The sequence below is a fragment of the Vibrio sp. 2-2(8) genome (assembly GCF_963888495.1).
Classification (GTDB): domain Bacteria; phylum Pseudomonadota; class Gammaproteobacteria; order Enterobacterales; family Vibrionaceae; genus Vibrio; species Vibrio anguillarum.
Window position 1 is genome coordinate 57,672 of the sequence record NZ_CAWPJM010000011.1, and the last position, 57,671, is coordinate 115,342.

The following is a 57,671-nucleotide window of genomic DNA, read 5'->3' on the forward strand; positions in this document are numbered from 1 at the left end:
CCGCCATACCACGTTGGAAATCGGAGGTAACACTCGTTAACGCTTTCAGTGGTCGCATCAAGCCAAACATTGCCGAGAACACCACCGTAAAAGTACCTGGTGTTAATTCGGCACGAATAGAATCAACGCTGGCTAAAAACAGCACAGTGACAAGTGCTAAAGAAGCAATCATTTGAATAATAGGGTCAGCAGTGGACTGCGCCGCAACCAGCTTCATTGTTTGTTGACGCATTTGATTGCTGACATGGTCAAAACGTTTACGCTCTACGTCTTGTCCACCATAGCTCAGTACGACTTTGTGCCCTTTTAGCATCTGCTCTGCTGAAGAGGTCACATCACCCATGGTGGTCTGCATCCCTTTTGAGATCTTGCGAAAACGTTTAGAGACAATACCAATCCCCATCGCAACCACTGGCGCAACCACGATTAATACCAAAGATAACTGCCAGCTATTCCAAAACATCAAGGTCAATAGGCCGATGATACTCGCACCTTCGCGAACAATGCTGACCAATGCACGACTGGTCGCCCCAGCCACTTGCTCTGAATCATAGGTGATACGTGATAACAGACCACCCGTTGATTCTCTATCAAAAAAACTGACAGGCATGTGCATGAATTGATTGAAGATTTTTCGACGCATCAACATCACAACATTGCCAGAAACCCAGCTCAAGCAGTACGAGGAGACAAAGCCACTTAAACCACGTAGCGCCATCATCCCCAAAATAATAAAAGGCAGCACTCGCAAAAAATCGGATTCCGCATTACCAAATCCTTCATCTAGAAGAGGCTTAAGTAACGACACCATATAGGTGTCAGAGACCGCATTGATAATCAATGCGACAACCGCAACTGCTAGGCCAGATTTATATAGGCGGATATAGGTCCACAGGCGTTTGAAGGTTTGCCAAGTGGTTTCGTCAGTATTGAGTGACATAGAAATGCTTTGTTTTTAAGAAAATATTGCGCTCATTCTACCTCGTTACGGAGCATCTGCCTATACCAAGCCTGAGAGCGAGAGATACGCAAGCTGCTAACTTGATAATTCTGCATGCCAAAAATAACGCTAATTTGCCCTGCTTCACCCGTATCCAACCAGTTTGCTCCATGTTGTTGGTAGCGTTGAACAACCTGTGCGGAAGGTAATTGCCAGCGTCCGCCTTTGGCGAGCGAGGCAATAGCGACTTCAGGGTTCACCTTACTAATCAAAGCAACAGTAGAAGATGTCCTACTACCGTGGTGTGGTACAAGCAGGATATGACTTTGTAAGGATTGCTCTGTTCGCGCAAGTAACCACTCACTCATAGCATCCACATCCCCGGGTAAAAGCACTGAAAAACCGGTATTTGGGTCAAAGATTCGAATCACGCAAGAGTGAGGATTGTAAGCCCGCGCTACAGTTTTTGGTGGCCAGATAACATCAAAAGAGAGTTGTTGCCACTGCCATTGTTCACCAGCAATACAAGGTTGGTAACCCGCTATCATTTGACTAGCACGTTTCCATTTGGGCTGCCAAACACGCTCAACTTCCGCTCTTCCACCTGCATGGTCGTTATCCAAGTGACTCAAAATCAACCCGTCTAATTGCGTAGCTCCCCGTTTGTTTAACACGGGGGCAACTGTTGCTTGGATGTGATCACCGCCTTGCCAACTTGCACCAGTATCATAAAGCACGTAGCGTCCTTCTTTTTCGATCAACACCGCCAACCCATGCCCAACATCTAACACATCAATCCGCCAACCCGTTTTTACCGGAATGGTGAGCCAAGAAACCATCACAATGAAGCTGTAAACCACAAGTGCAAAACGCGAGATCAACGGTGAAAACACAAACAGCAATAGAGCACTGCTCAACAGAGCCAAAACAGCCCCAGAAATAGGAAACCAACTGAGGCTTGAATAATGAATTGACCAATCAACTGGAATGAGTAATTTGGCCACCCAATGCCACACCATAGGTGCGCCATCAAAAGTCAAAACCGTACACACTAAAGCCACAAAGATCGCCGGAACCACCACAAAACTGAACCAAGGAATAAACACTAAGTTATAGAGCGCCGCACTGGTACTGACCCCACCGAAAAAATAAGCGGTTACCGGAAGCATACACAGCACTAACCCAATCTGCATCGTCAATAAACGCCATAAAAAAAATCGCTGAGTTTGAGGTAGAGAAAGTTGGTAGAACACAACCGAGACAGCAATAAAGGACATCCAAAAGCTACTGGATAACGCAGCAAAAGGATCGATGAGCAGCACCGCCGATAACGTCATAAGCAGTCGCTGCAACGTATTGATACGGACATTGAGGACAATCATCGCCACATTGAGCAAACACATGATGAGCGCGCGTTGAGTGGGCAAGGTAAAGCCAGCCAACCAAGCATAGCCTAGTGCGCACAAGCTTCCTACGACGAATGGCGACCACCCCATGCAATGATGCAAACGCATCAATACGAGCCCAAGGCTATAACCAAAACCAAACGCGATGCCAATGTGCAGACCAGAAATGGCAACCAAATGAATCAGCCCACTGTCTCGTAATGCTTGCCACTGTGCCGTTGAAATATCACTGCGCTCACCAAACGTAAGCGCCATTAAAATACCAAGATTGGGATCATCAGCGAGCCAGGTTTTGATCTTCTGGTACCATTGTGCTCGCCATTCTGGTAATGATTCAATGCGATAAGACTGTCCATTATTAACCGTTGCACGAGCCACAATACCTTGGCTCAAAGAGTACGCCTCTGCATCAAACCCGGTCTCATTTAACCGACCAAAGATAGGTTTTACTGTGATGGAGAATTCAGCCACGTCACCATACTTCAACGGTAAAGGAGCAATTAATCGCACCTTGGGCCGCAAAAAAATGCCTAAGGTTTGACCATTGATTGATCGAATCGAAATTGTTCCTTCATAACCATGAGTAATTTGTCTAAAAAAGCTGTTAACCTGTCCGTTTATGGTAATATCCGAACCTGTCTGAAAAATAGTGTTGGACTGCTCACGTAATAAGTTCCCGCTGATCACAATGACCATTAAAGCCATTGTTACTCCTGAGAGAAAGCGCAGTTTTCTATAACCGACAGAGAGTATAAGAATGGCGAATAGAGGCATACTCCATTTCCAATCTGGCATCCAAGGCCAATAAGAAGCAGAAATGGCGGTTAGCGAAAACGAAGCTAGGGTCCAGTAATTAGATAAGAGAGTCATGTCACGATGCCAAGAAAGTTCATCAAACGTTTTATGCCTAACCATGAAGTGATTAAGCGTCAGAAGGCATTAAAAATTTTTGGCAATGTGCTGTACAACCCCAATTTATGGTGTTTGAACCGCCGCTCAGCAGCGGGCGCCTTCGCCGTAGGTTTGTTCATGGCTTTTGTTCCACTTCCGAGTCAAATGATCATGTCCGCTGGCCTTGCCATTATGTGCGGCGTCAATTTACCGCTTTCTGTAGCCTTGGTCTGGATTAGCAACCCCATCACCATGCCAGTGCTGTTCTACTTCGCCTACAAGCTTGGCGCATGGGTAATGCAAACACCACCACAACCATTTCACTTTGAACTCTCTTGGCATTTTATCATGCAACAAATGAGTACCATTGGTCCGCCATTCCTTTTGGGTTGCATGATGTGCGGAGTGATCTCCGCCATAATCGGCTACTTCGGCATTCACGGTTTATGGCGCTATTCTGTCGTAAGAAGCTGGCAAAAGCGCCAAACGAGATAAAAGCTTCAAGAGATTGAGACTGGCTATACAACTGAGCATGTAAAACGATGTCGCATGATGTTGAAAAAGGACCAAATGGTCCTTTTTGTTTGCTAAAAATAGCTCAATGCTGATGAACGAAAAGAATCCGAGTTGAGATTATTTAGCGCTAAGCACAGACGCTGGGTTCAGTTGACTGGCCCTAGAGGCCGGATACCAAGTAGCTAGTAGGCTCAACACAATCGCCGTGGAAGAGACAAGCACCACATCCGATAGGTTCACTTGTGATGGCAAAAAGTCGACAAAATAGATATCACCAGACAAAAACTGATGGCCGACTAACCATTCTAATCCTTTGATTAACGCTGTTAAATTCCACGCAATCAGCACACCTAACACGCCACCTATCACACTGCCTAATACACCAGAGAAAACACCCTGCCAGACAAAAATTCGTTTCACTAATCCATCGGTCGCGCCCATAGTGCGCAAAATGGCGATTTCAGCCGCACGATCTTTTACCGCCATCATAAGTGTTGAAACGATGTTGAAGCTCGCCACACCAATCACCAGCACCATCACCAAATACATAATGGTTCTGACCAGCTGAATATCACGGTACAAAAAGCCAAATTTTTGCTGCCAACTGCGTAGATAGACGTATTGATCAAGCGTATTGCCGACCTCTCTTACAATTTGAGTTGCATTTAATACCTCTGAGACCTTGATAGCAACGCCCGTCACTCGCTCTCCTAATTTGGCGTAAGCTTGTGCATCTGCCAATGGCACTAACGCAAGGCTGTGGTCAATTTGGCCATTGAGTTCCAAAAGCCCTGAGACCTTGACGCGCACGCGCTTTGGCGCTTGAACTTTAGCGCTCTCATTCGCAGAGGGGATCATCAAAGTGACATAGTCACCGACTGCCGCGCCCAATTTATCCGCCACTCCTTTGCCTAAAATGACCTGTTGCTGACCTGCGACAAAACCTTGCCATGCATCGGAAGAGACAAATTGAGATAAACGCGACACGGCGCGCTCCATTTGCGGATCAATTCCACGCACCTCAATCGCTTTCAGTTGCGCGCCTTTCTCCGCTAATGCCGTCAATTTTACATAAGGAGCGGCCGCTTCCACTTTTGGATGCTGCACGGCTTGCTTGACTAATGACGACCAGTTTGCGATGGGTTGTTGAACCCCTTCAAACTCTCCGTGTGCAATGACAGATAACACGCGATTCTGCAGCTCTCTCTCAAAACCATTCATCGCCGACAGGCCCACGATGATCACCGCAACGCCCACGGCGATACCGATAATGGAAGAGAGCGAGATAAACGACACCATTTTATTACGCTGCTTTGCCAGGCTAAAACGCCGACCAATCACTAAAGAGAGCGAGGTGAACATCTACGGTGCCTCCACATTAATCAGCAAACCATCTTGCATGTGCATCTGTCTGTCCATTTTTGCAGCAAGTTCGCTATCATGCGTTACCACTAAAAATGCCGTGCCAAACTCTTGATTCATTTGACGCATCAAATCATAAATCGCCAGCGCCGTTTTGTGATCAAGGTTGCCCGTAGGCTCATCGGCTAACACCAAATCGGGTTGATTGACAAGCGCTCGCGCAATCGCTACCCGCTGCCGCTCTCCACCAGAGAGCTCAGAGGGTCGATGAGATAAACGATGTCCCAACCCCACTTTTTCTAACAATGCTTGCGCGGCCTGTTTAGCACGCGATGCTTTTTGGCCACCAATAAGCAACGGCATGGCAACATTCTCAAGAGCGGTGAAATCGGCTAATAAATGGTGGAACTGGTACACAAAACCCAAATGTTGATTGCGAATGTTCGCTTGTTTATTGGAGCTTAAGCTCGATAAATCCTGACCTAAAAACGACACTGAACCTTCGGTTGCCTCATCCAGTGCACCCAGAATGTGCAATAACGTACTTTTCCCAGATCCAGAAGTCCCAATAATTGAGACTAACTCCCCCGCTTGAATGCCAAAACTGACGCCTTTTAGCACTTGAGTCCGTAGCTCCCCTTCTTGGTAGGTTTTGCATACGTTATGGCATTGTAAAAGGTTATTCATATCTTAAAGCCTCGGCAGGTTTTACGGATGACGCGCGGTAGGAAGGAAACAGTGTCGCGAATAAGCTGAGCGTGATGGCTGCTATCACCACCAACATAATTTGCATGGGGTTAATCACTACAGGCAGCGTTCCCCCCACAGAGAACAGCGCTACACCCATGCTTTCTAATAATCCATTGAGGTTATCCGCCAGCAATACGCCTAACACACCACCGACAAGCGAACCAATCACTCCACTACTCGCGCCTTGAACCATAAAAATGGCCAGTACTTGTTGATCTGTCATGCCTTGCGTTTTCAAAATCGCGACCTCAGCTTGTTTTTCCATCACCACCATGATCAACGCGGAAATGATATTGAAAGCCGCCACGCCAACAATCAACCCAAGCATCAAACCCATCATATTTTTTTCCATGCGAACAGCTTGGAACAACTCGCCACGCTGATCTCGCCAGTCACTCCATTGCCATCCCTCAGGCAAAGGTGCGCTAGCTAGGTCTGCAACCACAAAAGGATCATCAAAAAAGAGCCGCCATCCCGACACAGTATTTGATGGTAAACGAAGCAATCGCGCTGCATCTTTGATGTGCGTCAGCATCAGCTGTCCATCCACATCAGACCCCGTATTGAAGATGCCTGCGACTGTAAAATTACGCTGCGCAGGAATACGACCTAAGGGGGTAAATTGGCTAGCTGAAGTGACCATCAAACGCACTTTATCGCCAATTGTCACGTTGAGCGCCCGCGCCAGTGAATGGCCAAGGAAGAGTTGATATTCGCCCGGCTTGAGCGCACTCACTTGACCCGCAATCAAGTGCGCCGCAATCGGATCATTTTGATTAGGTTCAATTCCCACCAACAAGCCTGCGGCCAGTTGCGATGAGCTTTGAACAACCGCTTCACTGCGTACAATCGGTTCAGCCGCTCTGGCGCTAGAGAGCTGGCTAATGAATTGAGGCACATCTTGCGTGAGCAAAGTGCGATCGCCATTTTGCGAAACTACAGCCTGAGGCAACACACCTAGAATTCTATTTTTGAGCTGGGATTCAAAACCATTCATGACCGAAAGCACCGTCACCAGTGACATCACGCCAATGGTTATTCCCGCCGTAGACATATAAGAGACAAATCGACTGAATCTATCACCGGATCGCCCACGTAAATAACGCAAGCCGATGAACGCCGAAATAGGATGAAACATAAGAAAAACCGCCTAAAAGTGATGCTCAGTACTGTAACGAGAAACGGTGGAAGGTTGTAGCTTTAATTTGCCAAAAATCGGTTAAATAGACTCGATAACAAGGACATACCTTGATTAGTTCGCCGGTATGACGATAATCAACAAAGCGATGAGAAGGATGCCTTTATGACCGAGCAAGAATTTTTTACGGTTCACTATGGACTGACAACCAATATTGAACTTTTAGACAGCACATTTATGCTACCTTCCCAATCAATATTTGAAGCGGAGATTCCTGCCCCATTTATTGTGGCCAGTGAGTTTAGCCAGTTGGATGCACTCACCGAAAGTGCACGACTAGAACTGAAAAATAGTGATTTCAAGCACGTCGTTCAGTTACTTGATACTCAAAATTCGAAACTGAATTTGTTGCTAACCTTTATGCTGTCACAGCAAGATGAGCCACATTCACGCTTCATCACCAGCACATTTGGTGCCAGTCGCTTCTCTCTTCGTTATCCAAATGCACTAGAGATTGGTACCCAAGCCCGCTGTAAACTGTTTTTGGACCACCCTGCAGCCGCTATTTATTGCTATAGTTCGGTGATTGATTGCCAAGCGGACGAGCAACACTATCTCATCACGATGAAATACGATTTACTGCGAGATACTGACCAAGATCTCTTGATTAAAGCCGCACTGTACCAGCAGCAAAAATTGCTGCGTCAACGCTCTTTAGACCGAAATAAACCATAAGCGTTCTCATGACTACACACTCTTTACTGACTCTGATTAAACCTGCTGGCGCGGGCGACAAAAAACACATTGGTAACCTACGTGGTGCAAGCCTTGCGTTGGCAATTGCAGAGCTGGCCAACCAGCATAATAGCCACACTTTACTGGCTGTACCTGATCCTCAAACCGCCTTAAAGCTGCAGCACGAAATTGAGCAGTTTAGTGACGCCGAAGTGGCGCTGTTTCCTGATTGGGAAACTTTGCCTTATGATAGTTTTTCGCCTCATCAAGAGATCATTTCTGATCGCATCGCGCGCCTGTATCAATTACCGAGCTTGAAAACAGGCATTACCATTGTGCCTGTGAGCACCATATTGCAGCGTCAGACGCCGCGAGAATTTCTGCTACAGCATACCCTGATGGTTAAAACTGGCGATCAGTTTTCCTTAGATAAACTGCGTCTTCAGCTGGAAAAATCGGGCTATCGTCATGTTGATCAAGTGTTTGGCCCAGGCGAGTACGCCAGCCGAGGTTCGATTCTTGATTTATTTCCAATGGGCAGCAGCGATCCTTATCGCATTGATTTTTTTGATGATGAAATCGACACCATACGCACCTTCGATCCTGAGAATCAACGCTCAATTGAAGAGATCAGTGAGATACGCTTGCTACCTGCTCATGAATTTCCCACCACAGAAAGTGCAATTGAAGATTTTCGCACCCGCTGGCGTCAACGATTTGAAGCGCGTCGTGAACCAGAATCTGTCTATATGCAAGTCTCAAAGGGGATTTGGCCAGCCGGTATTGAATACTGGCAACCACTATTTTTTGAACACACCGAAACTTTGTTCGATTATATCGCGCCAGAAAGCCAACTAATTGTCGTAGGAAATATCGAAACAGCGATTGACCAGTTTTTAACCGACGTCGAATATCGTTACCAGCAGCGTAAAGTTGACCCTCTTCGCCCGTTGCTGCCACCTCATGAATTGTGGCTTAAAAAAGATGAGCTTTTCAGTCTTTTCAAAAACGTGGCTCAGATCCAACTCAGTGTGGAACCAATTTCAGAAAAGCAAGGGCGGATCAATTTAGCGGTCAGTGCATTACCCGACTTGGCGGTCATGCATAAAAATAAAGAGCCTTTAGTCGCCATTCGGCAATTTAGTGAAAGTTTCACTGGGAAAATCATTTTTTCCGTCGAATCAGAAGGCCGTCGCGAAGCATTACTAGAGCTATTGCAACGCGTAAAACTGCGCCCTATCGAAAAAGAAACCTTCCAGCAAGCGTGCCAAGCAAAAGAAAAACAATGTCTCGTATTAGGGGCATCTGAGCACGGCTTTATCGATAACAATGCTAACTTAGCGTTCATCTGCGAAAGTGATTTACTCGGTGACCGTGTCATTCTTCGCCGTAAGAAAGATCGTAAAGTCACCAATAGTGACGCTGTCATTCGTAATTTAGCCGAACTCAAACCAGGGCAACCCGTTGTTCATATTGATCATGGTATCGGCCGTTATCTCGGGTTACAGACGCTTGAAGCGGGTGGCATGATGACCGAATACGTCACCCTTGAGTATCAAAACGAAGCCAAACTTTATGTCCCTGTCGCTTCATTGAATCTCATTAGTCGTTACTCTGGCGGCGCAGAAGAAAGCGCACCATTGCATAAACTCGGGGGTGAAGCATGGACCAAGGCACGACGAAAAGCGGCCGAAAAAGTCCGTGATGTTGCTGCGGAACTGCTGGATGTCTACGCCAAACGAGAGCTCAAACCAGGCTATAAGTTCGCTCTGGATCGTGGCCAATATGCGACTTTTAAAGCAGGTTTCCCATTTGAAGAAACCGATGATCAAAATACAGCTATCAACGCCGTGCTATCGGACATGTGTCAGAAAAAAGCGATGGACCGATTAGTGTGTGGTGACGTTGGATTTGGCAAAACAGAAGTCGCCATGCGCGCCGCCTTTGTTTGCACCGACAACAATAAACAAGTGGCCGTATTAGTGCCGACAACCTTACTCGCGCAGCAGCATTTTGAAAACTTTCGAGACCGATTTGCTAACCTGCCGATCCGTGTCGAAGTTTTATCACGCTTCAAATCAGCGAAAGAGCAAAAGCAGATACTACAAGATGTCGCCGACGGCAAAGTCGACATTTTGGTTGGCACGCATAAACTGCTTTCCAGCGAGCTAAAATTTAGCGATCTTGGTCTTTTGATCGTTGATGAAGAACACCGTTTTGGCGTACGCCAAAAAGAAAAAGTAAAAGCGATGCGTGCTGATGTGGATATTCTCACGCTAACGGCAACGCCGATTCCGCGCACGTTAAACATGGCGATGAGCGGAATGCGCGATCTATCGATTATCGCCACACCACCCGCACGACGATTAGCCATCAAAACCTTTGTACGCCAACATGATGACAATACGATTCGAGAGGCCGTATTACGTGAAATCATGCGCGGTGGACAGGTTTATTTTCTACATAACCAAGTAGAAACTATAGACAAAGTGGCCGCCGATTTAGAAAAGCTGGTCCCTGAAGCTCGAATTACCGTCGCCCATGGACAAATGCGTGAACGTGAGCTGGAAAAAGTGATGAACGACTTTTATCACCAACGCTTCAACGTATTGGTCTGCACAACCATCATCGAGACAGGGATTGATGTCCCGACGGCGAACACCATCATTATGGACCGCGCAGACAACCTTGGCCTAGCACAGCTACACCAACTTCGTGGCCGAGTAGGACGTTCTCACCATCAAGCTTATGCTTACTTACTCACTCCACATCCTAAAGCCATCACTAAAGATGCCGTGAAACGTTTAGAAGCGATTGCATCTCTTGAAGATCTTGGAGCCGGTTTTACTCTAGCAACGCACGATTTAGAAATCCGTGGAGCGGGTGAATTATTGGGCGATGAACAGAGCGGTCAGATCCAATCAATTGGTTTTACTCTCTATATGGAGATGCTAGAGCAAGCGGTTGAAGCATTAAAAAATGGCAGAGAACCTTCTCTTGACGATTTGCTTCGTGAACAAACCGAAGTGGAAATGCGTTTGCCAGCGCTATTACCCGATGATTACATTCCTGATGTAAATACTCGCCTCTCCATGTATAAACAGATAGCGAGTGTCGCTAGCCGAGATGAGCTCGCCGAGCTCAAAGTCGAGTTGATTGATCGCTTTGGTAAGTTACCTGATGCTGCAAATAACTTACTCGGCGTTGCTGAAGTCAAAATTGATGCTGCACGTATAAAAGTGAAGAAAATCGAAGCGCATGAAAAAGGCGGCTACATTGAGTTCTATCCAGATGCTGACATTAATCCCGTCTTTTTGGTTAGACTTCTGCAATCACAACCGAAAAAATTTGCAATGGAAGGGCCAACTAAGTTTAAGTTTGCTGTACCATTAGCTGATAGACGTGAACGAATTCAATTTGTGTCGAGTATGCTCAGCGAATTCCAACAAAACCTGATGCCTAGAGCATAAATTACGCACAAAAAATGATGGAGCCATAATGAAAAAACTGATCCCACTCCTACTTTTGCTTATTTCGATGCCAAGTCTGGCACAACGGCAATTTGACATAGAAGTGATCATTTTTAAGCGTGCAATTGATGCAGAGAAGGTCAGTGAGTCGTGGCCTAACTCATTGCCTGAAATCAATATTCAACGCGCGGGCAGTTTTAGTGACTTAAACTATCGCCAAGAAAAAGGCGTGAAAATGCTGCCTTTTTCCGACTACCAACTTAACGACCAAGCACAAAAACTGAAAAACCACGCCGGCTTTGAAGTGCTATTGCATACGGCTTGGCGTCAAGGCGATCAAGGCAGAGCTTCCGCACCGATTTTCCATATTCAAGCGGGTAAAGATTACTCCGCTAAATTCAATACTGACGGCAGTGAAAAAGTGGCCGTACTAGAAGAATCGCCAGTAAACGGTGTGCTAGAACAAAGCATCGCGAGTCCCCTTTACGAACTCGACGGTAAATTACAAATCTATGTGCAGCACTATCTTTATGCTGAAACCACGCTCGACCTTAAAGCCCCGAGTGTGCGAGAAATCATGCTCCAAAGTAAACCATTGGAGTTAGACATTACACCTGAAGAGCAAAATGCCGAGGTTCAACTGGGGAACCTAGAAGCTATCTCCCCAACAGTGGAAAAGGAAGAGTTTTTAAAGAGCTATCGGATGGACCAAAAACGCCGTATGCGCAGCAACGAAACCCACTATCTAGACCATCCATTAATGGGAATGATCATTCAAGTTCGCCGCGTTGCAGAATAAAGCCTAACAAAGCGCCCTGTCTGGGCGTTTTTTCTTTTATTCATCTCTCATACAGTTTAGCTCACTGATTTCATATCCTTACCGGTTAGAGCTATTCTGTTGTTAACTATTCTTATCAAAACCAATAACACAACCCACCTACAGGCCGCTCCAATGGTTTGGGTACGTGATCTTCTAAAAGTTAAACTGGCAATGTATTTTATTAGTGAGTGTTTCATTTTTAAGACCTCTCATTTATGAGAGCCATGTTAGATTGAATCTCTCTTATTAAGTCTTGATAATCCCTCCATCTCGTGTTGTGCCATGTTCAACTTATTTACCGTAAGACCTATCGTTAAAGTGCAGCACAGGTTAACAACATCAATTTAAATCGGAATTTACACAAACATACTGAGAGAGATGTTACCTAATGACTTCTAAATTTTCGTTATGTGCGGTCGGGCTACTGTCAATAAGCAGTATTGCAGTCAGCACTATTGCAACCGCATCAAACCCTAGTGAGATAAACACCCAATTAAAGTGGTCTTGGGAAAGTAGCTCGTTTAAACCAGAATCAAATCAAGTCATGGCGGCTCCTGTTATTGCCCAGCTAAATGATGATAATGGCGATGGCAAAATCGACGAGAATGATATTGCTGATATCATTGTTGTGACGTTTGAAAATAACAAATATACACAAGGTGGACTAGTTAGGGCATTAAGTGGTATTGATGGTTCTGAGCTTTGGTCATACGATAACGGTGGCATCATAGCCGATGCTCGCTACTCTCCTGCTGTTGCAGACCTTGATGGTAATGGTGTTGTTGATATTGTTATTACCAGTGCATCAAGCCCTTACATTACTATCCTAGATAATGAAGGGAATATTAAAAAGCAAATTTTAAAGCATGTCACAGGTGGACGGTCAGTCGGTACAATCTCGATCTCTGATTTAAACAATGATGGGTCAATTGAGATCATCTCTGCCGATGGTGTTTATAACTACGATACTGGTTTGCTATTTAGTTTGGAGTGGGCTCCATCATCGATCAGCTTTGATGCGGATGGCGATGGTGTTCAAGAAATATTTTCAAACGGCGCTCTTTACAAAAGTGACGGCTCATTTACTTGGCAATATCAAGCGAATGATACGGTTTGGTTTTCTTCCGTTGCCAACCTAGATAGCGACAATAAACCAGAAATTGTTGTATCAGTACCAGCCACTAAAGCAACAGCACAAAACAGTGTATTTGCAGTTTTAGAGCATGACGGCTCAGTAAAGTGGGAGGTTAATAACCTTGAAAACCCAGGTGGTGGTGTACAAGCTATCTCTAACTTCCTTGGTAATACAGCAACAAGCTCTACCAATGAAATAGCTAAGTCCCCTGTTTATGGATATACCCATTTACATCACAGCCATCCAGTTAAAATAGCAGATGACAACCAACTTAAAATCCGCTCAGGAGATCTGATTGACGCTATTGGATCAACAGCAAGTAATATGGTGGGTGGTCAAGGCGGTTCACTGCATACTATTGATGCAAGCAAAGTCCGCTCTATCGATGTAACCTACGGCAAATATAAAACGTGGTGGACATATGGCGTACTCGAGATGGAATTCACTCTCAATGATGGTTCGAAAATAACGTTAGGTTCAAAAGACTCAGCCTTTAAATACCCAGCATTAGAGTGGCGAACCAAAGAAGTTCCATATCTTGGATTGGAGTGGAGAACAAAACAAGTTTCTTACTGGTTCTTTGGCTGGCATACCAAAACAGTTTCTTACCTAGCTCCTGTTTGGAAAACTAAAACGATTCCTTATGCTGTTCCCGTCATGAAGAGCAAAGCAACCACTGAACGATACACAGTCCCAAGCAATACCCAATTGGTAGGCTTAAATGTTTGGAGCAAACCAAAACCTATCTTTACCTTCAAAAAACACGTTAATGCAGTTCAGTTTGTTGTTGGGGAAAGCATTAATGATAGTTACCTGAACACTGGTATTGTCTATGCAGGTTATCATGCTGTTGATATGTATAATGCACAAGGTAGCAAAGTTTGGTCTGTAGCAAATGATGACTATAACAGCGGTAAAATTGGTGTCTCGGCTTACGATTTCACTGGTGATGGCATTGATGAAGTTATCGTACAAGATCTTCTGAGAGTCCGTATTCTTGATGGGCGCACGGGAGCAGTATTAGCAACGATTGCTAACTCGTCGAACACCTTGTGGGAATATCCTGTTGTGGCGGATCTCGAAGGCAACAACAATGCATCGCTTATTGTGGTCGCAAATGATTATGCAAAAGAAAGCGCAATCAACCACGGCGTCTATGTTTATGAATCAGCCGATGCTGATAAACCATGGAAAAATGCAACGAGAATTTGGAACCAACATTCATTCCATTTCTCAAACATTAACCAAGATGGCTCAGTACCAACCAATGCTCAGCCTAGTTGGCTAACACATAACACTTATCGCTCAAGTACCATTAAATAACTTGAATTTGATATAACCACCACTATCGCCCAAGGCGGTGGTGGTGGGTGACAACAAAAAACCTCGCCTTTTAACAAAGGCGAGGTTTTTTATGGCTAGTACGCTGGGAATATTAGTGAAGCTTTAAGTTTGGACGCAACACACGATTAATACGGCCAACTAACATCATCAACCCTGTTTTGAACATACCGTGTAGCGCCATTTGGTGCATGCGATACAAAGAAATGTACACGACTCGCGCAATACGACCTTCAACCATCATCGAGCCTTTGGTTAAATTACCCATTAAGCTACCAACGGTAGAAAAACGACTTAATGAAACCAACGAACCGTGATCTTTATAAACATACGGTTTGAGCTCACGCCCGTTAAGCTTAGCAACAATATTCTTGAACGCTTGGCTTGCCATTTGGTGCGCTGCTTGTGCACGAGGTGGCACAAATGAACCATCGGCTTGTGTACATTGTGCTAAATCACCGATCACAAAAATATCGTCATCTCTTGTGGTTTGTAAGGTGTTTTTTACCACTAACTGATTAATGCGGTTTGTTTCCAAACCAGCAATCTCTTTCATAAAATCCGGTGCTTTGATGCCAGCAGCCCACACCATGATCTGAGCGGGAATCTTTTCGCCATCTTTAGTTGTTAGGCCATCCTTATCCGCTCGCGTGACCATAGTCGCAGTACGAACGTTGACACCTAATTTCGTTAATTCGCTATGCGCAGCACTAGAAATGCGAGGTGGAAGAGCGGGTAGAATACGCTCACCCGCTTCCACAAGGTTGACATTCAGTTTGCTTGAATCAAGATCGCCAAAACCATAAGTCCGCAGCTCTTTTACTGCATTATGTAGCTCTGCAGATAATTCAACACCCGTTGCACCTGCGCCAACAATCGCAATATCAACTGTACCGTTACCATTTTTCGCATGAAGTTTTAGAAACTCATTATTCATTTCAGTACGAAAACGATTTGCCTGTTCAGGGCTATCAAGGAAGATACAATGCTCACGAACTCCTGGAGTATTGAAGTCGTTAGACGTTGAACCGATTGCCAACACCAAAATGTCATATTCAAGCTCACGACTTGGCATTAACAATTCACCATGCTCATCTTGCAATTCACTAAGAACAATCACTTTGCGTTCACGATCGATGTCAGCAAGACTACCCATTTGGAAATCAAAACGATGATTTTTTGCGTGAGCGCGATAGCTTAGCGCATCCACTCCTTCATCTAATGAACCCGTTGCCACTTCATGCAATAACGGTTTCCATAAGTGGCTTGCTTTACGATCCACTAATGTGATTTCTGCGCGATTTTTACGGCCAAGAGTGCGACCAAGTTTAGTCGCGAGCTCTAAACCACCCGCGCCACCACCGACTACGATAATTCGTGTCACAACAATAATCCTCAAAAAGAAATAAACATGATTCAGCGTGAAATCTCACACTGAAGGAATTCTCAGTAATGCGCTTGCTTCAGATAAATCTTGTTCAGCAAATGAAGCTATCTTCGCAGCACGTTTCATTAGGATAAATGCATGTAACTACACACAAATTAGGCAAATTTAAGACTTGCTCTCAATTTTTTTTGATATTTATCAAAATATTTATAGTTTAATCATTATATAGAGCAAAACTCATGGTGCAACCAAAGAATTCCCCTATTTCACTACGAGATATAGAGGTGTTGGGCAATAAAAAAACGACTCACAATTGTGAGTCGTTCAGTCGAAACTATGATGCACGGATGCTTAATTTGATTCTTTAAATGCCTTCATCGCTTGCAAATGCTGTGAGATTTTCTTGAACTTATGGTTCTGGGTTTCATCCCAAATGATATCGTAGTAGTTTTCGAGCTCTGCTGCTGTTTTGCTGTTGTCATGAATTTCATCTTCTTTAGATAAAATCACTAAACAGCGTCCTTTATTTTTTACCCTGTATTGCTCAACACACTTAGTCGCAATATCTTCATACTCTTCAGGGCGATCGATGCGTCCAGTCATGTTTGTTTCCGGATGCAAGTTAGGATTAAACACCACTTGCTTAATTCCGCATAAGAATCCAATCCGCTCAGACCAGAAGCCGCCGAGGCCTACACCACAAATAATCGGATGTGGGTCATCAGACAACTCAATCACTTTATGCACTTCTTTTAGAAGATGCTGCATATCGTGTTTTGGGTGCTGTGTACTGTAGTTAATAAAACGGACATCGCTGTCAATAAATTGCAATTGCAGTACTTTTTCATGGTTTCCTGGGCTTGTTGAATCAAAACCGTGCAGATAAATAATCATAATAACTCCCCACTCCTTGAGGTTTTTAATCTACCACGAAGATTGTGGTTTCAAAGACTTTAACCTTAATTTACTGCAACAAAACGACGAAACAGTGATCCTAGCTACATAATGTGCGTTTTAGATGTTCGGCTTGTTGACGATAATAGTCATCACCCCATAATTGATGTGCTAACAAATACCATAACATGGCCATCATTGTTGCTCTTGGATGCCAAGCCACCACACCTTCGACCCAATCATCGACCCCCACAATCTCACGCAATTGACAATAACGGTAGACCGCCTCTAATGGTTTTTCTTCTGCAACATCAATGCTTAAAGCCAGGTCGAGCCGGGGGTCGGCAATTGAGGCGTATTCCCAATCAATCACGCGGTTACCTTCATCGGTTTTAACCATATTGTAGCCAGCCAAATCAAAGTGACACAAAGTCTGACCAACATCAGCAAGGTTAGGTGCGGTGCGCCAACGTTGATATAAAGCCGACAAGTCCTCACTTTTATACTCAGCTTTGAGCTGTAGCCAATAATGATCAACCCGAGCGATAAAACTGAAAGGGGCAACTGGGATGCGTGCTGTACTGAGATTATGGATCTTTATCTGTGTTTTTAATAGAGAATCGAAAGGTAAACCACCAGTAAGGGATTGGCCATCAATCCATTCAACCAATAATCCTTGATCATTAATGGAAAGTGGCTTGGGGCCTAAGTGAGAAGATTCGATAGCAGAGAGAATTTGATATTCTTGAAAACGCGAAATGGAAAAGGCTTGAGTGATCGGCGTATTAGGCCGCCAAACAAAGCTGCGTTCCTCCGTGACAATTTTCCAACATCGGTTTGTTAACCCCCCCGTCAGCGTTTGTGCATAGTCGGGGGGAGCAGAGAAGAATCCTTCTAGCGACGTTAAGGTACGATCAAGCTGACAAGCTTCACGCCAAGACATTCTCGCCATAAGGACCTCTTCTCTCAATTACTCAATTTTGTAATTAAAAACCGAGTAAACTTTTTGACTGCTGTTTACGAATTTCGGTTTCATCTGCCCATTCAATAAGGCCACTTTGAAGATCCATTAAACGCATCGTCATTTTGTAATATACATCTTTATCACTACTTGCGTTTTTCACAATACTCGACAAGTTGCCATACAGCATATATTGTGCGCCAACCATTTTGCCAAACTGAATGGCGGTACTTTGGTTGACCAACTCATCATTATTTTGGAAATTGAGCTGTTCGCGCACGGCTTCAACACGATCCATGTCGACGAAGCGGAACTTACCTGAATTCAACATCTTAGTACTGATGGTGTCAGTGATAGATTCAGTATCAATGTGCTCACTGGTTTTATTTTTGATTCGCTCAACAAACACGATAGGACGAGAATCACGGGTAATCGCTGCTACCGAACCTGACATCATCATGCTATCAACCATTTCCCCCGCGATTTTTTGTAAATCTGTTGAACCAAAATCAACTGTCGTCGTTTCAACGGATTGTGCATCTCCGTAGCTGACTTTATTTGAACAGCCGCCCAAAATGACAGCGAGCCCTAGCAATGCGATAATACTTTTGTTCATATTGGTTCCTTACTTTCCCAATTTAATTATTTGACCCACGGATCTGTACGCGAAACTGTTTTCCATTTGGATTGACAGAAATCTCCGACAACGACACCGTCTCCATCCCACTGATGATTTTTTGTTTCCAAGGACTTTGTCTGTTATTGACTTCAAGCCCATCATCGTCATACCAAGAAAAACGGTACTCGATAATTTGGTCACCTTGGTAATGACTCACTAAACGCACAAGTCCCCTCGTATGACCATCCACTTGGTTAGTTGCAATGTCTTCAACAACCAAGCGATTACCTAATACATTGTCGCCAAATAGCACTTTTTGCGAAGCGCCATCAACTCTTAATCCTGCGGTATTTTCAGCACATCCAATCAATGAGAATGTGACTAACAGCCCCAATATCCACTTTTTCATTACAATCTTCCTAGTTGTTTATGCCAGATGGTTGAATGACGTCCCTGACGAGAAACCCACACCAAAGTGGTGCCTTTTTCCGGTACAGAAAACTGATATTCTTGCTCTCCCACCTTTATTCGTTGCTCGCCTGCATTGACTTGCAGACTGGCCGTTTGCACCAACCCTGGCAGCGTTAGCCAACTGCGCGTATCGGGCTGCTCTGTCAGCAGATTCCAAACGTTGAAGACTAAATTACCAACATTGTCATCTTTGGCCGCTTCTTTGCGCAATTGATCTTTCGCCAGCACTCTCAACACTTGCCTTATTACTATAGAGGGCATTTTCTCAGACAAGTTTCGACTTGCCATTAAATTCACATCCGTCAGAAAATGAGAAGTCAGTACTTTGTCATTCATCGTCAGTGATGAAAATGATTCAACGGGTGTATTCGGATAATAAGGTAAGGCGAGAGAATACAATGCGCCATTTCCTCTGCTGTCATACAAGGGTAAAGATTGACGCCAGCTATCTAAGGCTTTCACCACACTCTGCTCTTCTATTATAAGCACACGACCTTGAGAAGCAGTCAGTGAATGAGATTTCCCGTAGCGTTTCTCTAATTGGATTAGGTCTTCTCTCATCCCTAATCGTTTCGCAACGCGTAATGTCCCCTCTATAACCTCAATATTATCGGGAGTGACGGCCAAAGCGCGTCGATAGTCGACATAGGCACTGTTAACATCACCAGAGGCTTCATAAAGCAAAGCAGAAAGGTAAAAAAGGTAACCATTCTGCACCGCCTGCAAAGCTTTTCCTGCATCAGGGTAGTTTGCTAGTACGCTGCCTAAGTTTGGTGTCACACCTTGTGATTTTAGCTCTTTTTGCGCCTTTTCAAGTTCCGCTTCTCTAGCCTGCCTTGCTTGCTCTTGTACCTGATTCGCTCGCCGAACTTCAACCAGAGCTCCATCCAAATCATTCTGTTGTAAATAATTCAAACCGAGATAAAGATGTAAAAAACCGAGTTCATAATCCGCAGGAACGTATTCCATCAAGTTATCATTCACAGCCAACGCACCGACACTTGTCGCCGTATCACTTAGTGAAATCAATGCCTTATCTTGTTGAATTTTAACCGCAGAATCACTCAATTCGAAACTACGCTTACTGTCTACATAATTCTGGTTAAGAAAATGGACTCGCCCTTTTTCCAGATTGTCCAGAATGTCACCCGCGACAAATTCCGCAAGTTCATTCTCCGCATCTTGATACTGCCCAGATTTAACTGACTGATAGACAGCGCCATTTTGAGCACTGTAATGACTAAACAAGTTCCCCGCAGAAAAATTAGCACAGGCATTGAGAAAAAAAGGCGATAAAAAAACCGTAATATGTCGCACGTAACGCTTCACTCAATACTCCATATTTAACTCTAACCGTATCAATCGAGCGCCCAATAGTGACTGGGCGACCCATGCATTAGCTCATCAAAAGCGGACCCAACGGGCGACCGCCAACCAAGTGCATATGAATGTGGTAAACCTCTTGGCCACCATGAGCGTTACAATTCACTATCAAGCGATAGCCATCTTGTGCAATACCTTCTTGTTGAGCGATTTTTTTTGCCACTGTAAACATACGTCCCATAGCCGCTTCATGCTCAAGTTCAACATCGTTGGTCGTCGGAATAAACGCATTGGGAATGATAAGAATATGGCTAGGCGCTCTAGGGTTAATATCCCGAAAGGCGGTAACTAAATCATCTTGATAGAGGATATCTGCAGGAATTTCTTTACGGATAATTTTGCTAAAAATGGTTTCTTCAGCCATGAAATACTCCACTAGTAAATAGGCCTACGCAGTCACATCAAAGTACATTAGATCGAGATAAGTGGTTCAAGGCTAATACCTAAGTGGCCCACGACAACATATCGACAACCGATAGAACCGACACTAATTTGACCTTAATGCTACTGAATATAATAGGTGTGTAGTTGGATTTGAGTATGCGTGAACCCTGTCAAAAGCTCAATAAAAAACACCGTACGCGTAGCATAAATGACAGAACACTAATATAAAAAATGCGTTTTGCCAGGCCCGTCATAAAATGTACGTCTCACATTCAATACAATACTCATTATTTTGTTATTTTTTAAAACAAAACACTATTTTTCTAGGGAGAGGATTATGAAGGGTTCAGTGATTAGGCGAATGTACGCTGGTTTCACACTGATCATCATCATGTTTGCAGTAACGACCGCCATTATGATGGGAGGAATGAATCAAATTCATTCTAATTTCGAAAGTGTATCAACCACCGCCTTACCGCTCGTTTCTTTGTCAAACAAAACAAGTGTTCAACTGCTTTCTGCCGATAAATCTTTTAAGGACTTTTTGACGACACAAAACCAAGATCGCATGAATGTGATGCGTTCAGAATTTGCTAAAGCAAAACAAGATTTTGCTGACGTGCTAAACCAGCTCCAACAAGCAAGTGCAATGAACCCCTCTCTTGAAGAGCGGATAAGCCAACTTAAACAGATGGAACTCCGCTACTTTTCAGAAGCGGAACAAGCCATGAATAATTATCAGGCGATGTTTGAGGCGCAAGCTCAAGTGCAAAAATCAACTCGTGAATTTCAAAGACTTCATGCCGATTTAAGCACAGGAATGAAAGATTTTGTCGATGGGCAAAATAGTATTTCAGTTAAAGTCATGGCGAAAAGTTATTTCATTAAATTGAAAGATGCGGAATTAATCACTTCAGACGCTTTGGCCAGTTCGGATGTCGCCTTTGTTGACAAGGCCGTCACCATGAATAAAAAAGCGGTCACGCACCTCAACTACGCTTACCGAGGCTTATCGACCCAATTACCTGAACTGAAAAAAACCTTTGACGATCTTGTCCAAAAATTCTCTCAAGATATTGGGCAAAAGGGTGGTGTGCTTGATCAACACAATAGTTACTTACTAGCGAAAACAGCCCTTTATGAAAACATTGCGAATTTGGCTATCGAGGTCGATAAAGCAATGACGATTTTAGACTCTTTTAACGATACTGCGACCGACGGTTTAAATGCCTCTCTGCGAGAAGCCGGGGAAGTCTATAAGCAAGGAGTTATTAAAGCGATCGTGATTGGTATTGCGGTTGTGCTAGTGGCTACGGGTATTGGTTACCACATTGCACAAAGTGTTCGTGAGCCGTTAAATCGTATACTCAAAACGCTAGAAGGGCTGACAAAAGGAGATATGACACAACGCATTGAAATTCGTTACAACAACGAGTTTAGTCGCTTAAGTGGCCACATCAATTCGCTAGCAGATAATTTGCACCATATTTTGGTGCAGTTGAATGATGCTTCTGAAAATTTAACCAACACAGCTAACCATAACCAAACCACCTCTTCAAAAGCACAGTCACAACTCAGCACCCAACGTGAGCAAACCGCGAGCGTGGCAACCGCAATGACAGAAATGGCTCATTCAGTACAAGAAGTAGCGCAAAGTGCTCAAAGTTCGCTAGAGATGGTGCAGAAAGTTGAATCGGCTTCTGAATCGGGCCGTAAAATTATGAGTGACAATATCACTACTATTAATCAATTGGAGACTCGCTTAAATCAATCGGTTGATGCTGTCGGTGAACTGCAAAAAATGAGCAGCCAAATTGGTTCTATCTTGGATGTGATTCGTAACATTGCAGAACAAACCAACTTATTGGCGCTCAATGCCGCGATTGAAGCTGCTCGTGCTGGAGAGCAAGGGCGCGGGTTTGCAGTCGTAGCTGACGAAGTTCGTGTTTTGGCAAAACGCACAACGGATTCGACGTCTGAAATTGAAAGTATGATCAGCAACTTGCAATCCAGCTCATCTTCTGCCAGTACTGTTATTGAAAGCTGCATGACTGATATGGAACTTTCTGTCGAGCAAGCATCAACTGCGAATAGCGCAATGGAAGAGATCCAAGCGTTAATTCTAGAAATCAGTCAGATGAGTACTCATATTACACAGGCGGCCGCCGAGCAAAGTGAAACAACCGGTGACATTGCACGCAGTATCGAGGATATTAATTTAATCGCAGATGGTAGCTATCAAGCCATGTCTCAAATTGCACAGGCAAGCGCCAACCTAACTCAGCTTGCTAATCAGCAGAATGAATTAGTCCATCGTTTTACATTATGAGTGACCGTTAACAAACTCAACCCCATTTGTAAGTTACATGTAAATTATGTCTCAAGGGCGGCTTTTAATCTAAAGTCGCCCTTGTTTTTTTGATGCCACATCGTTATATGATAACTATCGGCTTGCGCATTATTATCTACCTCCTACTCTTTGCAAGCCAAACATGAGGATGATCTATGGCTGTTCATGTTGGCATTATCGACCAAGACCCTATTCGCTTGGTTACTCCCCTGCTTGATAATCGAACGGTAAGTTCGCACATTGTCTTCATCGGTGATCAAGACCAAAAATCAATGTATTTACGTTTACACTCGGTATTGAGTCAGCGCGACATCACTTCTGAGTTTTTTGAAATCCCATCAGGTTCCAATACCTCAGCAATCAAACAAGCTATCCAGTTTTTAGCGGAAGATTTGAAAGCCAGATACGACGAAGTCAAGCTGAACGCAAGTTGTGGTTTGAGACATCGTTTATTATCCGTTTATGAGGTGTTCCGTAGCTATCAATGGCCTATTTTTGTCGTCGAACCGAACAGTGATCAGCTGTGTTGGCTTTATCCCGATGGTCAAAATAATACCCAAGTGCAAGACCACATTACCATTTCAGATTACTTAACCATTTTTGGTGCACGGGGTGAATTTAGTGAGCATCATATTCCGCCACAACTTGACCAAAAACTTTACGAACTCGGCGAGCGCTGGGCAAGTAATGCATTAGAACTTGGTCCTGGTTTAGCCACATTAAACTATTTAGCGACGACGTGCCGCAAAGAGCAGCGGCTAGATGTTGCACTTTCAGAAAAACAACAAGGCTATCGTGAACTTCATATTCTGTTGACCGATCTGGTCGAAGCACAAATCGCCACCTATCAAAATGGCATTTTAACCTTCGCCAACGAAGATGCGCGCCGATTTTCCAATGGAGAATGGTTAGAAACATTAGTGCACAGTACAATAAGGCAGATCCAAGATGATATGCCTACCATTCAAGATCGCTCTTTGAATGTTCAAGTCTACCGTCAATTAGGTGAGCGAGAAGTCAGAAATGAACTCGATGTCGCTACAGTGGTGAATAACAAACTGCATATTATTGAATGTAAAACGAAAGGTATGCGTGATGACGGCGATGATACACTTTATAAGCTAGAATCATTACGTGATTTGCTTGGTGGCCTACAAGCTCGCGCTATGCTCGTGAGCTTTCGCCCACTCCGCCATAATGACATTACTCGTGCAGAAGATTTAGGGTTGGCCTTAATCGGCCCAGATGAACTGAAAGATTTAAAATTACATTTAGCCGCTTGGTTTAAAGAAGCGGGTGGTAACGAAGATATCTAACCTACAAAAAAGCCCGTTTCATACGGGCTTTTTTTACAGTAAAACGAATTTTCTAATGATCATCTTCTGTAAAATTTGTCGGTAACGTTGTTTTCATTTGATTCCATATGTGAGCGCTGTCAATGCCGTAATGACGGATCACAATCGGCAACTGCTCACGATTGCCACTTTCACATACTGCTAATAATTCACGGTAAAACTGCAAGGCTAACTCGCGTGCTTCTGGATTAGAGAAATAATAGCTGCCGACTCGGTCATATAATTTCTTTAGCCCATTAAAAATCAAACCATAAATTTGATTTCCTGAGTGAAACGCTAAACGCTGAAATAACATGTAATCGTAAAAGTTAAAGGTTTTCGCAATCAATATTTGCTGACGTTTATATTCGTCTTTTTCACCATCATCTTTAATATGCTGCTGGATTTTCTGTGCATAAGGAGATAACTCCATAAAAGAATCCCAAGATTTGGCACTTAATAGTGCTTCACAGCTTTCGATAACATTAGTAATAGTGCGCTCGGCAGGCTCTTTGTTCACTTTAAATGCATAACGCATAAATATGGGGCTAATATTTGTCCGAGCCGCAAGTAAGTCTTCCACAATACTGGTGGCATTTTCAGCATCGAGCGTCATTAATGTATCTAATATGTGTAAACCGGAAGTTTCCATAAATTGGTTTACTTTTGTTGGCTTACCATGCTGTATAGTCAACCAACCATCACGGGCTAAGCGTTGTAATACTTCTCGAAGCGTTGTACGTGTTACACCAATTAATTCTGAAAGTTCGCGCTCTGCAGGTAAGATAGAACCCGGTGCAAAGCGACCATTCCAAATGCTCTCAATTATGTATTTTTCAGCAAAACCTGCTGGGCTTTTTGCCTTAATGACCATTAAGTACTTATCCAGTTTTCTATTTATTTGGGTCGAATGGGACTCATCATACCACTAGTTGAACGTTATCGGAAACAAACCATCCGCGAAGTTATCACAAACAAAATAGAGCTTAAACTCTAATTTATTCATCTCGTTTATGAACAATACCGAGTCAATGAAATAGTATTTTTTAGCAGTTCTTCAAAAGGAAGAACACATAAGAGTAGAAAAAATAAAGAGATATAACTCACATTAATAAACTTAAAATAATCAATTTAAGCTTGCAAAATTCGCTCTTTTTAGTCATTTAGATGCCTATTACCTTAACTCCACTTCAAAATACGGCTCGGCGTGAATTTTTCACAACTCTTATGCTATGCTTACCCAACTTTGATCGCGTTTTTGACCAAAATATCGGTAAGTGTTTTATCAATAACCTGATTATTATTGACTAAAAAAGCTTGCGGAGTAGAGTGACGGTCGAAGTAAGGATTGCTTGTCTCACTCAAGGAGTGTCTTGGTAAAACCATAATCCCTAAACGGTTTGTTGTTTCACTAGAACATTGCCGATAGATACTGTTTTCGTGTTTAACACGTTCTATTTGGCCACTTCACATAATGAATTAAAGATAAGCTGACAGCGTCTATCATCTCAACAGTAAGAGAACTACCCATGCCGATGTCCCTCGGAAGCGCTTTTCTCAAGAACTTTCTTGGTAAAGCCCCTGACTGGTACAAAGTTGCCATTATTGCTTTTCTCATTATCAACCCGATTGTTTTCTTTTTGGTCGACCCATTTATTGCTGGTTGGCTACTTGTGGTTGAATTCATTTTCACCCTAGCGATGGCGCTTAAATGCTATCCCCTGCAACCTGGTGGATTACTGGCTATCGAAGCTATCGCCATTGGGATGACCAGTGCAGAGCAAGTAAAACATGAGCTTGTGAATAACATCGAAGTTCTGCTGCTACTGGTGTTTATGGTGGCTGGTATCTATTTCATGAAACAGCTATTGCTGTTCATCTTCACCAAAATACTACTTGGTATTCGTTCAAAAGCGATGCTTTCGGTCGCCTTTTGCATTACAGCTGCTTTCCTGTCTGCATTTTTGGATGCTTTAACAGTTATTGCCGTGGTCATCAGTGTCGCCGTTGGGTTTTACTCGATTTATCACAAAGTGGCATCGGGACAAGGGACAAGCTCCGCTCATGACCATACTCAAGATGAGCATATCTCAGAACTAACACGTGATGACCTAGAAAACTATCGTGCGTTTTTGCGCTCACTACTGATGCATGCTGGCGTAGGTACCGCTTTAGGCGGGGTGATGACCATGGTTGGTGAACCACAAAACTTGATCATCGCCGATCAAGCCGGTTGGTTTTTTGGCGAGTTTATCATCCGTATGTCTCCGGTAACCGTACCTGTTTTTCTCTGTGGTATTTTGACCTGTGTGTTAGTTGAAAAGCTGAAGCTATTTGGTTACGGCGCAGAATTACCCGCTAACGTTCGTCAAATTCTGGTCGATTTTGACACGGCTGAGCGCAAAAATCGAACCAATCAAGACGTCGCAAAACTTTGGATCCAAGGCGCTATTGCTGTCTGGCTGATTGTTGGATTGGCACTGCACTTAGCGGCAGTTGGATTGATTGGTCTTTCAGTTATTATTTTGGCGACAGCATTTACTGGTGTGATAGAAGAACATTCGCTAGGCAAAGCATTTGAAGAAGCCCTACCCTTTACGGCGCTGCTGGCGGTATTCTTCTCCATCGTAGCCGTAATTATCGATCAACAACTCTTTAAGCCAGTTATCGATGCTGTGTTGAATGTTGAAGATAAAGGGGCTCAGCTTGCTCTCTTTTATGTGGCTAACGGGCTTTTGTCGATGGTTTCGGATAACGTTTTCGTTGGCACTGTCTATATTAATGAAGTCAAAACAGCGCTACTAGAAGGTGTTATCACGCGTGACCAATTCGATTTATTGGCTGTCGCGATTAACACAGGTACGAACTTACCGTCAGTAGCAACACCAAACGGTCAAGCCGCTTTCTTATTCTTATTAACATCAGCACTTGCACCATTGATCCGCCTTTCTTATGGCAAAATGGTCATCATGGCTCTGCCCTACACGATTGTATTGGCATTAGTTGGCCTGTTTGGCATTGTCTTCTTAGTTGAACCCATGACTGCGCATTTTTATGACTTAGGGTGGATTACGCACCATTCAGCCAAAGCAGTTCAAGCCATCTCTGCCGGGCATTAAAATATTCGGTTGATAATGAAACTTATCTAAGTTAAAAAGCTCTGAACTATCAGGGCTTTTTATTCTTTACAGGTATTGAATGTGACTTTTTTTTCTACTCTGAAACTGTTCTCTCAATCGAGAAAATCTTGGTTTTTATTACTTCTTTTTGTGGTTTTTTTTGAGGCTTGTGCGCTTTTTTTTCAGCACATCATGATGCTCGCACCGTGTGTGATGTGCATTTATGAACGTGTGGCGATGCTAGGAATTGGCGGAGCGGCTCTGCTTGGCTTAATCGCACCCAATAATCCGATTGTTCGTTGGATTGGACTCGTTACTTGGGGAGCCAGTGCTTATAAAGGTTTGACTTTAGCTCTGCAACATGTGGATTACCAATTCAACCCTTCTCCTTTTGCCACTTGTGATTTATTTGTCACTTTTCCAAGCTGGGCACCACTCAATCAATGGGCACCTTGGATGTTCGAAGCTTACGGTGACTGTTCGAAAGTGGTATGGCAATTTTTAACGCTTTCCATGCCACAGTGGCTAGTGGTCATCTATGCTGCTAACTTGCTGGTGCTCGCTTTTGTTGTTTTAGCTCAGTTCGCGAAAACCCCCGTCAATAAGCTGCGGTAATAACCTGCTTGATCAAAAAAGGCATCTCGCTAAGAGATGCCTTTTGGCTGATTCACATCGCTTACTCTGACGCAAGCAGCGGATCAACATTAATATACTTACCAATTTGTTGCCGTTTTACCGTTGGCACATAGGGTATTTCACCAAGCTTAGGCGCTGGAATGCGCGATTCCAACATTGCAATAATTTCAGCGTAATGCTCAGTTCCTGGGTTCACTCGGTTGGCTACCCAGCCAACAATCTTCAACCCGTCGGCAATAATACTTTCCGCTGTTAAAATTGCATGGCTTAAGCAACCTAGTTTAATTCCTACCACTAAGACCACTGGTAGTTGTTCTTGTTTAACCCAAGTAGACAAGCAGTCCGTATCGGAGATCGGAACGCGCCAACCACCAGCACCTTCGATCAACACAATGTCAGCATTCGCTTTATGCTTAGCTAATTTGCTACTGAGCACGCCATAATCAATCTCGACATGTTCATGTTTTGCGGCGATATGTGGTGATGTAGGGAGCGCTAAAGAATATGGATTCACATCACCATAGGGCATCTCTTTGGTTGCCGCTTTCATCAGATGTAATGCATCTGAGTTGCGTAAGCCAAATTCCGTTTTTTCGCTACCAGCGGCAACGGGTTTGTAGCCAATAGTCACCAAATCCTTGGCGGCTAATGCTTGTAGAATCGCTTTTGAAGCGACCGTTTTTCCAACGTCGGTGTCCGTACCCGCAATAAAAAATGCATCAATCATCGATGTATAACCCCTAAACAAACCTGATAAGTTGCAGGTAGAAGACCTTGATGGTTTTGAAATGCTTGGTATGCCTGCTCAATTTGCAGTAGAGCCTTGCGGCTTGTTAACCCTTGTGAGCGTCCACTTACGTGATTTGCACCAATTCCTTTAAGATCTCTCATCAAGGAAAAAGCTTTGTCATACCAAACTGTGATCGAAGGCAAGTCTAGTTGATGGTGGTAACCGTGAGATTGCGCTAACGCAATTTTTACCTGATTGAGTGTGATGAAATCATTGACGTGTTGATGTGTATCAATTTTTGTCCACGCTTGTTTCAGTTCAAACAGCGAACCGTCCAATAATGTCGAAAAATAAGCCGTCCCTTGTGGTTTCAATACGCGGTGAATTTGTCGCAGTGGTAGAACAAGGTCATCACACCACTGCAGCGCTAAGCTAGAAAAAACGTAATCAAAAGAGGCGTTGGCGAAAGGAAGCGCCTCAGCATCGGCTTGATAATAGGTGACGCCAACATCACCACAACGTATTTTAGCTTGTACTAGCATCTCACTTGAGAGGTCAACACATACCACATACGCCCCTCTACGCCGCAGTTGCTCTGAAAAATAGCCCGTACCACAACCAAGATCGAGCACTCTTTTCCCTACTAGATTGCGCGGCATTTTGTCCAATAAACGGTGTCCTACGTCACGTTGAAAAGCGGCATGTACATCATAATGCTTTGCCGCGCGGCTAAAAGAGTGGGCAATGGCGGCTTTGTCATGCAGCGTATTTATCTCTATGGCATGAGTTTGTGACATATTCAGCTCTCCTCTAGCGCACGTTGCAGTTGTGTGGTTAGTTGCTCTATGTCAGTAATAGTGTGGTTGGCAGTTAGAGTGATACGCAATCGGGCACGGCCTTGAGCCACCGTTGGTGGGCGAATCGCGGTCAACCAACACCCGTGATGTCGCAATTGTTCGGCGATGTTCAATGCTGTTTGCGCCTCACCAACAAGGTAAGGTTTGATTGGCGTTAGCGTTTCAACATAGCCATCGAAACCTTGCATGGATTCAGCGTAATAAGCTTGCAGCTCAGTCAGTTTTTCTCTGCGCCAAGACTGCTGAGTGACCATTGAAATAGCATGAGTTACTGCATAAGCTTGCGCTGGCGGCATGGCTGTAGAATAGACGTGGTGACGAGCAAACTGCGTAAGAAAGTCACCCACCTCTTGATTGCATAAGATAGCTGCACCCGATAACCCCAAGGCTTTGCCAAAGGTCACCACTAAGAGCTGTGGTTTTATTCCTGCCGCACTGCAACTGCCTGCCCCACCCTCGCCCAACACACCGATGCCGTGTGCATCATCGACTACCAACCACGCTTCACCTTGCAGTACATCCGTGATTTCGCACAGCGGTGCACAATCACCATCCATGCTAAAAACCCCTTCAGTCACCACTAACGTATGACTATCGCTGTTAAGCTGTTGCTTAAGATGAGTGACATCGTTGTGCCGAAAACGCTTCATACTGGCTGCGCAAAGCATTCCTGCTTCCATCAAAGAGGCGTGGTTAAGTTTATCTTGCAGTAGCAAATCGTCTTTATTGAGCAGGCTAAACAGCAGTGCCTGATTGGCACTAAACCCCGATCCAAACAAAATGGCTCGCTCATAACCTAGCCACTCACACAAGTTAGCTTCAAGGTTGCGATGGGCTGAGCTAAAACCTGTGACCAAAGGAGATGCACCACTACCGCAACCATACATACTCAGCCCTTGCTGCCAAGCGGCAATCAATTCTGAGTCGTGCGCAAGGCCAAGGTAATCGTTACTGGAAAAGTTAAGATACTGGCGGCCATCTTTGCATAATCGAACCTGGTTGCCTCCCTCAAGCTCGATAAGAGAACGAGAAAGCCCAAGATCGTGACGAGCACTGAGCGCCGCTGAAATACGTGAATTAAACGCTGGCATCGTAGAAAAGATCATCTTTAGTAGGACGAGCTGCCACCCGTTTTACGACACGCTCAAGCAGCTCACTTTCTGCAATTTCATCCGGTTTTTGGCTCACTTGTTGGCTATTGATACCCAGTTTTTTAAACAACTGCATATCGCTATCTTCATCAGGATTAGGAGTCGTTAGCAACTTGCAACCGTAGAAAATGGAGTTTGCACCTGCCATAAAGCACAGCGCTTGCATCTGCTCATTCATATTTTCACGTCCAGCCGATAAACGCACCGCCGATTGTGGCATCATGATCCGAGCAACGGCAATCAGACGAATAAAATCAAACGCTTCGACATCTTCGGCTTGCTCTAACGGTGTGCCTTTCACTTTGACCAGCATATTAATCGGTACACTTTCAGGATGGGTTGGTAAGTTCGCTAATTCCACCAACAGGCCAGCGCGGTCATTAGCGCTCTCTCCCATACCGATAATTCCCCCAGAGCAGATCTTCATTCCTGCATCGCGCACGTGCGATAAGGTATCAAGGCGATCTTGATAGGTTCGGGTGGTGATAATGTTGCCATAGTATTCAGGTGAGGTATCTAGGTTGTGGTTGTAATAATCAAGCCCTGCACTGGCCAACTCGCTTGCTTGATCAGGCGTTAGCATGCCCAACGTCATACACGTTTCCAAGCCCATCTCTTTCACGCCACTGATCATCTCTTTCAAGAGAGGCATATCACGCGCTTTCGGGTTTTTCCACGCCGCTCCCATGCAAAAGCGGGTCGAGCCAGAGCGCTTCGCTTTTTGCGCCGCGTCTAACACCCGCTCGACTTCCATCAACCGTTCTTTATCAACATCAGTCCGGTAATGCGCACTCTGCGGGCAATATTTACAATCTTCAGGACACGCCCCCGTCTTAATAGAAAGTAACGTGCTGACTTGAACATAATTTTTGGGATGGTATTGACGATGTACTTGCTGCGCTTCAAACAGTAGATCCATAAACGGCTTTTCGACCAGTGCGTTCACCTCAGCAACGGTCCAGTTATGACGAACTTCCACATCTCTTCCTTATTCAGTTTTATTATTTTGTTGCTTGGCTAGTCTACTGACAAGCGATAAACTGTCAACAACCAAAGAAAACATAAGTTTACGTTTGATTGATTTTTAAACAAACCCGTCAATATGGACTGATCATGGATTTACTCTTCGACCGCCAACATATCTGGCATCCCTACACTTCAACGCTGACGCCATTGACTTGTTATCCCGTCACTCACGCTCAAGGTGTCCATCTTTATTTGGAAGATGGGCGACGCTTGATTGATGGAATGTCCTCTTGGTGGGCAACTATTCATGGTTATAACCATCCACACCTTAATTACGCTGCGCATCAGCAAATTGATAAAATGTCACACGTGATGTTTGGCGGTATCACACATCAACCCGCCATTACGCTTTGTAAAAAATTACTGGCATTAGCGCCAAGCAATCTTGAGCACGTATTTTTAGCCGATTCTGGCTCTGTCGCCGTGGAGGTCAGCTTAAAAATGGCGCTGCAATACTGGCATGCAAAAGGTCAACCACGAGCGAAATTTCTCACCTTACGTCATGGCTATCACGGCGATACGTTTGCCGCAATGTCAGTCACTGACCCAGATAACTCGATGCATTCGCTCTACAAAGGTTTTTTGCCGCAGCATATTTTTGCCGATTCGCCAACTTGCGGTTTTTGGGATGAGTGGGATGAACGCGATCTCGATGATTTTCGAGATAAAATAATGCACGCTCATCAAGAGCTTGCGGCGGTGATTTTAGAACCAATTGTGCAAGGTGCTGGCGGTATGCGTATCTATCATCCTCAGTTTTTAAAAGGCGTGCGCGCACTTTGCGATCAATATGGTTTGCTACTGATTGCCGATGAGATTGCAACTGGGTTTGGCCGTACTGGAAAGCTCTTCGCCTGCGAGCACGCTAATATCGCGCCTGATATTTTATGTGTCGGTAAGGCCTTAACGGGTGGCTATATGACGCTTTCGGCCACACTGGCGACCAAGCAAGTCGCCGATACGGTTTGTGCTGGCGAAGCGGGCTGCTTTATGCATGGGCCAACCTTTATGGCTAACCCATTGGCGTGCGCTGTCGCCTGCGCTAGCTTAGAGCTCATCGAACAGGGCGATTGGCAACAGCAAACCCAGCGTATTGAAGCGCAATTTGCTCATTTACTGCCCATGCTTAACCGTTTTGAGATGGTAAAAGAGACGCGCTGGCTGGGCGCTATCGGCGTGATTGAAACGCATCGCCCTGTCAATATGGAAATCATTCAAGCGCTATTTGTTGAGCAAGGGGTCTGGATCCGTCCTTTTGGCTGTTTAATCTATGTGATGCCACCGTTTATTAGCCAAGTAGATGACATTGAAAAACTGATCAACGCTGTAGTGGTGGCATTGCAAAATTCGCAATGCTTTCAAATCGATGGGGCTTAAATAGAACCGACACATACTATTGATGCATAAAAAAACCGACTCGCAAGTCGGTTTTTTTACTGTGTTTAACGCATGATGATTAACCGATGTGCGTTGCGCCACCCATGTATGGTTGCAGTACGCTAGGAACGGCAATACGGCCATCAGCTTGTTGGTTGTTTTCCAAAATGGCTACCATAGTACGGCCCACAGCAAGGCCTGAACCGTTCAGCGTATGCACAAGCTCAGGTTTATTACCGCCTTTGCGACGGAAACGGGCTTGCATACGACGCGCTTGGAAATCCCACATGTTTGAGCAAGAGGAGATCTCACGGTATGTGCCTTGCGCAGGAACCCACACTTCTAGATCGTAAGTTTTGCGAGAGCCAAAGCCCATGTCACCTGCACACAACACGACTTTACGGTACGGCAATTCAAGCAATTTCAGCACTTTTTCCGCATGACCGGTTAACTCTTCCAGCGCCGCCATTGAATCTTCTGGGCGCGTAATCTGAACCAATTCGACTTTATCAAATTGGTGCATACGGATAAGACCACGTGTATCGCGACCATACGATCCCGCCTCAGAACGGAAACAAGGTGTATGAGCCGTCATTTTCAGTGGCAGATCGGCTTCGTCAGAAATGGTGTCACGCACCAAGTTCGTTACCGGTACTTCAGCCGTTGGGATAAGAGACAGTTTACGTGGCTCTTCATCATTCACTTTTTCAGTTAGTGGCTCAGTATGGAATAGGTCTTGACCAAATTTAGGTAGCTGACCAGTACCAAACAGGCTGTCAGCGTTGACAAGATAAGGGACATACATTTCTGTATAACCATGTTCTTGTGTGTGCAAGTCCAGCATGAACTGAGCAATCGCACGGTGCAGACGAGCAAATTGGCCTTTCATCACGATAAAGCGAGCGCCAGTAATTTTAGTCGCACTAGCAAAATCTAAACCACCGGCCATTTCGCCAAGATCAACGTGGTCTCTGAGCTCAAAATCGTAAGTTTTAGGTTCGCCCCAACGAGAAACTTCTACGTTGTCATTTTCATCTTTACCGTCAGGAACCGATTCATCTGGTACGTTGGGTACAGACATAGTAATCGCATCCAATTGTGCTTGGATGTCATTCAACTGCGCTTTTTTCGCGTCTAAGTCACTGCCTAGAGAGCCGATTTGTAGCTTGACTGCTTCTGCGCCCGCTTTGTCGCCGGCGGCCATTTTTTGGCCAATTTCTTTGGAGATGGAGTTGCGCGAGGATTGTAAATTTTCAACTTCTACTTGAATGGACTTACGTTGTTCTTCAAGTTGACGAATTGTCTCAACGTCGAGTTTGAAACCGCGACGCGCTAATTTTGCAGCTGTTTCATCCAGCTCAGTGCGAAGTAATTTAGAATCCAGCATTGCTAATCCTATGCTTTTAGTTATGAAAAACGCGCCTGCATCCCTTTCTAATAAGAGCGACGCGTAGAGAAAATTGAACCCGACAAAGATAACGAAAAGAGACTATTTTTCATAGCGCTTTTGTGGGCTTTTTGCATCTAAACTAGCCAAGTAATCTAACTTTTCACCAATTTTGGTTTCTAACCCTCGATTTGTTGGCTGGTAGTAGCGTGTATCGCTCATTTCAGGCGGCAAATAACTTTCGCCAGCCGCGTAAGCTCCCGGTTCATCGTGGGCATAGCGATATTGTGCTCCATAACCAAGATCTTTCATCAAACTGGTTGGTGCATTACGCAAATGAGGCGGCACCTCATACTCTGGCAAATTATGCGCATCAGCTAAGGCTTGCTTCCACGCGCTATACACGGCATTACTTTTGGGCGCGCACGCTAAATAGACAATCGCTTGTGCAATAGCACGTTCACCTTCCGCAGGACCAACGCGGGTAAAACAGTCCCAAGCGGCGAGCGCCACCTGCATGCCTCTTGGGTCGGCGTTGCCGACATCTTCCGAAGCTATCGCCAATAAACGGCGAGCGATATAAAGTGGATCGCAGCCTGCTGCGATCATTCTGGCCGACCAATACAGCGCCGCATCGGGGTTGGAACCTCGAATCGATTTATGCACCGCAGAGATAAGGTCGTACCAAATATCGCCTTTATTATCAAAGCGCGACACTTTTTCGCCTGCCACTTCGGCCAACAGTTTGAGCGTAATGAGCTTTTCACCTTGCGCATTCTCTTCGGCCATGTCGTACAGCAGCTCAAGATAATTGAGTGACATGCGCGCATCACCATTGACCAATTCAGCCAAACGTTCGAGCACGTTATCCATAAACTGCGCTGCAACTTTACCTAAACCGCGATCGGCATCGTTGATTGCTTGATTGAGCGCCAGCAAAATTTCATCGCTAGCCAGCGAGGTTAATTTGTACACCCGAGCACGAGATAGCAAAGCGTTGTTGAGCTCAAAAGAGGGATTCTCTGTCGTGGCACCAATGAAAGTCACAGTGCCATCTTCAATGTGTGGCAAAAAGGCATCTTGTTGAGATTTATTAAAACGATGCACTTCGTCTACAAACAAAATAGTACGTCGACCCGCCATTTTATTTTCGCGCGCTTTTTCAATGGCAGCACGGATCTCTTTAACGCCAGAAGTCACCGCAGAAACACGTTCAACCTCTGCATTGGCGTAATTCGCCGCCACTTCAGCTAAGGTCGTTTTGCCCGTACCGGGCGGCCCCCACAAGATCATCGAATGAATATGACCAGCCTCTAATGCACGCCGTAGCGGTTTACCCACGCCTAAAATGTGCTGCTGGCCAATATACTGCTCAACCGTCTGCGGGCGCATTCTCGCGGCCAACGGACGGAAATCTTCATCACCCGAAAAATCTAAGCTGTAGTTACCCGCACTGCTGTAGTTACCCACACTATAATTACTCACGCCTTAGTCCCTATCTCAATTACGTTGATCATCAACCTCGACACCTTGCGGGATCTGGAACGTGAAACGCGCTTTGGCGGCCGGTGTTAGTTGTACATCGCTAAACGTAAACAGACTCTTCTGCCCATCTTGTTCAATCACGTTAAAACCTTTCACGATCCCTTTCTCATCAATCGCTATCTGAAACTGCCCTTGGTTTGAATCTACCGCGGTTGGCGTTAGGGTGAAATCATCACCGTTTTGTGCAACCTTGTAGTGATCCCAATCACTGGCGCGATTACGAGTCAGCAACACAAAAGGAGTTTGTTCCGTCGCTTGTTCTTGATTATAAATACTCACTTGTTCGATAAATGGGCTGTAATACCACAAGGTTTTACCATCAGACACCAGTAAGTTTTCATCAGGAGCGGTCGTTTGCCAACGGAAAAGGCTTGGCCGAACAATATCAACTTTCCCCTGACCTTCCATTACAATATCACCTTCAGGGCTGATCACTTGCTGGGCAAAGGTAGCGCTAAAACCAGCGTTCAGCGCGAGGCGTTGGCTCAACTCCTCTTTTGGCGCAGCCAAAACAGCGACAGAAAAACTACACAGCAACAGGGCTAACACTCTTTTCATGATTACCACACTCCATGGATAACAATTTTTTGTCTATAACGTTTTCTATAACGTTTATTGATAAGGCCCTCTTCTCTTAAGAAGCATTCACTTATCAGAACAACTTATTTATCAAAATAACTCGTTTATAAGGGCTTATTTGCTTGGGTTTGTCAGCGTTTTGTTGAGATTAAACCTCAGGCGGCGTACTTTACTGGCCACAGCACTGTTTGAATTTTTTGCCACTGGCGCACGGGCAAGGATCATTGCGTCCAATCTCTTTAAATGGGTTAACCCGCTGCGTTTTCATGCCGAGCATTAATTCATCAGCCATTAACGCCACTTCGGTGATCATGACATCCAACTGCTCAGCAAAATCACTCAAACTGGGTGGTGCTGCAAAACCCGCTTCGCTCATCTGCTGCCGTGTTTGTGTTTCATCGATGGCTAACATGAAGGTGGTCAACAAAGCTTGCAGCATGCGCAGGCTGCCATCACCAATTTGAGTCTCTAACCATTGCGGTTCAACGACTGGCCAGACGCTCATAAACCCTTCAGCAAAATCAGCCCACTGAGTCGCATTATCTAGCAAGGCTAACGCCGAATATTCGCTACGTTTGAGCAAGTTATATTGCAGATTAATTTGCGCCATCACCGCTGGTTCAAGTGCTTTGACTTGCTCCCCCACTAAAGGTTCTAACCAAGTTGTGGGTTCTAACGGCTTAGTGGCGAAATTGGATGCCAAAATAGCCCCTTCAAAAAAATGAGCGGATTGAGGAGCTGATTGAGGTAGAGAGAGCAATGAGTAGGTCATGAAAATCTGTACAGTTAAAATGGTTGACCAGGGATTATATACCAACTCTTGCATTTAGTGACTTTTGATTCGGTAACCACTACAATCTCGCCTCGAATTTTTAAGGCGAAATGATGATGCGTGTAATTTTGGGCCCAATGGAGGGTGTGCTAGACCACTTGATGCGTGAACTGCTCACCCAGATGAATGATTACGATCTGTGCGTGACTGAATTTGTGCGTGTCGTTGACCAATTATTGCCTGACCACGTTTTTTATCGCCTTTGTCCTGAACTGAAAACAGGCTCAAAAACACAAGCAGGTGTTCCCGTGCACGTTCAACTGCTCGGCCAAGAGCCACATTGGATGGCAGAAAATGCCGCACGAGTTGCTGAATTAGGCGCGCACGGCATTGACTTGAATTTTGGTTGCCCAGCGAAAACGGTCAACAAACACAAAGGCGGTGCGGCGCTGTTACAACATCCGGAATTGATTTATCAAGTGGTAAAATCATGCCGAGATGCGGTACCGAAAGCGATCCCTGTTTCGGCTAAAATCCGCTTAGGTTGGGAAGACCCTAACGACTGCTTTGAAATTGTCGATGCGATTGAACAAGCTGGAGCAAACGAGCTCACAGTTCATGCCCGAACAAAAGCGGGCGGTTATCGCGCCAGTGAAATTAAGTGGGATTACATTAATCAGATACGCCAGAAGACGTCTCTGCCTCTGATCGCTAATGGCGAAATTTGGAACTATGACGATGGTCAAGCCTGTATTAAAGCGACGGGCGTAGAGTCATTGATGGTTTGTCGAGGCGCATTCAACGTTCCCAATTTAGGCAATGTGGTGAAACATAACCATAAAGTGATGCCTTGGCATGAAGTGGTTGATCTGCTCCTGCGCTATTCGCAATTTGAAATTAGAGGCGATAAAGGCTTTTACTATCCCAACCGAGTCAAGCAATGGTTTACCTACTTGCGTCAAGAATATCCTCAAGCTAACGAGCTATTTCGCGAAATCAGGACCTTCACCAAATCGGAACCTATCGTGGAGCACATTCAGCGTTACCGTGATCGGTTACAAAACACGTTGTAATGCGTTTTCTTCAGGCTTTCTCAACCTCACGCCGAGAAAGCCTGTTGCTGCTTAGTCAACCACAGTGTTAACTAACCCTCTGTGATAACGAAATAAAACCATTAACTGAGTAGAAGGCTATCATCTGCCAGCTCTTCGCCTCGAACTTTCGAAAACATTTCCAGTAGATCAGGCACTTTCATATTGGCACGCTGCTCACCAGACACATCAAGAACAATTTCACCTTGGTGAAGCATCACAGTGCGATCACCACACGCTAAGGCATCTTTCATCGAGTGCGTTACCATCATCACCGTCAAGTTAAATTCTTTGACGATTGTTTTGGTCAAATCAATGATAAAGGCCGCCATTCTAGGGTCCAGAGCCGCAGTGTGCTCATCAAGCAGTAACAATTTACTGTCAGATAAGGTTGCCATCACTAAGCTAACCGCTTGACGCTGCCCACCAGACAGTAGGCCGATGTTATCGCCTAAACGATCTTCTAATCCCAAACCAAGGATAGCGATTCGCTCTTGAAACAACTTGCGACGTGATGAAGAAAGTGACAGCCCCCACCCTCGGCGCTTGCCGCGCATGTAGGCTAAAGCCATATTCTCTTCAATGGTTAAATCGCCACATGTACCGGCAAGTGGGTCTTGGAACACGCGAGCGCATAAACGTGCACGCTGATCCACGCTCTGGCGCGTGACATCGACTTCATCGATGAGTACTTTGCCTGCCATCATGGGCGTTTCGCCCGTTACAGCGCCTAATAATGTCGATTTCCCAGCACCATTTGAGCCAATCACAGTTAAAAATTGATGTTCAGGTACTTCGAGGTGAACACCTCTTAACGCTCTATTTTCTAAAATTGTGCCAGGGTTAAACGTGACTTGAATATCTTCTAAACGAATCATAATGTTTCTCCTGACGCTTTATCCTGCTTAGCAACAACCGACTTCTGAGCAGGAGAATTACCCTTTTTTGCTTTGAAGTTCCTTTTCATTTTTGGCGCAATCAGTGCAATGGCCACCAGCACAGCAGTAACTAAGTTGAGATCAGACGCCTGCAAACCGAACATGCCCGAGCTCAAAGCAAAGGCGACCGCTAAACGGTACAACACTGAACCGACGATGACCGCCAGCACTGCAACCCAGATCCGGCGCCCAGGGATCAACGTCTGCCCCAAGATCACAGCAGCAAGGCCAACTACAATCGTCCCTACGCCCGAAGTTACATCAGCAAAACTGTTGGTTTGCGCAAACAGTGCCCCAGCAAAACCGACAAAACCATTCGATAACGCAAGAGCAAAATAGGTATAAAACGAGGTGCTTCCGCCTTGTGCTCTCACCATGCGGGCATTAACGCCCGTAGCACGCAGTCCAAGTCCAAAGTCACTGTTTAATAATCGCACCACAAACCAGGCTGACAGCAAGACCAATACACCCACGACCAGCGGGCGAATGTAAACCGAGTCGCCCATGGCTTCAAAGGGCGTAAGAATGGTCTCCTCCCCAAGCAGAGCAATATTGGGGCGTCCCATAATACGAATATTGATGGAGAAGGCGGCAATCATGGTGAGAATCGACGCCAATAGGTGCAAAATACCGCAGCGAACCGCAAGAAATGCAGTCACCCAACCGGTAAAGGCACCCGCAAGTATTGCCATTCCTGTAGCGACCCAAGGGTTAATACCTGCCACAATCGCCGTTGCGGCCACCGCAGCGCCCATCGGGAAGCTGCCGTCAACGCTTAAATCGGGGAAATCAAGGACACGGAAAGTGAGGTAAACACCCAATGCCACTAATCCGTACAGCAGCCCTATCTCTAGAGCGCCAAAAAAAGCAAAAGCAGACATAACAACTCCTTTCTCTGCTTAAACAGAGCTAAAGCCTTCGCTCTAGCTCTGAATGGTCTTTATTTTACGCTCGTAGCACGATCAAGTACTGACTGAGGAATAGTTACGCCCAGTTTTTCCGCTGCGGTTTTGTTGATCATTAAATCAGACCCTTTGGCCACTTTAACATCCAGTTTACCCGGTGCTTGGCCTTCCAAGATAGCGACAACATAGTCCGCGGTTTGTACGCCAATTTGGTAATAATCAAAGCCAAGGCTAGCAATCGCTCCGCGTTCAACATAAGAGGTTGCTGCGCCAAATACTGGGGTCTTAGCTTGGTTTGCCGAAACAATCATCCCTTCAATCGCACTGGCGACGGTATTATCAATCAGGGCATAGATAATGTCTGATTTTGAGGCAATCGCCTGTGTCGCAGTTTGTACGTCTGCGCTTTTTAAGGCTGTCGCTTCAATAAGTTTAATGCCATGTTTTTGAGTGCTCGATTTAAGCAGTTCCATCAAGCTCACTGCATTAGCCTCACCGGGGTTATACACTACACCGATAGATTTCACGTTTGGCATGATCTCTTTGATCAGCTCAACGTGCTGTTCAACTGGCGATAGATCAGAAAGCCCGGTCACGTTTTTACCCGGTTGCTCAAGTTTTTTCACCAATTTAGCACCGACAGGATCGGTCACCGCCGTGAACACGACAGGAATAGTTTTGGTTGCAGAGACGAGCGCTTGCGCCGTGGGGGTTGCGATGCCGACTAACACATCAGGATTTTCCCCGACAAATTGGCGCGCAATTTGAACAGCAATGGCTGGGTTGCCTTGCGCGGTTTTAAAATCAAAATCTAGATTTTTGCCTTGTTCATAACCTTTTGCTTTTAAACCATCAAGTAAACCTTGTCTGGTTGCGTCTAAAGCTGGGTGCTCAACAATTTGCGATACGGCGACTTTCGCTGTTTTGGCCATGATGCTTGTGGAAGAGAGTAATACTGCTCCTGCAAAAACGGCGGTAACAATGGCTTTGCCTGCTTTCATCTTAACTCCTTGATTTAAGCATTATACCCTTCCTACTTAAAGCGGTAGCAGTGCTAGCAAATGCGCTCATCCCGTTAAACACAGTTAACCTGTGCCACATTAGGATTCATCCCATTGCAGATTGCTTACAACTTCATATTGTTTGGGTATACATGTTGGATGTTGTGTTTTTAATATTTTTATGTACGCGCACTGAGCGTCGCTGACAACATTATTACCAGTAACTCAGGCTAAAGGGAAGTGAGGTTTAACAGTAAAGTAACAAAAAGAGAGATAAGAATAAGGCGAAAGTTGAATAACAAAGAGGAGTTCACTGCGGAAGTCCTCTTTGCCTTTTATTCACATGCTACCTGGGTGGCTAGAACCAGCGTTCTAACGCGGCGTCATCTAACTGACGGAATGCTCGGTTGAGGATAGCAGCCAGCTCTTTGTATCTCGGCTTCGCTTTGATTGGCTCTAAAGCAAAACCAGTATCGACAATCTTCTGGTACAGCTCTCGGTACCACCCAGCAAGCGAAGGTGGAAGCTGGGTATTGGCGCGATTTCCCAGCCACCACATACCTTGTAGCGGTAAGCTTATGGCAAAAAGTGCCACTACCACTGCTTGGGGCATCGCCTGTGTATTTTCAAAAACCATCTGTGTCAGTACACTGATTGCGGCGATAGCTGGCATAGCCTTCACGCCAAAACGCGTGGCTTTAATGATCCGTTGCTCAGGAAAAATGAGGCCTAGCTCTTTGCGCACAGGCCAAACATCCATATATTTCTGACCATCTTTCAGGCTGTGAACGATTCCAACTTTATTATTCATAGCGCGCCCTCACTCTCGATGCTGCCCATTCAACTAAAAAATAGTTTAATGATTCAACTAATCTAGTAAAAAATTGATAGAAGTTAATATTATTTCAATTTTTTTTTGTTATATTGGCCCATTATCGCTATTCTTTGCGAGCCCTCAATCTCATTGTTGCCGTTATTTACAATTTAGGCAACTCCGAGATGAAATCTGCAAGGAATGCATCGACGACTTTACGTTAAAAGCCCCGTCTCATTATACGGAAATTCAAGTTTTATTGACCAAGATTAGTAGCGCTCCACAACGGTTCTACTATTCTTGTGAATGATTTTTATCCTAACCGATTATTACAGGTAGTCACACATGTCTAAGCTAGTTTTAGTTTTAAACTGCGGTAGTTCTTCTCTTAAATTTGCTGTTGTCGATGCAGAAACAGGTGCTGAGCACCTATCAGGTCTTGCTGAATGTCTTCACCTTCCTGAAGCACGCATCAAGTGGAAACTTGACGGTAAACACGAAGCGCAACTAGGCGAAGGTGCAGCGCACGAAGAAGCACTCGCGTTTATGGTTGAAACTATTCTTGCTTCTAAGCCAGAGCTTAAAGCTAACCTTGGCGCTATCGGTCACCGTATCGTACACGGTGGTGAGCAGTTCACTCAATCTGCACTTATCTCTGATGATGTACTGAAAGGTATTCAAGACGCTGCAACCTTTGCACCGCTTCATAACCCAGCACACATCATCGGTATCGAAGCCGCTAAGAAAAACTTCCCTGAGCTTCAAAACGTAGCTGTGTTTGATACTGCGTTCCATCAAACTATGCCTGAAGAGTCTTTCCTATACGCTCTTCCCTACAATCTATACAAAGAGCATGGTATCCGTCGTTATGGCATGCATGGTACTTCACACTTATTCATCACTCGTGAAGTTGCAGCCCTACTCAACAAGCCAGTTGAAGAAGTTAACATCATCAACTGTCACCTAGGCAATGGTGCTTCTGTTTGTGCGATCAAAAACGGCCAATCAGTTGATACTTCAATGGGCCTAACGCCGCTTGAAGGTTTGGTGATGGGCACACGTTGTGGTGACATCGACCCTGCAATCATCTTCCACCTGCACGATGCACTGGGTTACTCTGTTGATCAAATCAACACTATGCTAACCAAAGAGTCTGGCCTACAAGGCTTAACTCAAGTGACTTCGGATTGCCGTTTTGTTGAAGATAACTACGGTGAGAAAGAAGAAGCGACTCGTGCAATGGACGTGTTCTGCCACCGCCTAGCAAAATACGTGGCTGGCTACACAGCAAGCCTTGACGGTCGCCTAGACGCTATCGTCTTCACTGGTGGTATCGGTGAGAACTCAGGCCCTATCCGTGAAATGGTACTAAACCGTTTGGCTATCTTCGGTATCGAAGTCGACAGCGCAGCAAACCTAAAAGCACGTTTTGGCGGCGAAGGTGTGATCACAACGGCAAACAGCCGTATTCCAGCTATGGTTATCTCGACCAATGAAGAGCTAGTGATTGCTGAAGATACTGCTCGTCTGGCAGGTCTTTAATTGACTTTCTGGCTAACTCTCTGAGTTAGCCAGTTTTTTACCGGGGCTCAACCCTTAGTTTCTAGCGATTTAGGTCAGCAGGCTTATTTCCGAAGAAGGTCATGTTGGGCTTTGTTCCTTTTTCAATCTAGTTTCGGTTAGATTGATTTCAATAGTTTGAGGTACTCTACTCATGTCCCGTACTATTATGCTTATCCCTATCAGCGCTGGTGTTGGTCTTACCAGCGTGAGCATGGGTGTCCTTCGCGCCATGGAGCGTAAAGGTGTTAGCGTTTCTTTTTATAAGCCTATTGCACAACCTCGCTCGGGTGGCGATCAACCTGATCTCACTTCAACGATTATCGGTCGCAACAGCGACATCAGCATTGCAGAACCGATGATGATGTCAGCGGCAGAAACGTTGATCGGTAGCGAAAAGATGGATGTGTTGCTTGAAACCGTCGTTGAGCGTTACAACCACATCAATAAAGATTCTGAAGTAACGCTGATTGAAGGCCTTGTGCCAACACGCAAACACCCATTCGCGAACCAAGTGAACGCAGAAATTGCCAAAACACTGGGCGCAGAAATTGTGTTTGTCGCGACACCGGGAACGGACAACCCAACTCAGTTGAAAGAGCGTATTGAAGTTGCGTGCTCAAACTTTGGTGGAACAAAAAATAAAAACATTTCAGGTGTTATTATCAACAAGCTTAATGCCCCTGTTGATGAAGCAGGCCGTACTCGCCCTGACTTATCAGAAATTTTTGATGATGCAGATAGCGCGAAACAAGCCAATTTAGAAGTGATGCAGATCTTTAACACTAGCCCAATTCGTGTGTTAGGTTGCGTGCCTTGGAGTATCGATCTTATCGCGACTCGTGCTATTGATATGGCCAAACACCTGAAAGCTGAAATCATTAATGAAGGTGAAATTAAGTCTCGCCGTATTAAGAGCATCACTTTCTGTGCGCGTTCTTTGCCACACATGATTGAGCACTTTAAGCCAGGGTCACTCTTAGTGACATCGGCCGATCGTCCTGACGTGATTGTTGCCGCCTCTCTGGCCGCAATGAATGGCGTTGAAATTGGTGCGGTACTGCTGACTGGCGGTTACGATATGCCACAAGAGATTGTGAACCTATGTAAACCAGCCTTTGAAAGCGGCTTGCCTATTTTTAAAGCACAAGGTAACACTTGGCAAACGTCACTCAACCTACAAAGCTTTAGCCTAGAAGTTCCAGCTGACGATAAAGAACGTATCGAGTTCATCAGCGATCATGTTGCTAGCCACATCGATGGTCCTTGGATTAATTCGCTCACTGAAGGCACTCAAGGTATTCGTCGCCTTAGCCCGCCAGCATTCCGTTACCAGTTAACTGAGTATGCTCGTCGTGCAGGTAAACGTATTGTGCTTCCTGAAGGGGATGAACCACGCACAGTGAAAGCGGCATCTATTTGTGCTGAGCGCGGTATTGCGACTTGTGTTCTACTTGGTAACCCTGATGAAATCCGCCGTGTTGCTGCGCAGCAAGGTGTTGAGTTAGGTGCTGGCGTTGAAATTATCGATGCTGACTCAGTGCGCGAAAACTACGTTGCTCGCTTGGTTGAGCTGCGTGGTTCAAAAGGCATGACGGAAGTTGTGGCTCGTGAAAAACTGCAAGATTCAGTATTCCTTGGCACAATGATGCTTGAAGCGGATGAAGTTGACGGTTTGGTTTCTGGTGCGGTTCATACCACAGCCAACACCATTGTTCCTCCATTCCAAATCATTAAGACCGCGCCAAATGCCTCGATTGTATCCTCTATCTTCTTCATGCTATTGCCTGATCAAGTGTTGGTATACGGCGACTGCGCCATCAACCCAGATCCAAATGCTGAACAGCTTGCTGAAATTGCGATTCAATCGGCCGATTCTGCGGCAGCATTCGGCATTGACCCGCGCGTGGCGATGATTTCCTACTCGACGGGTGAATCAGGTAAAGGTGCTGATGTAGATAAAGTGCGTGAAGCGACGCGCATTGCTCAAGAGAAACGTCCAGATCTTATTATCGACGGTCCTCTGCAATACGATGCTGCAATCATGGAAAACGTGGCGGCTTCTAAAGCACCAAACTCTCCAGTCGCTGGTAAAGCAACGGTATTTGTCTTCCCTGACCTAAACACAGGTAATACAACTTACAAAGCGGTACAACGCTCAGCAGACCTTGTTTCTATCGGTCCAATGCTGCAAGGCATGCGTAAACCAGTAAACGATTTGTCTCGCGGTGCGTTGGTTGACGATATTGTTTACACAATCGCGTTAACGGCGATTCAAGCAAGCCAAGAAACAAAATAAAATTCTTAGCTTAACTTGCTGATTAAAAGGCTCTTATGTATCACATAAGAGCCTTTTTTATAGCACACTTCCACCCTCGTTATAACCCAATAAAGCCGCGCTCATGGGGCGTATCAAGATCAAGATCCGGCCCCTTAGGTACCACTTGCGTTGGGTTAATGCCGATATGGCTGAAATAATAGTGGCGTTTGATGTGGTAAAAATCGGTCGTTTGTTTGATCCCGTCGATTTGGTACAGCTCTTTTAAGTAACCGCTTAAGTTCTCATAATCGGCGATCCGCTGTTTATTGCATTTAAAATGCCCGACGTAAACAGCGTCAAAACGGATAAGTGTAGTGAATAAACGCCAATCCGCCTCGGTGATCTGGTTACCGATCAAGTAACGATGCGTTGCTAGATGGTTGTTGACCTTATCTAACGCAGTGAAAAGTGCATCATAAGCATCGTCATAAGCCTCTTGCGTGGTCGCAAACCCACATCGATAAACGCCATTATTAATATTGGGGTAGATATACGCATTCCATTCATCGATAGCTTTGCTGAGTGCTTGCGGATAGTAGTCTTGCTGGTTACCCGTTAACTCATTAAATGCACTGTTAAACATGCGAATAATCTCAGAAGATTCATTGCTAACAATGGTATTGGTCTTCTTATCCCACAACACAGGTACAGTTACTCGCCCTGAATAATCTACCTTTGCTTTGGTGTAGATTTGATGGAGCTTGGTATAGCCGAACAGAGGTTCAGGAATGCCAAAAGACCAGCCTTCACTTAGCATGTCAGGACAAACGACCGTAACATCAATGTGTTCGGTGAGTGATTTGAGTTGGCGAAAAATCAATGTACGGTGAGCCCAAGGGCATGCCAAAGAGACATACAAATGATAACGGCCCGATTCTGGTTGAAATCGTGCATCTGACTGGCTGTCGACCCAGTGTCTGAATCCTGCGTCTTCGCGTACAAAATGCCCAGCGCTGCTTTTGGTGTCATACCAAACATCGTGCCAGACGCCTTCAACTAATTTTCCCATGATCTCCACTCCTCATTCCGATGACTTTTTTATTATAAGTAGGATAGAAAATGGTAAAACCGGAGGAAGTTGTCCTTGTTATTCAGAAATTTTGAACAGTGCGATTTACCCCGCTAAGCGCACAGATAAAAAAAGCGCGACCCAGAAATGCGTCGCGCTTAAGCCTGTCACAGGCTAAATTTAGAGTTCAACATGCAAACAAGACACAGCATGTTCATCACTACCTTTAATCTGCGGTTTTTGCTGTGCGCAAATTTCCGTCGCTTGAGGACAGCGGGTACGGAAAACACATCCAGAAGGCGGGTTGATTGGCGAGGGTAAATCCCCTTCTAGCATCTGAATTTTCTTAGCACGCTCCAGTTTTGGATCTGGAATTGGCACAGCCGACATCAAAGCTTTGGTGTAAGGGTGTGATGGATTCGCAAACAACGCCTCAGAGGTGCCAAGCTCGACCGCATTGCCTAAATACATCACGAGTACACGATCAGAGATGTGTTTAACTACCGATAAATCATGGGCAATAAAAACCAAACTTAAACCAAGCTCATTTTGCAGCTCTTTGAGCAGGTTAACCACCTGCGCTTGGATTGAAACATCCAAAGCAGAAACTGGCTCATCACAGATGATCATTTTCGGTTTTAAAATGAGCGCACGGGCAATACCAATACGTTGACACTGACCACCAGAGAATTCATGGGGATAACGGTTAATGACGTTCGGCAATAAACCGACTTTTGTCATCATCTCTTTTACACGATCCTTTACTTCTTGCTTCGAAAGTTCTGGATAAAAGGTTTGAAGTGGCTCTGCAATAATATCGCCAACCGACATTCTTGGGTTCAATGACGCCAGTGGGTCTTGGAAAATCATCTGAATTTGCTTACGGGTTTTGCGACGCTCAACCTCATGCATTTTCGTCAAATCATTTCCTAGCCACACCACTTCACCCTCGGTGGCTTCGACTAAACCAATGATCGCTCGCGCAAAAGTAGACTTTCCGCAACCTGATTCGCCTACTACACCGAGAGTTTCACCCTCATATAGGCGCACATTAACGCCATCTACGGCTTTTAGGTTGGATGGTTTAGACCACGGCCACGCGGATTTAGAGGCAATGTTGAAGTGAACTTTGAGGTTCTTTACATCCAGTAATAATGGTTTTTGTTCGCTCATTTAACCCAAGCCTCCCAATCAGAAAAACAGGCACGTTGGCGACCATCGGCAAATGGCAATAAAATAGGTGCTTCACGTTTACAGCGTTCTGTCACTCGGTGGCAGCGCTCTTGATAAGGGCAACCCGGTGGCAATCGTAGCAAGTTAGGTGGGTTTCCAGGAATCGTTGGTAATATTTCACCTTCCGTATCCAAACGAGGAATGGCTTTTAATAAACCTTCAGCGTAAGGGTGACTCGGGTTGTAGAAAATCTCATCCACAGAGCCATATTCCATCGTACGCCCTGCATACATTACCAATACTTTGTCACATGAACCCGCAACCACACCCAGATCATGGGTGATCATGATAATGGCGGTATTGAATTCGCTTTTGAGTTCATTCAACAAATCCATAATTTGGGCTTGCACCGTTACGTCCAATGCGGTGGTGGGTTCATCGGCAATCAGTAACTTAGGCCGACATAACAACGCCATTGCAATCATAACGCGTTGACGCATACCGCCAGAAAACTCATGCGGATACATGGTAATTCGCTTACGCGCTTCGGGGATTTTAACCGCCTCTAGCATACGTACCGACTCTTCAAACGCAGCCGACTTGCTCATTCCTTTGTGCAGCATCAGCACTTCCATCAACTGCTCGCTGACCTTCATATAAGGATTCAGTGACGTCATTGGATCTTGGAAGATCATCGCAATTTGTTCAGCGCGCACTTTGTTCAAGGCTTTTTCTGGCAAATTGAGGATCTCTTTCCCTTCAAATTTTGCGCTACCCGTGATAATACCATTTTTGGCAAGTAGGCCCATAATAGCGAACACGGTTTGCGATTTACCAGAGCCAGACTCCCCTACGATACCGAGGGTTTCGCCTTGCTCCAGTGAAAAAGTTAAATCGTTGACAGCGGTAACAATACCATCTTGAGTGGTAAATTCGACCCGCAGATCTTTGACATCTAATAAGCTCATTATTGCTTCCTTAATCTTTTAATTATCGGTCTTTAGGATCAAGCGCATCGCGCAGACCATCACCGACATAGTTAAAGCAAAACAGGGTGACCACCATGAACGCGGCTGGGAAAGCAAGTTGCCAAATAGCGACTTCCATTGTTTGTGAACCTTCTTGTAGAAGTGCTCCCCAGCTTGTCATCGGCTCTTGAACACCAAGACCAAGGAAAGATAAAAATGACTCTGTCAAAATCATACTTGGGATCAACAGCGTCGAATAGACCGCTACAATACCCAACACGTTTGGCACAATATGACGTGTAATAATTTTCCAGTTGCTGACGCCACACACATGTGCCGCTTCAATAAACTCTTTGCTGCGTAGGCTCAAGGTTTGGCCACGCACAATTCGCGCCATATCAAGCCATGCAATTGCACCGATAGCGACGAAGATAAGTACGATATTGCGGCCAAAGAAAGTCACCAACACAATCACAAGGAACATGAAAGGAACAGCGTATAGAATCTCCAAAATACGCATCATAATGCGGTCTACTTTACCGCCAATGAAGCCCGACGCCGCACCATAAAGTGTGCCGATCAGAACAGCAACCAACGCGCCCATTACGCCAACCATCAACGAAATTCGCCCACCCACTAAGGTACGCACATACAAATCACGCCCAAGGCTATCGGTGCCGAACCAATGATCCGCATTGGGCCCAACGTGCATTGAATACCAGTCCGTATTGTCATAGGTATACGGGGCCATCATCGGTAGTACGATCACCGCAAGGGTCATCATCGTCAAAATACACAAACTGACCATTGCCGCTCTGTTACGCATAAAGCGAATTCGCGCATCTTGCCATAAGCTGCGGCCAGCTATTTCTAAGTTTTCAGAAAACTTCTCAACCGCGGCTAGGTTTTCTCTTTTCGTTAACATAACCATACGTCCCTGTTAGTAGCGAATTTTCGGGTCAATGACCGCAAGCAAAATATCAACAATGGCGTTGAAAAGAATAAATAGGAAACCAATTAAAATGGTTACACCCATCACCAATGAGTAATCGCGGTTAAATGCAGCGTTAACAAACAGCTTACCGATACCCGGTAGACCGAAAATCGTTTCAATCACCACAGACCCCGTAATAATACCGACAAACGCAGGCCCCATGTACGACACAACAGGCAGTAAAGCAGGCTTCAAAGCATGGTTAACAACGATATAGGGATAACTCAATCCTTTCGCGCGTGCCGTGCGAATAAAGTTACTGTTGAGTGTTTCTATCATTGAGCCACGGGTGATACGGGCAAAGGTGGCAATATAGAGCATCGACATACCCAGCACTGGCAGTACTAAATATTGGAAACTTCCATCTAACCAACCACCAGCTGGGAATATTTTCCAATGCAAGGAGAAGAGATAAATTAAAGCTGGGGCGAGAACAAACGACGGCATCACCACGCCAATCATTGCCGTCGACATGATGGTGTAGTCAATCCAAGTGTTATGTTTTAGTGCGGCAATCGTGCCAATGGAAACACCCGCGATAACGGTAAAAATAAAAGCGATAAAGCCGACTTTTGCCGAGACAGGCAAGGCAACGGCGATCAATTCATTCACCGTATAATCTTGGTATTTGAATGATGGGCCAAAATCACCTTGCAAAATATTGGTCAAGTAGGTGAAGTATTGCTCAGACACAGGTTTGTCTAAGCCATATTTGGCTTCAATGTTGGCCATCACTTCCGGTGGTAAAGGACGTTCGCTTGAGAATGGGTTACCAGGAGCGAAACGCATGAGAAAGAAAGATACCGTGATCAACACCAACATGGTTGGTATCGCTTCCAATATCCTTTTTGCGATGAATTTAAGCATAAACTCACTCTTTCAGTCTGTGACAATGAAAATTAGAAAGACGCTGCATGTAAATTACTATCTGAAGATAGCTACATGCAGTGTCTAAGTCGTTATATTTTTATCAGCGTAAGTGGACTTACTTTGCTGTGATATAAAGATCTTTTGAGTAGATCTTATCTTCCGCATTATTCACCGGGAAGCCGCCTACATTAGGAGATACTAAACGAGATTTAACATACTGATAGATAGGGGCAATTGGCATATCTTTAGTTAATTGCTTTTCAGCATCCAGATATAGCTTAGTGCGCTCCTCTTCTGAGGTTGATTTCAACGCTTTTTCAATAATTGCATCGTATTCAGCGCTTTGGTAGTGCAAACCACCCGTGGTGTTATTGCTCACCATTAAGGTTAGGAATGAAGACGCTTCATTATAGTCACCACACCAACCAGCGCGTGCCACTTCAAAGTTACCTTGATCTTTAGAATCTAGATACGTTTTCCACTCTTGGTTCTCTAATACAACGTCAAGACCTAACGTTTTTTTCCACATAGAACCCAGTGCTACAGCGATTTTTTTGTGGTTTTCCGATGTATTGTAGAGGAGGCTGAATTTCAGTGGGTTGTCTTTATTAAAGCCCGCTTCAGCTAACAATTTTGCCGCTTCTGCATCGCGCTCTTTTTGCGTCATCTTGCCGTATGCTGGCATTTGAGGATTAAAGCCAGCCGTAATTTCAGGTGTTAAGAAATAAGCTGGTTTTTGGCCTTGACCTAAAATCGCATCACTCACAATGTTACGGTCGATAGCGTAAGAAATCGCTTTACGTACGCGAACGTCGTCAAATGGTGCTTTTTTGGTATTAAAAATGTAGTAGTAGGTACATAGGTTACCCTGAATCGATACTGATTCCGGGTGTTCTTTCTTCAGACGCTTGAAGTGCTCTGTTGGCAATTCATTGGTGAAATCGATTTCGCCTGATAAGAAACGGTTCATTTCTGATACTTGGTTTTCAATAGGCAGGAAGGTAACTTTGTTAATGACTGTTTTGCCATTGTCCCAGTATTGCTCGTTACGCTTTAGTACTAAACGCTCATTGACAACCCATTGATCAACAACGTAGGCACCGTTACCAACAAAATGCTCAGGCTTGGTCCATTGGTCACCAAACTTTTCTACGGTTGCTTTATGAACGGGTTTCACGGTTGTATGGCCCATCATCATGACGAAATAAGGCACAGCATCTTCAAGCTCAACAACGAGTGTATGGTCATCTTTAGCTTTAACGCCAAGTTCACTTTTGTCTTTCGTTCCTGCGATAATCTCTTTGGCATTTTTCATCTTGGTATATTCCATATACCAAGAGTAAGGAGAAGCCGTTACAGGGTCGACGGCGCGCTGGAAGCTGAAAACAAAATCACCAGCCGTGACAGGATCACCATTTGACCATTTTGCATTTTTGCGCAAATGGAAAATGAATGTTTTGTTGTCTGCCGTTTCCCAACTTTCTGCGACACCAGGAATGGTTTTACCATCCGAGTCTTGGTTCACAAGCCCTTCCAATAAGTCACGAATTACATGCGACTCAGGAACACCTTGGGATTTGTGAGGATCGAGTGTGGCGACTTCAGTACCGTTACCACGAACGAGCTCCTGAACTTTGGCCAATTTAGTGCCGGCTGGAACATCAGCCGCGAGAGAAAAAGTAGAAGTGGCAGCCACTGCCATACTCGCCCCTAGAAGAAGGGCTTGGGTGATTTTATTTTTATACATGCATAAACTCCAAGTTTTTATTTTTGCATCCATGACTTCCTTGAGAGCTCTCTAGCATCGCTAGAACTTTAGATTTATTTAGCGCAAAAACTAAGCAGAAAAATCTAAAAACTCCTAAGGATAGCGGCACACATTAGCAACCATTGAAGTAATTTGCCATAAAATCGTAGCAAAAAAATGCATAATTCCATGGTTTACCTAATGGAATAGATAAATAGCCCAACAATTAACTCAAACTCAGTGAATTAAAGTTACCAAGCGCCATCTGGTCAGACCATAGTGCTAAATCATCTAGTGTTGAGTACATTTTCAGCACGTTTCACTGGAAAATCAGCCTTTTTTTAACATCTTAGTTACGTTAGATCTAACTTAAAGGGATAATCCTGCCATCTAAAAATAAAATCCGTGAAGAGTGTCACTAAAATTGATTAACAATAAATTAACAACGTGTTGATTGGTAATAATAAATAAACACTTTCACCGAAAAGTGTAATCTAATACTTACGCAAATCGACATTCAGTTTACGCGATGCTCAAACTGGCACTAAGATGATCGAGCTCAATGTAACGAATCAGCTCCATGGCCGAACGAATGCCCAATTTACTTTGAATTCTCGCTTTGTAAGTACTGACTGTCTTCTGATTAATATCCAGTTGATTAGCTATCTGCTTATTGGTCAAACCTTGAATCAACAAATTTGCCACACTCAACTCTCTGCTGGATAGTCTTTCATTGAGTCGAAAACTAGGTTGAAAATTAACTGTTCGCCCAACTTCCCCCATTATGCTCTGAATGGTGTCAGTCAATGCAGCTGATTTCACAATGTGGCGCGCATGTGCAAGTTCTGCAGATATTGCTTCATGATATTCATTGAGAAAAATAAGTCTTCCCTTAAAATTCATCGATTCAATATGCTGATGCAACTGCAAACTAGCGTCTTTACTACAGTAGCTATCCACAACCACTAAATTAAAAGGTAAATCACGCAATCTCTTTACAGCGCAAGCGAGATCACTGGCAACGACCACCTGCGTAACGCGTTTTTCTCTCATCAACATTTTTCTTAGGGCATTAGCGCTAGTCGAATTTTCTCCAACTAATAAGCAATACACACCATCTTCAATACTTTGATGGCTTAACTGCTTGCTGATATTTTTGCTATACAGTTCAGCGAGATCGCCAATCGGCATCGGCATCGCCGAATAATAACCTTGGCAAGTATCCACGCCTAAATGACGTAAATATTGCCAAGTATCTTCGTCCTCCACACCTTCGACAACACAATGCAAGCCTAAGGATTGCGCTAGCAATAAGCACATGTTGGTGAGTTGCTGGTTTTTATAATTGGTGGAGAGATCACGGACAAAGCTTTGATCTACTTTAAGCTCTGTAAAGGGTAATTTCGAGAGCTGACTTAGAGAGGCGTAGCCTGTGCCAAAATCATCAATGGATAAACCAACACCATGCATTCTTAAACGCGCAAGATTAGCCAGTGATGCTGTCGTACCGTTATAGACATGATCTTCCGTCAGCTCGAGCGTGAGTTTATCAGTGGGAAACGCGTATTTGTGACAGAGAGTAAGAATAGGGTCACAGATCAGCTGTTGTAAATTACTCTGGGAGATATTGATTGATAACTGGAGATCGGCTGACAAACTACCTAAAGCCGATAATGCTTTATCCAAAACAATTAAAAACAGCTTATCCATCAAATTCAGCTCTTCAATAAGAGGCAGAAAATGCGCAGGGCTTAATACACCATGAACTGGGTGATCTAATCGGACAAGTGCCTCGACTCCAACCATGGCACCCGTTTTAAAATCAAACTGAGGTTGATAGTAATTGAATAACCAATCTTCACTGAATGCTGTTTCTATCTCTTTGTACCCTAATGAGATAGGCGTAATGCTTGCGGCCTGTTGTTCACACTTCACATGAAACGCATGAATCACGGTTTCAAGTTGCTCAATAGAATAGGGTTTTCGTAAAACATCGACAAAATTAAAGCTCGCTAAACAGCACATGTTATAAGTAAGGTCTAACACGGCATCGTCAACAGCACTCAATATAATAATTCCGAGTGAAGGATGTTTATCCCCAAGCATCGACAAAAGCGTAACTCCGTCCATTTCCGGCATATGAATATCACAAAAAACCAGCGATATCTCTTTGCGCAAGCATAAAGCCAACGCTTGGTGTCCATTTGCTGCAATATCGACGTTATTCAACCCAAGCTGTCTGAGTTTCAGTTTCAAACTCGTGGCTTGAATTCGATCATCTTCGACAATCAAAATGTTCATTCGTCATCTACTCGTTGCTGTTTATCTAACCATTCTTGTGCTTGTGTAATCACGATTTTCATTTCCATTATCAGTCGTTGTTTTGCAGATACAACAGCTTGTGGTTCTAATTCGCGCTCCAAGCTAACCGCAAGACTCGCGAGATAATCCAGTTGAAGCGCTCCGGCAGAGCCTTTAACACGATGGGCTATCATTTTGTAATCAGAATCATGCTTTTCGAGTCTATCGACCTCGGCCGCTAAAGATTCTGCCACAACAGAAGCAATTTCACTTTTTTCACTCGGTAAAAAGCTCTCAAGCCAGCTTTTTGAGTCAACATTTACTAAAGGATACATAGAAAGATAACCACTCAACATAGTATACAGCGACGCCAACGAGTAGGGTTTATACAACACGTGTTCCATACCAGACTGGTAAGCCTTCTCTGCGATCAACCGTGAGTCTTCTGCCGTACAACCGATAACCACCTTATATCTCTCTTGCGGAATATGATTTTTAACAAATCTTGCTAAAGCGAAACCATCCATTTTAGGCATATGGCAGTCCGTTAGTAGTAAATCGAACTGGCTGTCTTCGCTTTGTAAAAGATGGCATGCCTCTTCTCCATCACCAACGATGGTTGCTTGTACACCAAGTTCATGCAGCTGTTTTTTTAATAACAAACGGTTAATAGCGTCATCATCAACCACCAAAACATGCCCGCAAAGTTTCATTTTTTTTGGTTGAACCAGCACTTGCTCACTATCTTTTATCTTATCAATAAGCAGGTCAGGATAGAGATGTTTTTTGGTCATTATCGCGTCAAAATCGACCAAGGATACACCACCTTGACTTACCGAAACCTGCCAACACTTCAGCCACTCGATAATGCGTTCGTTAGTGCAACGGTAGTTACGTTGACTCAACGGTTCAGACAGCGGCTCACCACAAATGGGAAGCACTATCGTTACTTGAGTCCCCTCATTCAGCGTACTGGAAACCGTGATATGACCATCCATTAGATTGACTAAATTCGATACTATTGACATACCAAGCCCAGTACCGCCATATTGGCGAGTAATGGTTTTATCCGCTTGCATGAATGGCTTAAATAACGAATCCAAGTGCGCTTCATTCATTCCGCACCCCGTATCTTTTACGGCAAAGACTATCTGTTCTTCCGTCAATTCAACGTGGATGGAAACCGTACCTGCCGTAGTGAATTTAACAGCATTGGCTAATACATTGGTAAGAACCTGATTTAAGCGTAATGCATCAAACTTTGCGTAAATAATAGCTGTCGGCACCCAATCAACAACGAACTCAACGCCTTTCAACTTAGCACTCGCTTCAAAGCTTCTAATGGTGGGACATAACTCTTCTAAAATATTATGCTGGCGTATATCTAATTGTAATTGCTGAGCTTCCATTTTTGAAAAATCTAAAATCTCATGGACATGGTGCTTAATTCTCTCGGCAGAACGAATTGCATTCGTCAATAACAAACGGCTCTCATCGTTTTTAATTCGAGTTGATAAAATCTCCATCAACCCTAGCATGGCCGCAATTGGCGTTCTAAGCTCATGACTCATTACAGCTAAAAAATGATTCCTCGCATCTACAGCTTCTAGTGCCTTATTATTAGAATCACGTAATGCTAATTCTGAGAGCTTGAGTTCTGTGATATCACTGCAAACGGTCAAGTAATGAGTATCCCCACTCTTGGGATGCGCAATCGATTCATGATTAATGACATAATATTTCTCATCAATCTGATAGTGTTTATTCGACAGATCGACAGATCCGATGCCAGTACATATGAGGCAATTCACATCATCACTAATTAGAGAAGCCTTGCTACATTGCTTATATGAACGGTTAGATAACACTACTTTCCCATTCACATCTGAAATGAAGATCATGCTGGGTATTTTATCGAGCAAATCTGTCAGCCATTGCACTTGAACTTCTGAAAGTTTTGAACTGATTTGACTGTATTTTAAGGAACTTTTTAACTTGTAAAATATAATTATCCCAAATAATAATAAAAACAAAAAAATACACATTGCAATCAAAGAATAGATTGTAACTTGCTGCTTATCATAACCATAATTCACATTCACTTTCTTATGGAGTGATTTTAGTGCATTAATCTCAGACTCAGTTACCATAGTTAAAGATCGGCTGAGCATTTCAAACAATATCGACTCATCCTTTCGAAAGACCATACCGATATTAATAGAGTAACCTTCATTATCTATTGCTGGAAGTATCAAAAACTTATCACCAAGGTATGCCATTTGCTGATTTATAATATCTTGATTCATTAAGGCATGAGTTATCTTACCTGATTTTAAATCTAGAATAACCTTTTTAAGATCTCTATAAACTTTAACTTTTTTATTATCTTCATAGATTTTTAAGTGGCTATATAAGTAACCAGTACGATCTAATATCGCTAATTTTTTCTGTTGAAAAGGCTTTTTAGTGACCACATAACCAAATTGTAAATTAGTGTAAGGTGGGGTCGCTATA

46 protein-coding genes (2 of these 46 cut by a window edge) are annotated in these 57,671 nt (G+C 44.5%); 13 read left to right on the top strand and 33 right to left on the bottom strand.

Annotated features, from left to right (window positions below; translation table 11 throughout):
- Nucleotides 1–940, bottom strand: the 5' portion of a protein-coding gene (msbA, locus tag AACV12_RS03025) for a lipid A ABC transporter ATP-binding protein/permease MsbA (RefSeq protein WP_013856533.1). Its footprint begins 809 nt before the window's first position; only the first 940 of its 1,749 coding nucleotides appear in the window; it begins with the start codon at nucleotides 938–940; its stop codon lies beyond the left edge, outside the window.
- Nucleotides 941–972: 32 nt separating this feature from the next.
- Complete coding sequence (locus AACV12_RS03030) at nucleotides 973–3,216, bottom strand: DNA internalization-related competence protein ComEC/Rec2 (protein WP_249371306.1); 2,244 nt, start codon at nucleotides 3,214–3,216, stop codon at nucleotides 973–975.
- Nucleotides 3,217–3,222: 6 nt separating this feature from the next.
- On the opposite strand from AACV12_RS03030, the gene AACV12_RS03035 reads away from it, so the two are divergent.
- Entirely contained in the window at nucleotides 3,223–3,732 is a 510-nt protein-coding gene (locus tag AACV12_RS03035; RefSeq protein WP_017042300.1) for a DUF2062 domain-containing protein, read from the top strand.
- 138 nt (nucleotides 3,733–3,870) lie between these two features.
- On the opposite strand, the gene lolE is transcribed toward AACV12_RS03035, so the two are convergent.
- The 3 genes from lolE to lolC are packed head-to-tail and all read right to left on the bottom strand — an operon-like array spanning nucleotide 3,871 to nucleotide 7,003.
- Nucleotides 3,871–5,115 (bottom strand): lipoprotein-releasing ABC transporter permease subunit LolE, encoded by a 1,245-nt coding sequence (gene lolE, locus AACV12_RS03040; protein WP_170899908.1) that lies wholly within the window; start codon nucleotides 5,113–5,115, stop codon nucleotides 3,871–3,873.
- Nucleotides 5,116–5,802, bottom strand: a complete 687-nt coding sequence (gene lolD, locus AACV12_RS03045) for a lipoprotein-releasing ABC transporter ATP-binding protein LolD (protein WP_064625563.1) — start codon at nucleotides 5,800–5,802, stop codon at nucleotides 5,116–5,118. It abuts the gene before it with no gap.
- On the bottom strand, nucleotides 5,795–7,003 hold the full coding sequence (gene lolC / locus AACV12_RS03050) for a lipoprotein-releasing ABC transporter permease subunit LolC (RefSeq protein ID WP_017045176.1): 1,209 nt from the start codon (nucleotides 7,001–7,003) through the stop codon (nucleotides 5,795–5,797). Before lolC ends, lolD begins: the two co-directional genes overlap by 8 nt.
- A 165-nt stretch (nucleotides 7,004–7,168) precedes the next feature.
- On the opposite strand from lolC, the gene AACV12_RS03055 reads away from it, so the two are divergent.
- The 4 genes from AACV12_RS03055 to AACV12_RS03070 all read left to right on the top strand — a co-directional run bounded on the left by AACV12_RS03055 (nucleotide 7,169) and on the right by AACV12_RS03070 (nucleotide 14,486).
- Complete coding sequence (locus AACV12_RS03055; RefSeq protein ID WP_017048079.1) at nucleotides 7,169–7,738, top strand: hypothetical protein; 570 nt, start codon at nucleotides 7,169–7,171, stop codon at nucleotides 7,736–7,738.
- An 8-nt stretch (nucleotides 7,739–7,746) separates the two neighbouring features.
- Nucleotides 7,747–11,208: a transcription-repair coupling factor gene (gene mfd, locus AACV12_RS03060; protein WP_170899909.1), complete on the top strand. Its 3,462-nt coding sequence runs from the start codon at nucleotides 7,747–7,749 to the stop codon at nucleotides 11,206–11,208.
- 28 nt (nucleotides 11,209–11,236) lie between these two features.
- Nucleotides 11,237–12,007 carry a peptidoglycan binding protein CsiV gene (locus AACV12_RS03065; protein WP_088732653.1) on the top strand — a complete coding sequence of 257 codons (771 nt, stop codon included), beginning with the start codon at nucleotides 11,237–11,239 and terminating at the stop codon, nucleotides 12,005–12,007.
- Nucleotides 12,008–12,416: 409 nt separating this feature from the next.
- Nucleotides 12,417–14,486, top strand: a complete 2,070-nt coding sequence (locus AACV12_RS03070; RefSeq protein ID WP_013856525.1) for a beta-prism lectin domain-containing protein — start codon at nucleotides 12,417–12,419, stop codon at nucleotides 14,484–14,486.
- Nucleotides 14,487–14,598: 112 nt separating this feature from the next.
- On the opposite strand, the gene AACV12_RS03075 is transcribed toward AACV12_RS03070, so the two are convergent.
- The 7 genes from AACV12_RS03075 to hinT form a co-directional block, all read right to left on the bottom strand.
- The gene (locus AACV12_RS03075; RefSeq protein WP_026028144.1) at nucleotides 14,599–15,888 is read right to left on the bottom strand and encodes an NAD(P)/FAD-dependent oxidoreductase; all 1,290 of its coding nucleotides are present in this window, start codon (nucleotides 15,886–15,888) and stop codon (nucleotides 14,599–14,601) included.
- A gap of 354 nt (nucleotides 15,889–16,242) precedes the next feature.
- A complete protein-coding gene (ycfP, locus tag AACV12_RS03080; RefSeq protein ID WP_013856523.1) occupies nucleotides 16,243–16,785 on the bottom strand; it encodes an alpha/beta hydrolase YcfP in 543 nt (180 codons plus the stop codon).
- 100 nt (nucleotides 16,786–16,885) lie between these two features.
- The gene (locus tag AACV12_RS03085) at nucleotides 16,886–17,737 is read right to left on the bottom strand and encodes a phosphotransferase (protein ID WP_038172104.1); all 852 of its coding nucleotides are present in this window, start codon (nucleotides 17,735–17,737) and stop codon (nucleotides 16,886–16,888) included.
- Nucleotides 17,738–17,771: 34 nt separating this feature from the next.
- On the bottom strand, nucleotides 17,772–18,362 hold the full coding sequence (gene lpoB, locus AACV12_RS03090) for a penicillin-binding protein activator LpoB (protein ID WP_013856521.1): 591 nt from the start codon (nucleotides 18,360–18,362) through the stop codon (nucleotides 17,772–17,774).
- 22 nt (nucleotides 18,363–18,384) lie between these two features.
- Nucleotides 18,385–18,774 carry a YcfL family protein gene (locus AACV12_RS03095; RefSeq protein ID WP_013856520.1) on the bottom strand — a complete coding sequence of 130 codons (390 nt, stop codon included), beginning with the start codon at nucleotides 18,772–18,774 and terminating at the stop codon, nucleotides 18,385–18,387.
- Complete coding sequence (locus tag AACV12_RS03100) at nucleotides 18,774–20,165, bottom strand: COG3014 family protein (RefSeq protein ID WP_017042311.1); 1,392 nt, start codon at nucleotides 20,163–20,165, stop codon at nucleotides 18,774–18,776. The genes AACV12_RS03095 and AACV12_RS03100 overlap by 1 nt, the downstream gene beginning before the upstream one ends.
- Before the next feature lie 67 nt (nucleotides 20,166–20,232).
- Nucleotides 20,233–20,583, bottom strand: coding sequence for a purine nucleoside phosphoramidase (gene hinT / locus AACV12_RS03105; protein WP_026028145.1), 351 nt, complete (start codon nucleotides 20,581–20,583; stop codon nucleotides 20,233–20,235).
- A gap of 357 nt (nucleotides 20,584–20,940) precedes the next feature.
- Between hinT and AACV12_RS03110 the strand changes: the two genes are divergently transcribed.
- Nucleotides 20,941–22,932, top strand: coding sequence for a methyl-accepting chemotaxis protein (locus AACV12_RS03110; RefSeq protein WP_026027184.1), 1,992 nt, complete (start codon nucleotides 20,941–20,943; stop codon nucleotides 22,930–22,932).
- A gap of 176 nt (nucleotides 22,933–23,108) precedes the next feature.
- Nucleotides 23,109–24,269, top strand: coding sequence for a DUF1887 family protein (locus AACV12_RS03115; RefSeq protein ID WP_017050397.1), 1,161 nt, complete (start codon nucleotides 23,109–23,111; stop codon nucleotides 24,267–24,269).
- Between the two features lie 52 nt (nucleotides 24,270–24,321).
- On the opposite strand, the gene fadR is transcribed toward AACV12_RS03115, so the two are convergent.
- Complete coding sequence (gene fadR / locus AACV12_RS03120; protein WP_010319711.1) at nucleotides 24,322–25,161, bottom strand: fatty acid metabolism transcriptional regulator FadR; 840 nt, start codon at nucleotides 25,159–25,161, stop codon at nucleotides 24,322–24,324.
- Nucleotides 25,162–25,816: 655 nt separating this feature from the next.
- Here fadR and nhaB point away from each other — a divergent pair.
- Nucleotides 25,817–27,406: a Na(+)/H(+) antiporter NhaB gene (gene nhaB, locus AACV12_RS03125; RefSeq protein WP_013856514.1), complete on the top strand. Its 1,590-nt coding sequence runs from the start codon at nucleotides 25,817–25,819 to the stop codon at nucleotides 27,404–27,406.
- A 75-nt stretch (nucleotides 27,407–27,481) separates the two neighbouring features.
- Nucleotides 27,482–28,021, top strand: coding sequence for a disulfide bond formation protein DsbB (gene dsbB / locus AACV12_RS03130; protein WP_013856513.1), 540 nt, complete (start codon nucleotides 27,482–27,484; stop codon nucleotides 28,019–28,021).
- Between the two features lie 61 nt (nucleotides 28,022–28,082).
- Here the strand turns inward: dsbB and bioD are convergent, their stop codons facing one another.
- The 4 genes from bioD to bioB are packed head-to-tail and all read right to left on the bottom strand — an operon-like array spanning nucleotide 28,083 to nucleotide 31,759.
- The gene (gene bioD, locus AACV12_RS03135; RefSeq protein WP_038148451.1) at nucleotides 28,083–28,769 is read right to left on the bottom strand and encodes a dethiobiotin synthase; all 687 of its coding nucleotides are present in this window, start codon (nucleotides 28,767–28,769) and stop codon (nucleotides 28,083–28,085) included.
- A complete protein-coding gene (gene bioC, locus AACV12_RS03140; protein WP_129532597.1) occupies nucleotides 28,766–29,569 on the bottom strand; it encodes a malonyl-ACP O-methyltransferase BioC in 804 nt (267 codons plus the stop codon). Before bioC ends, bioD begins: the two co-directional genes overlap by 4 nt.
- A gap of 2 nt (nucleotides 29,570–29,571) precedes the next feature.
- On the bottom strand, nucleotides 29,572–30,735 hold the full coding sequence (gene bioF, locus AACV12_RS03145) for an 8-amino-7-oxononanoate synthase (protein ID WP_170899910.1): 1,164 nt from the start codon (nucleotides 30,733–30,735) through the stop codon (nucleotides 29,572–29,574).
- Nucleotides 30,707–31,759, bottom strand: coding sequence for a biotin synthase BioB (bioB, locus tag AACV12_RS03150; RefSeq protein WP_017048088.1), 1,053 nt, complete (start codon nucleotides 31,757–31,759; stop codon nucleotides 30,707–30,709). The genes bioF and bioB overlap by 29 nt, the downstream gene beginning before the upstream one ends.
- Nucleotides 31,760–31,893: 134 nt before the next feature.
- Between bioB and bioA the strand changes: the two genes are divergently transcribed.
- Nucleotides 31,894–33,183: an adenosylmethionine--8-amino-7-oxononanoate transaminase gene (gene bioA, locus AACV12_RS03155; RefSeq protein WP_170899911.1), complete on the top strand. Its 1,290-nt coding sequence runs from the start codon at nucleotides 31,894–31,896 to the stop codon at nucleotides 33,181–33,183.
- 79 nt (nucleotides 33,184–33,262) lie between these two features.
- On the opposite strand, the gene serS is transcribed toward bioA, so the two are convergent.
- The 4 genes from serS to AACV12_RS03175 form a co-directional block, all read right to left on the bottom strand.
- Nucleotides 33,263–34,570: a serine--tRNA ligase gene (gene serS, locus AACV12_RS03160; protein WP_013856507.1), complete on the bottom strand. Its 1,308-nt coding sequence runs from the start codon at nucleotides 34,568–34,570 to the stop codon at nucleotides 33,263–33,265.
- 102 nt (nucleotides 34,571–34,672) lie between these two features.
- Nucleotides 34,673–35,962 carry a replication-associated recombination protein A gene (locus AACV12_RS03165; RefSeq protein ID WP_170900043.1) on the bottom strand — a complete coding sequence of 430 codons (1,290 nt, stop codon included), beginning with the start codon at nucleotides 35,960–35,962 and terminating at the stop codon, nucleotides 34,673–34,675.
- A gap of 108 nt (nucleotides 35,963–36,070) precedes the next feature.
- Nucleotides 36,071–36,673, bottom strand: a complete 603-nt coding sequence (gene lolA, locus AACV12_RS03170) for an outer membrane lipoprotein chaperone LolA (protein ID WP_026027187.1) — start codon at nucleotides 36,671–36,673, stop codon at nucleotides 36,071–36,073.
- Between the two features lie 190 nt (nucleotides 36,674–36,863).
- Complete coding sequence (locus tag AACV12_RS03175; protein WP_019282072.1) at nucleotides 36,864–37,520, bottom strand: YecA family protein; 657 nt, start codon at nucleotides 37,518–37,520, stop codon at nucleotides 36,864–36,866.
- Nucleotides 37,521–37,582: 62 nt separating this feature from the next.
- Here AACV12_RS03175 and dusC point away from each other — a divergent pair, with 62 nt between their 5' ends.
- A complete protein-coding gene (gene dusC / locus AACV12_RS03180) occupies nucleotides 37,583–38,539 on the top strand; it encodes a tRNA dihydrouridine(16) synthase DusC (protein ID WP_088718024.1) in 957 nt (318 codons plus the stop codon).
- Between the two features lie 101 nt (nucleotides 38,540–38,640).
- Here the strand turns inward: dusC and AACV12_RS03185 are convergent, their stop codons facing one another.
- The 4 genes from AACV12_RS03185 to yfbV form a co-directional block, all read right to left on the bottom strand.
- Nucleotides 38,641–39,435 carry an ABC transporter ATP-binding protein gene (locus AACV12_RS03185; RefSeq protein ID WP_010319725.1) on the bottom strand — a complete coding sequence of 265 codons (795 nt, stop codon included), beginning with the start codon at nucleotides 39,433–39,435 and terminating at the stop codon, nucleotides 38,641–38,643.
- The gene (locus AACV12_RS03190; RefSeq protein WP_170899912.1) at nucleotides 39,432–40,376 is read right to left on the bottom strand and encodes an ABC transporter permease; all 945 of its coding nucleotides are present in this window, start codon (nucleotides 40,374–40,376) and stop codon (nucleotides 39,432–39,434) included. The genes AACV12_RS03185 and AACV12_RS03190 overlap by 4 nt, the downstream gene beginning before the upstream one ends.
- A gap of 59 nt (nucleotides 40,377–40,435) precedes the next feature.
- Nucleotides 40,436–41,401, bottom strand: coding sequence for an ABC transporter substrate-binding protein (locus AACV12_RS03195; RefSeq protein ID WP_013856501.1), 966 nt, complete (start codon nucleotides 41,399–41,401; stop codon nucleotides 40,436–40,438).
- A gap of 358 nt (nucleotides 41,402–41,759) precedes the next feature.
- On the bottom strand, nucleotides 41,760–42,212 hold the full coding sequence (yfbV, locus tag AACV12_RS03200) for a terminus macrodomain insulation protein YfbV (RefSeq protein WP_013856500.1): 453 nt from the start codon (nucleotides 42,210–42,212) through the stop codon (nucleotides 41,760–41,762).
- A gap of 348 nt (nucleotides 42,213–42,560) precedes the next feature.
- Between yfbV and AACV12_RS03205 the strand changes: the two genes are divergently transcribed.
- Nucleotides 42,561–43,757 carry an acetate kinase gene (locus AACV12_RS03205; protein WP_170899913.1) on the top strand — a complete coding sequence of 399 codons (1,197 nt, stop codon included), beginning with the start codon at nucleotides 42,561–42,563 and terminating at the stop codon, nucleotides 43,755–43,757.
- A 172-nt stretch (nucleotides 43,758–43,929) separates the two neighbouring features.
- Nucleotides 43,930–46,074 carry a phosphate acetyltransferase gene (pta, locus tag AACV12_RS03210; RefSeq protein WP_013856498.1) on the top strand — a complete coding sequence of 715 codons (2,145 nt, stop codon included), beginning with the start codon at nucleotides 43,930–43,932 and terminating at the stop codon, nucleotides 46,072–46,074.
- Between the two features lie 79 nt (nucleotides 46,075–46,153).
- Here the strand turns inward: pta and AACV12_RS03215 are convergent, their stop codons facing one another.
- The 8 genes from AACV12_RS03215 to AACV12_RS03250 form a co-directional block, all read right to left on the bottom strand.
- The gene (locus AACV12_RS03215; protein ID WP_170899914.1) at nucleotides 46,154–47,104 is read right to left on the bottom strand and encodes a glutathione S-transferase family protein; all 951 of its coding nucleotides are present in this window, start codon (nucleotides 47,102–47,104) and stop codon (nucleotides 46,154–46,156) included.
- Nucleotides 47,105–47,284: 180 nt separating this feature from the next.
- Entirely contained in the window at nucleotides 47,285–48,277 is a 993-nt protein-coding gene (oppF, locus tag AACV12_RS03220; RefSeq protein ID WP_010319732.1) for a murein tripeptide/oligopeptide ABC transporter ATP binding protein OppF, read from the bottom strand.
- Complete coding sequence (locus AACV12_RS03225) at nucleotides 48,274–49,245, bottom strand: ABC transporter ATP-binding protein (protein WP_010319733.1); 972 nt, start codon at nucleotides 49,243–49,245, stop codon at nucleotides 48,274–48,276. Before AACV12_RS03225 ends, oppF begins: the two co-directional genes overlap by 4 nt.
- A gap of 22 nt (nucleotides 49,246–49,267) precedes the next feature.
- Nucleotides 49,268–50,170 (bottom strand): oligopeptide ABC transporter permease OppC, encoded by a 903-nt coding sequence (gene oppC / locus AACV12_RS03230; RefSeq protein ID WP_026028150.1) that lies wholly within the window; start codon nucleotides 50,168–50,170, stop codon nucleotides 49,268–49,270.
- Nucleotides 50,171–50,185: 15 nt separating this feature from the next.
- A complete protein-coding gene (gene oppB / locus AACV12_RS03235; protein ID WP_013856495.1) occupies nucleotides 50,186–51,106 on the bottom strand; it encodes an oligopeptide ABC transporter permease OppB in 921 nt (306 codons plus the stop codon).
- A 118-nt stretch (nucleotides 51,107–51,224) separates the two neighbouring features.
- Nucleotides 51,225–52,856 (bottom strand): ABC transporter substrate-binding protein, encoded by a 1,632-nt coding sequence (locus AACV12_RS03240; RefSeq protein ID WP_170899915.1) that lies wholly within the window; start codon nucleotides 52,854–52,856, stop codon nucleotides 51,225–51,227.
- A 522-nt stretch (nucleotides 52,857–53,378) separates the two neighbouring features.
- Nucleotides 53,379–55,157 (bottom strand): EAL domain-containing protein, encoded by a 1,779-nt coding sequence (locus AACV12_RS03245; RefSeq protein WP_017048098.1) that lies wholly within the window; start codon nucleotides 55,155–55,157, stop codon nucleotides 53,379–53,381.
- Nucleotides 55,154–57,671, bottom strand: partial view of an ATP-binding protein gene (locus AACV12_RS03250; protein WP_170900044.1) — the 3' portion only. 1,049 nt of this gene lie beyond the right edge of the window; only the last 2,518 of its 3,567 coding nucleotides appear in the window; the start codon falls outside the window, past its right edge; its stop codon occupies nucleotides 55,154–55,156. Before AACV12_RS03250 ends, AACV12_RS03245 begins: the two co-directional genes overlap by 4 nt.

What these genes read in the sequence shown, in the direction of transcription:
- bioA (WP_170899911.1), top strand. Translation starts at nt 31,894, where the DNA reads ATGGATTTACTCTTCGACCGCCAACATATCTGGCATCCCTACACTTCA.
- lpoB (WP_013856521.1), bottom strand. Translation starts at nt 18,362, where the DNA reads ATGAACAAAAGTATTATCGCATTGCTAGGGCTCGCTGTCATTTTGGGC.
- AACV12_RS03115 (WP_017050397.1), top strand. Translation starts at nt 23,109, where the DNA reads ATGGCTGTTCATGTTGGCATTATCGACCAAGACCCTATTCGCTTGGTT.
- AACV12_RS03110 (WP_026027184.1), top strand. Translation starts at nt 20,941, where the DNA reads ATGAAGGGTTCAGTGATTAGGCGAATGTACGCTGGTTTCACACTGATC.
- serS (WP_013856507.1), bottom strand. Translation starts at nt 34,570, where the DNA reads ATGCTGGATTCTAAATTACTTCGCACTGAGCTGGATGAAACAGCTGCA.
- dusC (WP_088718024.1), top strand. Translation starts at nt 37,583, where the DNA reads ATGCGTGTAATTTTGGGCCCAATGGAGGGTGTGCTAGACCACTTGATG.
- AACV12_RS03030 (WP_249371306.1), bottom strand. Translation starts at nt 3,216, where the DNA reads ATGACTCTCTTATCTAATTACTGGACCCTAGCTTCGTTTTCGCTAACC.
- oppC (WP_026028150.1), bottom strand. Translation starts at nt 50,170, where the DNA reads ATGTTAACGAAAAGAGAAAACCTAGCCGCGGTTGAGAAGTTTTCTGAA.
- AACV12_RS03225 (WP_010319733.1), bottom strand. Translation starts at nt 49,245, where the DNA reads ATGAGCTTATTAGATGTCAAAGATCTGCGGGTCGAATTTACCACTCAA.
- mfd (WP_170899909.1), top strand. Translation starts at nt 7,747, where the DNA reads ATGACTACACACTCTTTACTGACTCTGATTAAACCTGCTGGCGCGGGC.
- ycfP (WP_013856523.1), bottom strand. Translation starts at nt 16,785, where the DNA reads ATGATTATTTATCTGCACGGTTTTGATTCAACAAGCCCAGGAAACCAT.
- AACV12_RS03215 (WP_170899914.1), bottom strand. Translation starts at nt 47,104, where the DNA reads ATGGGAAAATTAGTTGAAGGCGTCTGGCACGATGTTTGGTATGACACC.
- AACV12_RS03240 (WP_170899915.1), bottom strand. Translation starts at nt 52,856, where the DNA reads ATGTATAAAAATAAAATCACCCAAGCCCTTCTTCTAGGGGCGAGTATG.
- oppB (WP_013856495.1), bottom strand. Translation starts at nt 51,106, where the DNA reads ATGCTTAAATTCATCGCAAAAAGGATATTGGAAGCGATACCAACCATG.
- yfbV (WP_013856500.1), bottom strand. Translation starts at nt 42,212, where the DNA reads ATGAATAATAAAGTTGGAATCGTTCACAGCCTGAAAGATGGTCAGAAA.
- pta (WP_013856498.1), top strand. Translation starts at nt 43,930, where the DNA reads ATGTCCCGTACTATTATGCTTATCCCTATCAGCGCTGGTGTTGGTCTT.
- AACV12_RS03070 (WP_013856525.1), top strand. Translation starts at nt 12,417, where the DNA reads ATGACTTCTAAATTTTCGTTATGTGCGGTCGGGCTACTGTCAATAAGC.
- AACV12_RS03175 (WP_019282072.1), bottom strand. Translation starts at nt 37,520, where the DNA reads ATGCAAGAGTTGGTATATAATCCCTGGTCAACCATTTTAACTGTACAG.
- bioC (WP_129532597.1), bottom strand. Translation starts at nt 29,569, where the DNA reads ATGTCACAAACTCATGCCATAGAGATAAATACGCTGCATGACAAAGCC.
- nhaB (WP_013856514.1), top strand. Translation starts at nt 25,817, where the DNA reads ATGCCGATGTCCCTCGGAAGCGCTTTTCTCAAGAACTTTCTTGGTAAA.
- AACV12_RS03165 (WP_170900043.1), bottom strand. Translation starts at nt 35,962, where the DNA reads ATGCGCCCGCAGACGGTTGAGCAGTATATTGGCCAGCAGCACATTTTA.
- lolD (WP_064625563.1), bottom strand. Translation starts at nt 5,802, where the DNA reads ATGAATAACCTTTTACAATGCCATAACGTATGCAAAACCTACCAAGAA.
- lolA (WP_026027187.1), bottom strand. Translation starts at nt 36,673, where the DNA reads ATGAAAAGAGTGTTAGCCCTGTTGCTGTGTAGTTTTTCTGTCGCTGTT.
- AACV12_RS03190 (WP_170899912.1), bottom strand. Translation starts at nt 40,376, where the DNA reads ATGTCTGCTTTTGCTTTTTTTGGCGCTCTAGAGATAGGGCTGCTGTAC.
- lolC (WP_017045176.1), bottom strand. Translation starts at nt 7,003, where the DNA reads ATGTTTCATCCTATTTCGGCGTTCATCGGCTTGCGTTATTTACGTGGG.
- AACV12_RS03035 (WP_017042300.1), top strand. Translation starts at nt 3,223, where the DNA reads ATGCCAAGAAAGTTCATCAAACGTTTTATGCCTAACCATGAAGTGATT.
- AACV12_RS03195 (WP_013856501.1), bottom strand. Translation starts at nt 41,401, where the DNA reads ATGAAAGCAGGCAAAGCCATTGTTACCGCCGTTTTTGCAGGAGCAGTA.
- oppF (WP_010319732.1), bottom strand. Translation starts at nt 48,277, where the DNA reads ATGAGCGAACAAAAACCATTATTACTGGATGTAAAGAACCTCAAAGTT.
- AACV12_RS03245 (WP_017048098.1), bottom strand. Translation starts at nt 55,157, where the DNA reads ATGAACATTTTGATTGTCGAAGATGATCGAATTCAAGCCACGAGTTTG.
- AACV12_RS03185 (WP_010319725.1), bottom strand. Translation starts at nt 39,435, where the DNA reads ATGATTCGTTTAGAAGATATTCAAGTCACGTTTAACCCTGGCACAATT.
- AACV12_RS03205 (WP_170899913.1), top strand. Translation starts at nt 42,561, where the DNA reads ATGTCTAAGCTAGTTTTAGTTTTAAACTGCGGTAGTTCTTCTCTTAAA.
- fadR (WP_010319711.1), bottom strand. Translation starts at nt 25,161, where the DNA reads ATGGTCATTAAGGCAAAAAGCCCAGCAGGTTTTGCTGAAAAATACATA.
- bioF (WP_170899910.1), bottom strand. Translation starts at nt 30,735, where the DNA reads ATGATCTTTTCTACGATGCCAGCGTTTAATTCACGTATTTCAGCGGCG.
- AACV12_RS03065 (WP_088732653.1), top strand. Translation starts at nt 11,237, where the DNA reads ATGAAAAAACTGATCCCACTCCTACTTTTGCTTATTTCGATGCCAAGT.
- hinT (WP_026028145.1), bottom strand. Translation starts at nt 20,583, where the DNA reads ATGGCTGAAGAAACCATTTTTAGCAAAATTATCCGTAAAGAAATTCCT.
- AACV12_RS03055 (WP_017048079.1), top strand. Translation starts at nt 7,169, where the DNA reads ATGACCGAGCAAGAATTTTTTACGGTTCACTATGGACTGACAACCAAT.
- AACV12_RS03095 (WP_013856520.1), bottom strand. Translation starts at nt 18,774, where the DNA reads ATGAAAAAGTGGATATTGGGGCTGTTAGTCACATTCTCATTGATTGGA.
- AACV12_RS03085 (WP_038172104.1), bottom strand. Translation starts at nt 17,737, where the DNA reads ATGGCGAGAATGTCTTGGCGTGAAGCTTGTCAGCTTGATCGTACCTTA.
- lolE (WP_170899908.1), bottom strand. Translation starts at nt 5,115, where the DNA reads ATGTTCACCTCGCTCTCTTTAGTGATTGGTCGGCGTTTTAGCCTGGCA.
- bioD (WP_038148451.1), bottom strand. Translation starts at nt 28,769, where the DNA reads ATGATTGATGCATTTTTTATTGCGGGTACGGACACCGACGTTGGAAAA.